Raw genomic sequence first — 57,149 nt, forward strand, 5'->3', positions numbered from 1 at the left:
CGCGCAGGCCGTCATTGCCGCCAAGCTCCACCAGCACCCAGCGCGGCTGGTGCTGTTTCAGCAGGGCTGGCAGACGGGAGAGCCCTTGCTGGGAGGTATCCCCGCTAATGCTGCCGTTAACAACCGATGTTTTGCTCTGCCATTTATCATTCAGCAGCGCAGGCCAGGCGGCACTGGCCGCCATCCGGTAGCCAGCACTCAGACTGTCACCCAGAATTAATAGCGTGTCCGCAGCTGCGGCGCGAAATGAGAACAGCATCAAAAACAGGAAGGGCAAATGCCAGCGGAAAACATTGTTGAAGTTCATCATCTTAAGAAGTCCGTGGGTCAGGGTGAGCACGAGCTTTCCATCCTCACCGGAGTTGAACTCATTGTCAAACGCGGGCAGAGCATCGCCCTGATTGGTGAATCGGGCTCCGGCAAATCCACGCTGCTGGCGATCCTCGCCGGTCTGGATGACGGCAGCAGCGGCGAGGTCAACCTGGTCGGGCAACCCTTGCATAAGCTCGATGAAGAGGCGCGCGCCGCCCTGCGGGCAAAGCACATTGGCTTTGTGTTCCAGTCGTTTATGTTGATCCCAACCCTCAACGCGCTGGAGAATGTCGAGCTGCCGGGACTGCTGCGCGGTGAGAACACCGCCCAGAGCCGGGAGAGCGCCAGCGCGCTGCTGCAACAGCTGGGGCTGGGTAAACGCCTCGATCACCTTCCTGCACAGCTCTCCGGCGGCGAGCAGCAGCGCGTGGCGCTGGCCAGGGCGTTTAACGGTCGCCCGGACGTGCTCTTTGCCGACGAACCCACCGGCAACCTCGATCGCCAGACCGGGGATAAAATTGCCGATCTGCTCTTTTCCCTGAACCGTGAACACGGCACCACGCTGATTCTCGTCACCCACGATCCGCAGTTGGCCGCCCGCTGCGATCGCCGCCTGCGTCTGGTCAATGGCGAACTGCAGGAGGAAGCATGATTGCCCGCTGGTTCTGGCGCGAATGGCGCTCCCCCTCGCTGCTGATTGTCTGGCTGGCGCTAAGCCTGGCGGTGGCCTGCGTACTGGCGCTTGGCAGCGTCAGCGATCGGATGGAAAAGGGGCTCAGCCAGCAAAGCCGCGAGTTTATGGCTGGCGACCGGACGCTACGCAGCTCCCGCGAGGTGCCGCAGGCGTGGATTGCAGAGGCGAGAAAAGAGGGGCTGAAGGTCAGCGAGCAGATCAGTTTCCAGACCATGACCTTTGCCGCCGAGACGCCGCAGCTGGCGAGCGTGAAGGCGGTCGATGATATCTATCCGCTCTACGGCGAGCTCCAGACCAACCCGCCGGGGCTGAAGCCTGCGCCGGGCACGGTGCTGCTGGCGTCGCGTCTGATGGCGCTGCTGAATTTAAAAACCGGCGACAGCATTGATGTCGGCGATGCCACCCTGAAAATCGCCGGGGAGGTGGTTCAAGAACCTGATTCCGGTTTTAACCCCTTCCAGATGGCGCCGCGTCTGCTGATGAACACCGCCGATGTCGCCAAAACCGCGGCGGTACAGCCCGGCAGCCGCGTCACCTGGCGCTTTAAGTTTGGCGGCACGCCCGCGCAACTGGAACGTTACGAAAAATGGCTCCTGCCGCAGCTGAAGGTAGAGCACCGCTGGTCCGGGATGGAACAAGAGGAGGGCGCGCTCGGCAAATCGCTGGAGCGTTCTCAGCAGTTCCTGCTGCTCTCGGCGTTGCTCACGCTGCTGCTGGCGGTGGCGGCGGTGGCAGTCGCCATGGGCCACTACTGCCGCAGCCGCTACGATCTGGTGGCGATCCTCAAAACGCTGGGGGCGGGCAGGGCGCAGCTGCGCAAACTGATTATCGGTCAGTGGCTGATGGTGCTGACGCTCTCGGCTGTCACCGGCGGGATGATGGGGCTACTGTTTGAAAAAGTGCTGATGGTACTCCTCAAGCCGGTACTGCCCGTTGCGCTGCCCCCTGCCAGCCTGTGGCCGTGGCTCTGGGCGATCGGGGCGATGACCGTCATTTCGCTGCTGGTGGGGCTGCGTCCTTACCGCCTGCTGCTGGCGACACAGCCCCTGCGCGTTCTGCGTCGCGACGTGGTGGCTAGCGTCTGGCCGCTGAAATATTACATTCCGGCTATCGTGGCGGTGGTGGTGATGCTCCTCGCCTGGCTGATGGGTGGGAGCATGCTGCTGTGGGCCGTGCTGGCTGGCGCCGTCGTGCTGGCGCTGCTCTGCGGCGTGCTGGGCTGGATGCTGCTCAGTGTGCTGAAAGGATTGACGGTAAAATCGCTGCCGGTGCGTCTGGCGGTAAACCGCCTGCTGCGCCAGCCGTGGTCGACCCTCAGCCAGCTGTCGGCATTTTCGCTCTCGTTTATGCTGCTGGCGCTGCTGCTGGTGCTGCGCGGCGACCTGCTCGATCGCTGGCAACAGCAACTCCCGCCAGAAAGTCCGAACTACTTTTTGATCAACATTGCCCCGGAGCAGGTAACGCCCCTGAAAGCGTTTCTCGCTGAACACCAGATTATCCCGGAGTCTTACTACCCCATTGTGCGGGCGCGCCTGACCCAGATTAACGGACAGTCCACCGAGGGCAATAAAGATGAATCCCTCAACCGCGAGCTGAACCTCACCTGGCAGGATAAGCGCCCGGATCACAACCCCATTGTGGCCGGAAGCTGGCCGCCAAAAGCGGGTGAAGTCTCCATGGAGGAGGGGCTGGCAAAACGCCTTAACGTCGCCCTGGGGGATACGGTGACCTTTACCGGCGATACCCAGGATTTCAGCGCGAAAGTGACCAGCCTGCGCAAGGTTGACTGGGAGAGCCTGCGGCCTAACTTCTTCTTTATCTTCCCCGCCGGGGCGCTGGACGGACAGCCCCAGAGCTGGCTCACCAGCTTCCGCTGGGAGAATGGCAACGGCATGCTGACCCAGCTTAACCGCGAGTTCCCGACCATCAGCCTGCTGGATATCGGCGCGATCCTTAAACAGGTCGGGCAGGTGCTGGAGCAGGTGAGCCGGGCGCTGGAGGTGATGGTGGTGCTGGTCACAATTTGCGGCGTGCTGCTGCTGCTGGCCCAGGTGCAGGTCGGGATGCGCCAGCGTCATCAGGAGCTGGTGGTCTACCGTACCCTGGGGGCAGGTAAAAAGCTGCTGCGCACCACGCTGTGGAGCGAGTTCGCCCTGCTGGGGCTGGTGGCTGGCCTGGTGGCGGCCATTGGGGCAGAAACCGCGCTGGCGGTGCTGCAAACCCGGGTATTTGACTTCCCGTGGGAGCCGGACTGGCGGCTGTGGGTGATCCTGCCGCTCAGCGGAGCGGTACTGCTTTCGCTGTGTGGCGGCTGGCTGGGGGCGCGTTTACTGAAAGGCAAAGCCCTGTTCCGTCAGTTCTCTGGTTAATTCCCCTCTGCAATCATTGCGCGCCGGTTAATATACCGGCGTGTTCCACTTAAGTAGCATAAAAAAATAAATCATTGAATTTTAGTGGCACAAATCATTAAAAACTGGGCAACACGGACAGATAAATCCTGGTTAATATTCACCTGCTAAATAAATGGCAGTGTGTCTATCAAGGAAAAATAATGACCATAACTAAAAAAGCGCTGGCGGTAACGATCGGCGCAGCAGTGGCATTGGCGTCTTTTGCATCCCAGGCTGAAATCACCGTTCTTAAACAAGATCCGCAGGCGGGCAACCCGCTGAGCCGTCTAAATTTCACCGTTGGCGGCAGTATTCGTCCTCAGTTCCAGAACATGACCGGCGACGACGGCAAAAACAGCTACAAGCGTAACGGCTTTGACGGCGGTACCCGCTTCCGTTTCGCGGCGGATTACTACCTGTTTGATGACATCAGCTGGGTCAGCTACTACGAGCTGGGTGTGAACATTCCGGCGCAGTTTAACTGGGACAACCACCATGCGGACGGCGCGCACGACACCTCCCGTCGTATGCTCTACACCGGCCTGAAGAGCGACACCTGGGGCACCCTGACCTTCGGTCAGCAGAACAGCGTCTATTACGATGTAGTAGGCGCGAAAACCGATATCTGGGACTACGACATGATCGGCCAGGCCCCGGGTAATGGCATCAACGGCGACTACGACGGTTCTTACCGTTCACGCCAGATGTTGAAATACAAGAAAACCCTCGGCGATGCCGATATCTACGCCTCGTACCTGTTCGAAGACAGCGAATATCTGCCGGGCAACGGCCTGCGTTACAAACGTAAAGGCGGCGGTTCACTGGGTCTGGATTATCGTCTGACCACCGATCTGACCTGGGGCGCGGCCTGGAACTACACCCGCGCCGACATGCGTAACCCGGATAACGGCGACAGCAAAACCTGGGATCAAAACATCCTCGGTACCGCGCTGAGCTGGACTCCAGACAACTGGACCTTCTCCGCAGGCGGCGGCTGGTATCAGAACTTTATGACCAGCAAAAAAGTGTCGGTTAACGACTACTTTGCGGGCGATGCGTGGGGTATTGAGTACTTTGCCGGTTATAAATTCCCGATTGGTCAGTATGCGGTGAAATCGATCCAGCCTTACTTCATGGGTGACCGTATCGAGACCATGAATGGCCGCAATTACCAGCGCATCGACAATGGCTTAGGCGTCAGCTTCCAGCTGGACTACGGCTTCCGCGTCGATTACGAGCACGTATTCACCTCCAGCACCGACGATCTGGGCGATATGAACCTGGTGCGTCTGCGCTACGATTTCTGAGTCGTCTGTTCCCCCGGTAGCGCGCAGCGATCCGGGGCTACGTGCGGTGCGGTTTGTTTCCGGTTGCACTGCGCGTACTGGAACGGTGTAGGCCGGGTAAGCGCAGCGCCACCCGGCGTTCTGTCAGCGGCTCAGCCACTCCGCCACGTCCCCATACGTCCCGCGATAGACAATCTTCTCTGCCTTCTTCTCCAGCTGATAGCGATACATCGGGTCGTAATAGTCATTGAGCAGCGGCGCCAGCCAGCTGAGATGCGCCTCCGTACTGCCGGTACGCTGCTGTTCATCCAGAGCGCTGTCCAGCAGGGCGGTCAATTCGGCATAACGCTGTAACCCAAGGCGGCGGCGAATGGCAAACAGGCCGTGGTGCAGATACTCGCCGTACTCCAGCCAGCCCGCCTCTTCCCCCCGCGCTTCGCGAAAGGCCTGCCACATCTGCTCGAAATACTCTTCGCGCAGGCGCTCAAGGCGCACCTCAAACGGGTCCTCAACCACCACAATGGGCGATTGCGCCATGCGGTCGCGCAGGCACTCCGGCAGATGGTTAGAGCCAATCATCCGCCCCTCATCTTCCAGCACCCAACGCGCGGCGTCCTTTTTCAGCAACTCGACGGCGAGATGGTTTTCAAAACTGGCCTGCGAAAGCTGCGGGGCCAGCGTGCGGCCAAAGGAGGAGCCGCGGTGGTGCGCCAGTCCTTCGAGATCGACGCCCTCAGGATGCGCCTTCACCAGCAGCGTTTTGCCGCTCCCGGTGCAGCCGCCAATCAGCACGCTGGGTTTTTGTGCCTGCTCAACGGTCGCCTGGATAGCCGCCTGGCGTAGCGCTTTGTAGCCGCCGACGATTAGCGGATAATCCACCCCGGCCTCTTTCAGCCACGCCTGCGCGATATGCGAGCGCTGTCCGCCCCGGGCGCAGCAGAGATAGCCCTGCGGGTGGGCAAGGCAGGCGGCGCGCCAGGCCTCCAGCCGCTCTTCACGCGTCTCACCGCTTACCAGACGGTGGCCGAGCGCCAGTGCCGCCTCCGGTCCCTGCCGCTTGTAGCAGGTCCCCACGGCGGCGCGTTCGTCGTCGTTCATCAAAGGCAGGTTGTGTGCCGCAGGCATGGCGCCCTGAGCAAATTCCACGGGCGCGCGCACGTCAATTAATGGCGTGTCGGTAGCAAGTATGGCGCGGTAGTCCGTCCCATCGTTCATAAGGATCCCTCAAAACAACAATGGGCAGGATTTTACGCCGGGGAAGGGGAAGGTCAACTCCCCGGCGGTGAGGCTTAGCTGAGCGTTGACTGCGCCCAGGCAATCCCGCTGGCGTACTCCGGCGGCAGCAGCGGGACAATCGCTTCAAGCGTTGCGCAAAGGCGAGGGATATCGCTGTCATTCAGGTTGAGATGACCGACTTTACGACCTGGGCGCACCTCTTTATCGTACCAGTGCAGATGCACCAGCGGCAGCTTCAGCCAGTCGTAGTTCAGATCGGTGCCGATCAGGTTGATCATCACCGACGGGCTGTTGACCACCGGCTGCGGCAGCGGCAGGCCGGTAATGGCGCGCAGATGCAGTTCAAACTGGCTAATGGAGGCACCGTTTTGCGTCCAGTGGCCGCTGTTGTGGACGCGGGGTGCCAGCTCGTTGATCAGCAGACCTTCTGGGGTGACGAAGCACTCCATCGCCATTACGCCGACGTAGCCCAGCGCCTGCATGATGGCAGAGAGCATGCTTTCTGCCTGCGCTTGTTGCGCTGCGTTGGCCTGCGGGAAGACCACGCTGGTGCGCAGGATCCCGTCCTGATGCAGGTTGTGGGTCAGGGGATAAAAGACCGTGCTACCGTCGTGGGCACGAGCTCCTACCAGCGACACTTCCCCGCTGAAATTAATGCCCTGCTCAACGATGCACTCCCCGTAGCACTCGTCCGGCAGCTGGTCGGTTTCACCGGCGCGCAGACGCCACTGGCCGCGGCCATCGTAGCCACCCACGCGGCGCTTAACGATCGCCAGTTCGCCCAGAGAGTCAAACACACCCGGCCACTGGCTTTTTTCACTCAGCAGCTGCCACGGCGCGGTAGCGAGATGCAGATCGTCGAACAGCTGCTTTTGCGTCAGACGGTCGGCAATGATCGGGAAGATATCGCGATTAACAAAGGCGTTGTGACGAGCCAGCTCGCGGGTTAACGGCGTTTCTGGCCAGCGTTCGATTTCTGCGGTGATGACGCTCTGCTGAAACGGCACGGCTTCGGGTTCATCGTCCAGCCCGACCGGCCAGACGGCGATCCCCAGGGGTTCACCAGCCTGGCGCAGCATACGGCCTAACTGGCCGTTACCAAGGACGCAAACCTGCTTCATGCCGCACCTCGCGGGTCCGGGTTCTCCAGTACCTCGTCGGTCTGGGTGGTACGCCACGCGACCAGGCGCTGATGCAGTTCTTTATCATGAGTTGCCAGGATCTGAGCGGCCAGCAGCGCGGCGTTAGCTGCGCCTGCTTTGCCAATCGCCAGCGTCCCTACCGGAATGCCGCGTGGCATCTGCACGATGGAGTAGAGGCTGTCGACACCGCTCAAGGCAGCGCTTTGTACCGGGACGCCGAGCACCGGCACCAGGGTTTTGGCGGCAATCATGCCGGGCAGATGCGCGGCGCCGCCGGCACCGGCAATAATCACCTCATAACCGTTCTCTTCCGCGCTTTCGGCGAAGCTGAACAGTTTATCGGGGGTGCGGTGCGCGGAGACCACTTCAACGTGGTGAGGAACGTTCAGGATGTCAAAGATTTCGGCGGCGAACTGCATGGTAGCCCAGTCGCTTTTGGACCCCATCACGATGGCGACACGCGCCGGATTATTGCTGGAAGACATGCGTCTTAAAACTCCTGTGGTGCACAACTCTCGGCTTTTGAGGTGAGAGAGAATAGCACGATACACAGGCAAGGAAAACGGTTGCGCGGCTAAAACTTCCGGCAAAATCCCGCGCTTTCTGCCACAAAAAAACCGCCGAAAGGCGGTCTTTTCACAGGTTGCTTTGACAATTTACAGGAGATTGCCTGCAGTCAGGCTCTCTTTATCAAAGGCGTGGCTTACATCAATATGATTTTGATGCACAGCCGTGTCGATATTCGAACCCGCCTCCGGGGTGGAGACATGATGCTCTGCAGCCATTGCGCCAGATGACAGTGAGGCGGCCAGCAGCAGGGCGCTGACGATACTGATATTTTTCATTCTCTTTTCCTTCTTCATCTTATTGTCGCTGTCGCTGGTCTTTTATCTGGCGGCACGGCAATGCGTTAAATTATTTAGTCAGTTCAGCGGTCATGTACACGCGGTTGTCGAACTGGGCGCTGGTGATTTTGTAGGCGGCACCCTCTTTAGCGGCCTGAGCGGCAATTTTGGCTTCGGCGCGGTCAATGGTAGAGGCGGTGGCGCTTACACTCTGGGCGAAAGAACCGAAAGAGATCAGAGAAAGTGCGGCAACTGCAACGAAAGTTTTGATGGATTTCATGGTCGTATTCCTTAAGCTGATTTGTCTCGAGTAGGGCGTTGTTGCCCTGATGTGAGTAATCATAGGCCGACCAAAGTGTGATTAAAATCAAAACAATTTGCGGGAAGAGTTCAAAAAAATTGAATAATTTTCAGGCGGGGATTTCAGAAAGGGAAAGCGATCAGTTCCACACCTTCGGGCGTGACCTTAATCATCGATCCTTCGCTATGCCAGGCGCCTAACACCACGCGGTGGGCTTGCTCGCCGTTGGCGGTCAGGTCGTGCATGGCCGGGCGATGGGTATGGCCGTGGATCAGCCACTGGACCTGGTGTTTCTCCATCACGCTGACTACTGCCTGCGGGTTCACGTCCATGATGGTCATCGATTTGCTGCTGTTGGCAGCTTTACTGCCGGCGCGCATCTTCGCGGCGATACGGCTGCGGATAAATAGTGGCAGGGCGAGAAACAGGGTCTGGATCCAGGGGGTATGCACTTTGGCGCGAAACGCCAGATAGCCGGTATCGTCGGTGCAGAGTGTGTCGCCATGCATAATCAGCACGCGGCGGCCATACAGGTCGAGGACGGTCTCTTCCGCCAGCAGGATCATGCCGCTTTCCCGGGCGAAGCGTTTACCCAGCAGAAAGTCGCGGTTGCCGTGGATAAAGAAGCAGGGGACGCCAGAGTCGACCAGCGCTTTAAGCGCACCCGCTATCTCGCGGTGCAGCGGGTTCGGGTCGTCGTCGCCAATCCAGGCTTCGAACAGATCCCCCAGGATGTAAAGCGCATCGGCGTGGCGGGCTTCACCCTTTAAAAAACGCAGAAAACCGGCGGTGATCGCCGGTTCTTCTGTTTGCAGATGCAGATCTGCAATAAAGAGTGTCGCCACGAATTATTCGCTGACGGTCACGCTTGTGATTACAACGTCTTCTTTTGGAACGTCCTGGTGCATGCCGCTGCGGCCGGTAGAAACGGCTTTGATCTTGTCAACCACGTCCATACCTTCTACCACTTCTGCAAACACGCAGTAGCCCCAACCCTGCAGGCTTTCGCCAGAGAAGTTCAGGAAGTCGTTGTCTGCTACGTTAATGAAGAACTGCGCGGTGGCAGAGTGTGGCGCCTGAGTACGTGCCATCGCCAGGGTACCGCGGGTGTTTTTCAGACCGTTATTAGCTTCGTTTTTGATAGCCTCTTTGGTCTCTTTCTGTTTCATGCCAGGTTCAAAACCGCCGCCCTGGATCATAAAGCCGTTAATGACACGGTGGAAAATGGTGTTGTTGTAGAAACCTTCGCGACAGTAGTCCAGGAAGTTTTTAACTGTTTCAGGCGCTTTGTCATCAAAGGTTTTGATTACGATATCGCCATGATTAGTGTGGAAAGTAACCATTTTTGCATCCTGTTCCGTTATAGTGGTGCTTCGACCCCGCCTGGGGCCACAATAAGCGCTTGTTATAGCATAACCTCACGACGCGATCACCTTGCATTGCGTGCTGCTTCGGGTTTGAATTACCATTAGAATATGCTGTTTTCACCCACACACGTCTCACATGGAATCTTCGATGTTAAAAATCTTCAACACACTGACGCGCCAAAAAGAGGAATTCAAACCTATTCATGCCGGAGAAGTCGGCATGTACGTGTGTGGTATTACCGTTTACGATCTCTGTCATATCGGCCATGGCCGTACTTTTGTTGCCTTCGACGTGGTGTCGCGCTATCTGCGCTTCCTTGGGTACAACCTTAAGTATGTACGCAATATCACCGATATCGACGACAAAATTATCAAACGCGCGAACGAAAATGGGGAAAACTTCGTCGATTTAGTCGATCGTATGATTGGCGAAATGCACAAGGATTTCGACGCGCTGAATATTCTGCGCCCGGACATGGAGCCGCGCGCGACGCACCATATCCCTGAGATCATTGAGATCACCGAACAGCTGATTGCTAAAGGCCACGCCTACGTGGCGGACAACGGCGACGTGATGTTCGACGTGCCGACCGATCCGCACTACGGTCAGCTCTCCCGCCAGGATCTGGATCAGCTCCAGGCCGGGGCGCGCGTGGACGTGGTTGAGGTTAAACGCAACCCGATGGACTTCGTGCTGTGGAAGATGTCTAAAGAGGGGGAGCCAAGCTGGCCGTCCCCGTGGGGCGCGGGCCGTCCGGGCTGGCACATTGAGTGTTCGGCCATGAACTGCAAACAGCTGGGTAACCATTTCGATATTCACGGCGGCGGTTCTGACCTGATGTTCCCGCACCATGAAAACGAAATCGCCCAGTCCACCTGCGCCCATGACGGCGAATATGTGAATTACTGGATGCACTCCGGGATGGTGATGATTGACCGCGAGAAGATGTCCAAATCGCTGGGCAACTTCTTCACCGTGCGCGACGTGCTGAAGTATTACGATGCCGAAACCATCCGTTACTTCCTGATGTCCGGCCACTATCGCAGCCAGCTGAACTACAGCGAAGAGAACCTCAAGCAGGCGCGTTCTGCCCTGGAGCGTCTCTACACCGCCCTGCGCGGGACCGACACCTCCGTGGCGGCTGCGGGCGGCGAGGCGTTTGAAGCCCGCTTTATCGAGGCGATGAATGACGACTTCAACACGCCGGAAGCCTACTCTGTGCTGTTCGATATGGCCCGTGAAGTGAACCGTCTGAAAGGGGAAGATGCGCATGCGGCTAATGCGCTGGCCTCTCATATGCGTAAACTGTCTGGCGTACTGGGTCTGCTGGAGCAGGCGCCGGAAGCGTTCCTGCAGAGCGGTGCGCAGACGGATGACGGCGAAGTGGCTGAAATTGAAGCGTTAATCAAGGCGCGTCTGGAAGCGCGTCAGGCGAAAGACTGGGCCGCGGCCGATGCCGCGCGTAACCGTCTCACCGAGATGGGCATCATCCTGGAAGATGGCCCGCAGGGCACCACCTGGCGCCGTAAGTAAGTCCATCATGTCCGGCGGCGCATCGCTTGCCGGACATGGGTTTTTGTAGGCCGGGTAAGGCGCAGCCGCCACCCGGCTTTTTTAACGCCGCTTCCACCACAATAATCCCATCACGATAACCCCCGGCAGCCACACCCACAGCAGTTCCGAGATAATCACCTGATGCCCGTACGGCGTGGTGTAGCGCGACAGCGCAAAAGGCGCGACCTTGATCACCTGCCACGGTGCAAAGAAACGTTCATCCGACCATGGCCACAGCCAGCCGACCCCTTTCCCGCCCGTCGTCACCGAGTCCAGCAGGCTGTGCGACAGCAGCGACACGGTTAAAAACAGCCAGCAGCGCACCAGCCCCGCCCGGAACCCTCGTCGCCCGACCAGCACGCAGAGTAATGGCACCACAAAGGCAAAGAGCAGCGAGTGGGTAAACCCGCGATGGCCAAAAATATTGCCGTAGGCGACGCCAAACTTAAACGCGAGCACGTCGGCATCCGGCAGCATGGCGAGAACGATCCCGGCGAACAGCAGGCGAGGGGGGATCACCCGGCTGCCCAGCCCTAAGCCGAGGCAAACCGGCACAGCAGCGTGGGTAATAATGGTTGGCATAAGGATTATCCATGGCAAATCATGGAAATATAGCAGAGCGCGGCTTAACGCAGAGCCGGGCGTAAATCTGAATTATGCCGATTCCCGGGCGACGAGCTGCCCGGAGAGAGTAATGCGCTGGGTTTGCAGCTCAGGCTCTTTCAGCTTGCGGATCATCAGCCCCGCCGCCTGACGCCCCGTCTCTTCGCTGGCGGAGGAGACATAGGTAAACGACGGGGAGGTGAGGTTGACGTGCAGCATATCCTCAAACCCCACCAGCGCCACCTGCTGGGTAAGAAAGACATCTTTCCCCACGGTGCGCCCGACATGATGAATGCCGGAGATGGAGCCGATCATCGCATCCGGGGAGTGGCAGAGCAGGGCGGTGATAGTGTTGTTCTTCTCCAGCAGCTGACGGGTGGCGAAACTTACCGCCTGAGTATCGTCGCTGCAGACGGGGGCGAATTCATCGCGGAACACCAGCCCGTTTTGCGTCATCGCGCTGCGAAAACCGAGCAGGCGCTGCTCGCGGATTAAGTCGCCTTCCCGGCCGCCGATATAGGCGATATTGCGATGGCCCCGCTCAATGAGATAGCGGGTCGCCAGATGCGCCGCCTGGCGGTTATCGCGCATCACCAGATTGCAGGTTTCGTTGAGCAGCGACTGGGAGACCGCCACCAGCGGCAGCGGGCACTGGCGGATCAGCGCGGGCAGGGTGGCCTGCCGGGCGCTGGAGGAGAGGTAGATCACCCCGGCGACGCCCTGCTGCTTAAAGGAGAGCAGGCAGCGCTCAAGATGCTCACCGTCGTTCAGCGGCTGGCCGAGAAAGACCATATACCCCTGCTTTTCCAGCTCCTGGACGATGCTTGCCATTACCTTAATGGAAAAGCTGTCGCTGAAATCACGCAGGATCAGGCCGATAAGGTTGGAGGTGTTGGCGCGAAGATTGGCGGCGGCCACATTATGCACGTAGCCCAGGGCGGTGATGGCGGCGTGGACTTTTTCGATCGTCGCCTCTGAGATCTTTCCTTTCTGACGCAGAACCAGCGAGACGGTAGAGACCGAAACCCCTGCCTCTCTGGCGACATCAATGATGCTGACCTTCTTCACATCTTCTCCCTGAAATGCCTGATAAGACAACGCCTCCCGTAAGAGTACAGGAGACGTGTCGGACAGGCAGCTTATTATTTACCGATTAGGGTGGTCATCGTCTGGGCGATAAACTGCGCCCGGGCGCCAAAGATAACCTGAATGCCTGAGTCACCGACGAAGACCACGCCGCGTGCGCCGAGGCCGTTCAGACCGTCTTTGTCCACCACATCGCTCTTCGCCACTTCCAGACGCAGGCGGGTGATGCAGGAGCCGACAGAGTTGATGTTCTGCGCGCCACCCAGCAGGCCAATGATTTCGTTAGCAATTTCGGTATCGGTTTTATCGTCCGCATTGGCCGTCACTTCGGTGCGGCCTGGCGTTTTCACGTCGAAACGACGGATCACGAAGCGGAAGGTGAAGTAGTAAATCAGCGCCATCGGGACACCGATGATAATGGCGTTGAGGAAGTTGGTCTGGTAGCCGTTGAACGACGGCAGGATCCCGAACGACAGGTAGTCGATAAAGCCCGCAGAGAAGGACTTGGCGATATGCGCATGCAGCAGGTACATGGTCATGTAGGCCAGGCCCGCCATGATGGCGTTAAAGACGTAGAGGATCGGCGCCACAAAGATAAAAGTGAACTCCACCGGCTCGGTGATCCCGGTCAGGAAGCAGGTCAGTGCCGCTGAGAAGAGAATACCGGCGGCAATCTTTTTGTTTTTGGTGTGCGCTTCGTGGTACATCGCCAGACAGGCCGCAGGCAGTGCGAACAGCATCAGCGGGAACTCGCCCTGCATGAATTTACCGGCGTTCTGGTAGGTATCGCTGCTGAAGGATTTCACCCCTTCTTCCAGCATCTTGAACCAGATGGTCTGGTCGCCGTGGATCACCTGGCCCGCCTGGGTGGTGTAATCCCCGAACGAGTACCAGAACGACGGATACCAGATATGGTGCAGACCCAGCGGGATCAGCGCACGTTCAACCAGACCAAAGATAAAGGTCGAGGCCGCCTGGTTATCACCGTTAACGATCACCGACAGCGCGTCGATACCGGCCTGGATATGCTGCCAGACGTACGGCAGCAGCAGCCCCATCACGAATGAGAGGAACGCCGTGGCGATTGCCACAAAACGCTTTCCGGAGAAGAAGCCGAGGAACTCCGGCAGCTGCATGGTGTGGAAGCGGTTATAGCACCACGCGGCGAGGATCCCGCACAGCAGGCCGCCAAAGACGCCCATCTGCAGGGTCGGGATGCCCACCACCATGGCGTACTTGCCGCCCTGGGAGGCCATCTCCGGCGTAATGCCGAGCACGGTGCCAATGGTGATGTTAGTGACAAACACCGCCACCGCTGCCGACAGCGCGGCGATACCCGATTCTGACGCCAGGCCGACGGCAGAGCCGATGGCAAACAGCATCGGCAGGTTATCAAAAATGACGCCGCCTGCGTTCATCATCAACGGCAGGTGGAATTTATCGCCGAAAGCCAACAGCAGGCCCGCAGCGGGAAGCAGCGAGATCGGCAGCATTAATGCGCGACCAATCATCGACAATTTTGACAGCGATTTAACAAACCCTGATATCAGACTCATGCTGATTTCCCCCGAGTGCGCTCTGTGAGCGCTGTTATAGTGAGTAGAACGTTTTAGTAGAACGTTCTACTTATCGTGATGAAAGGGTGAATTCCGCGCAACTAAATTTTCACATTCCAACAGATGAAATAGTGATTATTTGAAGTTGATCGATAATTAACCGCGATGGTAGTGAGGGAATGGTGAAGAGAATTGCCGGGTGGCGGCTGGCGCCTTACCCGGCCTACAGACAGAGCCCGTACGTAGGCCCGGCAAGCGCAGCGCCGCCGGGCATCAGACGGCTCAGGCCGTTACGGTCACGCTCTGACCTTCAAAGCTCACAGTCTGTCCGGCTACGATCTTGCAGCGCTTGCGGGTTTCCACCACGCCATCAACTTTGACCAGACCGTCAGCAATGACGATCTTCGCCTGGGCACCGCTCTCGCTCCAGCCTTCGAGCTTCAGCAGATCGCACAGCTCAACATGCGGGTGTTTACCTAATGAAAATGTCGCCATCTTACGCTTCCTCTACGTCGTGATACTCAACGCATGCTTGTAAAGTATTCTGAATCAGTGTTGCAACGGTCATCGGGCCTACGCCGCCCGGAACCGGGGTGATATAAGAGGCACGGGCGGCGGCATCGTCAAATACCACGTCGCCGACCACTTTGCCGCACTCCAGACGGTTAATCCCCACGTCCACCACAATGGCGCCTTCCTTGATCCACTCGCCCGGGATAAAGCCCGGTTTACCCACGGCCACGATCAGCAGATCGGCATTTTCGACGTGCTGGCGCAGATTTTTAGTAAAGCGGTGGGTGACGGTGGTGGTGCAGCCGGCCAGCAGCAGCTCCATGCTCATTGGGCGACCGACGATATTGGACGCGCCAATCACCACGGCGTTCAGGCCGTAGGTGTCGATGTTATAACGCTCCAGCAGGGTCACAATGCCGCGCGGCGTGCACGGACGCAGGCGAGGCGCGCGCTGGCACAGGCGGCCAACGTTGTACGGGTGGAAGCCGTCCACATCTTTGTCTGGCGCGATACGTTCCAGTACTTTCACGTTATCAATGCCCGCAGGCAGCGGCAGCTGGACCAGAATGCCGTCGATTGCTTTATCGGCGTTCAGGGTATCAATCAGCTCAAGCAGCTCTGCTTCCGTGGTAGTTTCCGGCAGATCGTAGGAGCGGGAGAGAAAGCCGACCTCTTCGCACGCTTTGCGTTTGCTGCCGACATAAATTTGTGAAGCCGGGTTGCTGCCGACCAGCACAACCGCCAGCCCAGGGGCGCGTTTTCCTGCGGCCAGACGTGCTGCCACTTTTTCCGCAACCTCAGAGCGCACCTGCTGCGCAATCGTTTTACCGTCAATAATCTTTGCTGCCATCAGAGAGAAGATTCCGTCTGTAAGGAGTGAAAGGGGGGATGAGCATATTTTGTCAGAAGCGCGCGCTGCTGTCAGTCACACTTTGCGGATTTTCCTGTTAAGCGGCGCTAAGGAGGGGCATGGGTATGAACTGAAAGAGGATTGTACTAAAATCAATTGACTCAACCGGAGTTGACCGTATAATTCCACGCGCTTCACCACTGCGAAGTTTCTTCTCTGTGCGCCCTTAGCTCAGTTGGATAGAGCAACGGCCTTCTAAGCCGTAGGTCAAAGGTTCGAATCCTTTAGGGCGTGCCATTCAAATACCTTTTAGTTCCCCAACGTCTCTTTTTATTGATCTCTCATCGCACGCATTTTCACGCAACTGCGTTAAACTATCTCAAATATGAGATATTTTGAGATAGTTTAAGTATGTCCATAAAACGTCCTCCCAGACTGATACCGTTAGAATCCCTGACGGGCGCAGATATTGTTGCCCACCAGCATTACGCGCGTACTACGGACAATAAAGGCCGCTATCTGCCCTTTGATGAATTCAGACACCGTTTATCCCATCGCGATAACGTCGCGCTTGCCTGGACATTGACCCGCCGCGCCAGGGATGCTGCGCTACAGCGGATCGCTTACCGTAATGAGGCTGGAGAGCAGGCCGGATTCATGCTGACTTCTGCCATCTCCGCCACCTGTGAACGGGTGGATAAACACGCCACCCGTCTGGCGCTGGATGACCTGATATACCGGTTACGTGGCGCGGGAGCGGCCCTCATCCAGCTTCAACTCGATGAACCGATCACCAGCTCGCAGCTGGAAGGGGCTAACACCACCACGCTGGTGGCCAGGAAGATGTTGGGTTCCGGTCGGGCACCGCGAACCGAAGGTGAGCATATGATCGCCGGAAATGCGCGGCTGATGGCAGAGATCCCCGACCTGCTGAATGAACCGCTGACACCCGATCTTATCCGCCGTTTTCATGCGACAGGCATGGAAGGGATTAATAACGCGAAATATCAGCCGGGCGAGTTCCGTACGACAAACGATATCGTGATCGCCGACTACGACGGCAATGTGATTCACCAGCCGCCCGCGGCAGATCACCTTCCTGCCCGCCTGCAGGGAATTTGTGACTGGGTGAACAGCACCGCGGAATATGTTCATCCGCTGGTAAAGGCCTGCATTTTGCATTTTATGATTGCCCATGAGCATCCCTTCCGGGACGGGAACGGGCGCACCAGCCGGGCGCTGTTCTACTGGTTTATGCTGAAATCGGGGTATGAGGCCTTTAAATACATCTCTATCAGCAGCCTGCTTCATGCCGCTCCGGTGAAATATGCGCAAAGCTATCAGTACACGGAAACGGACGGCATGGACCTGACCTATTTTCTGGAATACCAGTCCGGCATCATCCGCCGCGCCCTGGACCAGCTATTGCGGCATGTTGATGATTTGGTCACCAGAGCGGCAAACATTGAGCGGTTCCTGTTCGAGTCGCGCGCATTATCGCGTCTCACCTCCCGCCAGGTCACGCTGTTGAATATCATGCTGGCAACGTCGACAACAGATTATACCGCCGCTGACGTGAGTGAGGCTCTCGGGATTTCCGATAACACTGCCCGTAAGGATCTACGTGCGCTGGTACGCGAGGGGCTGGCTGAAGAAACCGCGGCGAATGATCAGAAAACGGTTTACAAAATCGCGCGAAACCTCGTTTAACCTTCGGTTCCATTCTGCGATATAGTAGCGACATTCTCGTCTCACCTTCTGACAGGTAACACCGGCAATGGCTCTGATCCCCAAAAACTACGCGCGGCTGGAAAGCGGCTACCGTGAGAAAGCCCTCAAAATCTATCCCTGGGTATGCGGACGCTGCTCGCGGGAGTTTGTCTATTCAAACCTGCGTGAACTGACGGTTCACCATATCGATCATGACCACACCAATAACCCGGAGGATGGCAGTAACTGGGAGCTGCTGTGCCTGTTCTGCCACGACCACGAGCATTCGAAGTACACCGAAGCCGACATGTACGGAACCACCGTGGTGGCGGGTGAGGATGCGCAAAAGGATGTGGGAGCAGCCACCTACAACCCCTTTGCCGATCTGAAATCGATGCTGAACAAAAAATAATTTATGTCGTGTCCAGGCCGGGCAAGCGACGCGCCCCCGGCAACGCCCGAACAGATAACGGGTGAGTATTCAGAGGAAATGATGTCCGGTATTGCGCATTACTATGTCCAGCAGCAGAGCATGAACACGCAGCAAGTGGCGACGCTATCGGCTCAGACCGCATCTTCAGGGGCGTCGCAGACCAGCGTCCCGGCCTCTTTTCAGCAGGTATCCCACGCATCGCAACCGATCGTTTCGCAGCCTGCTATCCCGACGCTCAATTCCGCTAATACCCGCCAGACCTCCGTTGCCGCAACGCCCGCCTCGTTTGGTCAGCTGGATCAGTACGCCCGTATCCAGGGCTGGAGTGAGAAGCAAATCGCGCTGATGAACCGCCTGTCTGAGTACAAAAATAGCCGCTCCGGTCCCGCCTGGAGGGCGCCAGGCGCAGGCGTTCGCGGTATTCGCAATAACAACCCCGGCAATCTGGAAGCCAGCTGGGCATTTAGCTGGCTGGGGCAGAATGGCACTGACGGGCGTTTCGCCACCTTTGCCACCCCCGAACACGGGATACGTGCGCTGGGGGTCAACCTGCTCTCCTACCAGCGACGCGGGCTGGATACCATCAGCAAAATTATCTCCCGCTGGGCGCCACCGCAGGATAACAACGATATCACCGCCTATATCCAGAATGTCAGCCAGGCGCTCGGCGTCTCGCCCACTACCCGGCTGGATGTGACCTCGCCTGACATATTACGCGCCCTCAGCAAGGCGATTATTCGTCAGGAAAACGGCAATGTGCCGTTTTCAGATGAGGTCATCAACAGCGGCGTCTTTTCGGCGCTGGGGATGACGGAGCTGTCTGGCGCCCAGCCTGCGGTGTTGAAAAGCATGCCGGTTGACGAACAGCACTCCCCCTTTGTGTTGCAGGCCCGCAAAGAGTAACCCGCGCTTATCTCCCTTTTTACTTTGTTGCCCCTGTTTACACTTGATCATATAAAGATAATGAGTATAGTTCTCATTCTCTTTAGTGTTTGCGGGTGCACAGGGACTTTTCCGCAAGAGCAGTGAGCGCAGATCTCACATGGAACACTGAGTGTTAATGGTGACTCTGCACGGGGCGTAAGCTCCGATATCACAACCATAATCGCAACACTTATGCGACGCAGACGTCCACCGCAAATTCGATTTGTACGGTAAAGGATGCTCCTGATGTCAAAGAAATTTTCTACCCTGGCGCTGCTGGTGGCTGTCTCTCTCAGCGGCTGTGCTGCACAGCACACTGCCACGACCCAACCTGCTGCTAATATCCCGAAACCTGCGGCCCCGGCGCAGACCAACCTCGTAAAACGCGATCTGGCTGACGGCCTGTACGAAATGGTCCTGAGCCCGAAAGAGGATGCGCTGTATGTTGCCAGCTCGGAGGGTTTCAAGGATGTGCAGGGCGGGGTGGTCTACAAGCTCGATCCGGCGACCCTGAAAACCCTCGGACGCAGTCATACCGACCTGAAAAACTTCGCCCTCGCTATCTCCCCGGATGGCAAAACCCTTTACACCACTAACTCGCTGGACGGCGGGATCAGCGCCATCAGCACTGAAGACGGCAAAGTGAAAAAACGTCTGCTGTTTACCGAGCGCAACAAAGAGGGCTATCCGTACGGCGCGCGTCAGGTGCTGCTGCATAACGACCTACTCTATATCGGCGGAGTGGGCGATCCCGCAGTGGTCTGGGTGGTGGATGCGAAGACCCTGACGCTGAAAAAAACCATCAAAAACGCGGGGCAGTGGGTGACCGGCCTGTTGTGGTCTGAACAAACCGGGCGTCTCTACGTGGCTAACGGCGGCGGCGAAATTCTGATTATTGACCCCCGCAGCAACCGCATCGAAAAACGCTGGAAGCCGCTTGGCGATAAACCGGCGCTGCTGCTCAACCTGGCGGAGGATCCCGCCACCGGTCGTCTGTTTGTCACCGACAACTCCAAAGCTAAAACCACACTGGTGCTGGATATCCGCAGCGGAGAACTCATCAAACAGCTCGACGTGGGCGATTCGCTGGCGGTGAAGTTCAACGCCAAACGCAACGAGCTCTACATCACCCAGCGCGAAAGCGGCAAGCTGCTGAGCCTGGATGCCACCACCTATGCAGTGAAGCAGAGCTGGGATCTGCCGCCAAACCCCAACAGCCTGCTGCTGTCGGCGGATGGTCAGACCCTGTACGTCACCGTTAAACAGCCGTTCAACAAAGATCACTCCACCAACGGGCCGGACAGCGTGGTGCGTATCGCCCTGAAATAGTCTTTTTTTATAACAATCAAGGCCCGGCGACGGGCCATTTTTGCGCGCACGTTGAAAGAGTTAATCATGAACCACACCAGAACAATGAATAAAACGCTGCTGGCCCTCGCCATCGGCACCATCGCCCATTCCGCCGTCGCGGCGGAGAACAAAAAAGAAGAGACCCTCGTGGTGCAGGCCGCTGCCAGCGATTTTAAACCCGGCGGCGACCAGCTGGTGCCAGCCTTCCTGGACGGACAGGTGGCAAACGGCGGGCGCATGGGGATGCTCGGGCAGCAAAATGCCATGGACGTGCCGTTTAACATCATCAGCTACACCTCCAAACTGGTGGAAGATCAGCAGGCGCGCACCATAGCCGACGTGGTGGCTAACGATGCGGGCGTCCAGTCCGTGCAGGGTTACGGCAACAGCGCGGAGAGCTATCGCATTCGCGGCCTGAAGTTCGACGGGGATGATATGACCTTCGGTGGACTCTCCGGGGTGCTGCCGCGTCAGGTGGTGGACGCGCAGATGGTGGAGCGGATTGAGATCTTCAAAGGTGCCAACTCCCTGATGAACGGCGCGGCCAGCTCCGGCGTGGGCGGGATGATCAACCTTGAGCCGAAACATGCAGGCGCCACGCCGCAGGCGAAAGTGGGCGTGGACTACACCTCCGATTCCCAGATTGGTACTACCCTGGATGCCGGACGTCGCTTCGGTGACAACGACCAGTTTGGTGCCCGCGTCAACGTGGTTCACCGGGAAGGTGAAGCCCCGGTCGCCAACGACCGCCGTCGCACCACGCTGCTCTCAACCGGCCTCGACTATGCGGGCGATAACTTCCGCAGTTCCGTGGATCTGGGTTATCAGAAGAAAACCTTCCACGGTTCAGAAACCGGGGTCAACGTCTCCGGCGTGGATTTTGTACCGGAGCCGCCGAAAAACGATCGCAACTACTCCCAGAAATGGGCCTACAGCAATATCGAAAACGAATTCGGCATGTGGCGCAGCGAGTATGACATCACCGATAACTGGACCGCCTATACCGGCCTGGGGGCACAGCACGCCCATGAAGAGGGGCTTTACAGCGGTGCGAAGCTGGTGGACAAGAGCGGCAAAGCCACCGCGTCCCGTCTGGATACCAACCGCCTCAGCGACAGCGTGAGCGGCATGGCGGGCATTCGCGGTAACTTCGATACCGGCTTTGTCTCGCACAAGGTGAACGTCGGCTATTCGGCGATGACCAAAAACGAAAAAATCGCCTGGAAGATGTCGGCCGCGAAGGATAACCCGGTCACCAACATCTACCACAACACCGGCGTGGATGCGCCGCCGAGCACCAACTTCAACGGCTCAGGCGGCAACTACAGCGATCCGCTGACCAGCGGCCGCACCCGCACTCAGGGCTGGCTGCTGAGCGACACCCTCGGCGTGCTGGACGATAAACTGCTGTTTACCGTCGGCGCCCGTCATCAGAAGGTGGTGATCCGCGGTTATAACAAAATCACCGGGATGGAAAATGCGGCTGACAGCTTCGATGGCGACCGCTGGATGCCTACCTATGGCGTGGTCTACAAGCCGTGGGAGACGGTGTCACTCTATGCTAACCACACCGAGGCGTTGCAGCCGGGTAAAACCGCGCCAAACACCGCCATCAACTACGGTCAGAGTACCGGTATCGTCCACTCGAAACAGAACGAAGTGGGGGTGAAGGCCGATTTCGGTCGCGTGGGCGGCTCGCTGGCGCTGTTTGAGATCAAAATGCCGTCCGCCATTCTCGACAGCCAGACCAAATACTACGGTCTGGATGCTGAGCAGCGTAACCGCGGTGTGGAGCTGAACATCTTTGGCGAGCCGATGCTGGGCCTGCGTCTGAACGCCAGCGCCACCTGGCTGCAGGCGGAGCTGACCAAAACCAACAACGGCGTTAACCAGGGCAACGACGCGATTGGCGTGCCGAACTTCTACGGCGTGCTGGGGGCCGAGTATGACATCAAACCCGTCGATGGCCTGACCGCCACCGCCCGGGTGAACCACTCTGGCTCACAGTATGCGGATCTCGCCAACAGCAAGAAGCTGGATAGCTACACCACGCTGGATCTGGGTGTGCGTTACCGCTTCGCGGTGAACAATGACCAGAACCAGATGACCGTTCGCGCCGGGATCGAAAACGTCACCGATGAGAACTACTGGGCAAGCGTGGATGACAGCGGCACCTACCTCTTCCAGGGTGAGCCGCGCACCTTTAAGGTCTCTGTCGGCTACGAATTCTGAGTTCATTCGTTATTATTGGGGCAGGGATGCCCCACCGTCCGACTGTTATAAAAATGTAATCAATTGTTCTTATAGTGTTCCCACTTTATCGTTTCTTAGCCAAAAGAAAGGAAGCCATCGTGGGTAAACCTCTTAAGTCCGTATTCAAAAAAGAACATCGTGACGATGTCAGCAATCCCAGCGCTAACCCGGTATTTTCCAGCGTGGCGGAGATGTTCCTCTCCCGCCGTCGCTTCTTGCAGATGGGCGCCGTAGCCGGTGCCGCCGCCTCTTTCCCATTCCTGCTCAAGCCTGAAAGCGCCCTTGCGGCGGTCTCACAGCCTTCCGCCCTGAGCAAGGCGGTTTCGCTCGGCTTTACCAGCATTCCGGTCTCCACCGACGACACGGTCAGGGTGCCGGAGGGCTATATCGCCCGGCCTTTCTACCGTTGGGGCGATGCCACTGGCATCAAAGGTGCCATGCCGGCGTTCAAATTTGACGCCAGCAACACCACCGATGAGCAGGCAGCCCAGGCGGGCATGCACCATGACGGTATGGCGTGGTTCAGCCTGCCGCAGGGGGAGGAGAATCCCGGCCACGGCCTGCTGGCGATGAACCATGAGTATATCGACAACGGCATGCTCTTTACCGACGGCACTGCCAACTGGAGCTTGGACAAAGCGCGTAAAGGCCAAAACGCGATGGGCGTGTCGGTTATCGAAGTGAAAAAGAACGGCAGTGACTGGGAAGTGGTGCGCCCCTCCAGCTTCGCCCGCCGCATCACGGTCAACACCCCGATGCAGATCACCGGCCCGGCGCGTCAGCAGGATTTAATGAAAACCGCCGCCGATCCGCAGGGCGAGCGGGTGCTCGGCACCATGCAAAACTGCGCCAACGGCCACACCCCGTGGGGGACTTATCTCACCTGCGAAGAGAACTGGTCAGATATTTTTGTTAAGAAAGGCGAGCGGAACGCGCTGGAGAAGCGCTACGGCATCAGCGACAGCGATGAGTCCTACCGCTGGAGCGAAGTGGACGACCGCTTCAACGTGGATAAAACCCCTAACGAGCCGAACCGCTTTGGCTGGGTGGTTGAGATCGACCCCTACAACCCGGACTCGACGCCGCGCAAGCACACCGCGTTGGGGCGCTTCAAGCATGAAGGCGCCGCTGTCACTCTGGCCGCCGATAAGCGCGTGGTCACCTACATGGGCGACGACCAGAAGTTTGAGTACATCTACAAATTTGTCTCCGACAATAAATATAACCCGGCGGATCGCGATGCCAACATGCAGCTGCTGACCACCGGCACGCTCTACGTCGCCCGCTTCAACGACGACGGCTCCGGCGAGTGGTTGCCCCTGGTCTTCGGCCAGAACGGGCTGGATAAGAGCAAAGGCTTCGAAAGTCAGGGCGATCTGCTGATCAAAACCCGTCTGGCGGCGGATGCGGTTGGCGCGACCAAAATGGATCGCCCGGAGTGGATCGCGGTCGATCCCCACAGCAGCGGCAGCGTCTACTGCACCCTGACCAACAACAGCGATCGCGGTAAAGAGGGCAAAGCGCCGGTGGATGCGGCCAACCCCCGGGCCAATAACACCTTCGGCCACATCATGCACTGGCTCGAAGAGGGGAGCGATCCCGCGGCCCTGCGTTTCAAATGGGATATCCTGGTGCTGGCCGGACGCACGGAGACGACGGATGAAAAGGCGAAGGGCAGCATGAAGGGGGCCGAATTTGGCAGCCCGGACGGCCTCTCTTTCGACCATCAGGGCGTGCTGTGGATCCAGACCGATGTCTCCTCCAGCACCATTAACAAAAAAGCCTATGAGGGGATGGGCAATAACCAGATGGTGGCGACCATTCCGGGCACCAACGAGTATCGCCGCTTCCTGACGGGCCCGCGCGGCTGCGAAATCACCGGCATTGCGTTCACCCCGGACAACCGTACGCTGTTTATCAATATTCAGCATCCGGGCGAGGGTGGGGATGACATTACCGACCCGGCAAACCCGCGCGCCGTTTCTAACTGGCCGGACAACAATCCGAACGGACGTCCCCGGGCGTCAACGGTCGTCATCACCAAAGCGGACGGCGGTATCATCGGCTCATAATCACCCCCAGCCGGGCAGCAACCGTTGCCCGGCGTTTAACTTGCTCCCGTCTGCCTGAAGTGTTAAAAGGTGCCCCTTCCATAAAAAGAGACAGGGCCAGGCCGTGAGAAACGCCTCATCCGCTTCAGACAAAAGTGCTGCTGAAGCCGCGTCGGAACAGACACCGACGCTCCATCGTGGTTTACAAAATCGACATATTCAACTTATCGCTCTCGGTGGCGCTATCGGCACCGGACTGTTCCTCGGCATCGGGCCCGCCATTCAGATGGCCGGCCCCGCCGTGCTGCTGGGGTATGCCATCGCGGGCATGATCGCCTTTCTGATCATGCGCCAGCTCGGTGAGATGGTGGTTGAAGAGCCGGTCTCCGGCTCCTTTGCCCATTTCGCCTACAAATACTGGGGCCCTTTTGCGGGCTTCCTGTCGGGCTGGAACTACTGGGTGATGTTCGTGCTGGTGGGCATGGCGGAGCTGACCGCCGCGGGCATCTATATGCAGTACTGGCTCCCGGACGTACCCACCTGGGTCTGGGCCGCGGCGTTCTTCATCATCATTAACGCCGTCAACCTGGTGAACGTGCGCCTGTACGGTGAGACGGAGTTCTGGTTTGCCCTGATCAAGGTGCTGGCGATTATCGGCATGATCGGCTTTGGCCTGTGGATGCTCTTCTCCGGGCACGGCGGTGAGCGGGCAACCATCGACAACCTGTGGCAGCACGGCGGCTTCCTCGCCACCGGCTGGAAAGGGCTGGTGCTGTCGCTGGCGGTGATCATGTTCTCCTTTGGCGGACTGGAGCTTATCGGCATTACCGCCGCCGAAGCCCGCGATCCGCACAAGAGCATCCCGAAAGCGGTCAACCAGGTGGTCTACCGTATTCTGCTGTTCTATATCGGCTCGCTGGTCGTCCTGCTGGCGCTCTACCCGTGGGTGGAAGTGAAGTCGGACAGCAGCCCGTTCGTGATGATTTTCCACGATCTGAACAGCAACCTGGTGGCATCGGCACTTAACTTCGTGATTCTGGTGGCCTCGCTGTCGGTCTATAACAGCGGCGTTTACTCCAACAGCCGGATGCTTTTTGGTCTCTCCGTGCAGGGTAACGCGCCGAAGTTCCTGACCCGCGTCAGCCGTCGCGGCGTGCCGGTCAATTCGCTGCTGCTCTCCGGGGGCATTACCTCCCTGGTGGTGCTGATCAACTACCTGCTGCCGCACGAAGCCTTTGGCCTGCTGATGGCACTGGTGGTGGCAACGCTGCTGCTGAACTGGATCATGATCTGTCTGGCCCACCTGCGTTTTCGCGCAGCGATGCGTCGCAAAGGGCGCGAGACGCAGTTCAAAGCGCTGCTCTACCCGGCGGGTAACTATCTCTGTATCGCCTTCCTGGCGATGATCCTGGTGCTGATGTGCACCATGGACGGCATGCGCACCTCGGCGATCCTGCTCCCGGTGTGGATTGTTTTCCTGTTTGCGGCGTTTAAACTCTCCCGCAAAAAGTAGTGCGGTTTCTGCCCGGCGGCGCTGCGCTTGCCGGGCAGAAATAATCAAATGTGGAACGCGACCCGCTTTCCGGTAGGCAGTATGACATCAATACTCACTTCGCCTCCTAAAGCTGTAACGTAGCGTTTCAGGGTAGAAAGGCGCGGATCATTATCCGGCTGCTCTATTTTCGCAACAGTAGGTTGTTTAACGCCCATCGCGGCGGCAAGCTCTGTTTGCGACATATTGAGCTCTTCACGCAGTTGGTTGAGCGCAACAATAATGCGTAATTCTTCAACCTTAGCGGCTATCCGCTCCTGGCTTTCTTCACTCTGCTGGGCCATCAGTTCTTTTAACGTTGCCATTTGGCCTCCTTACTCGCCAGATATTTGCTGAACTCAGCGTCAGCTATGTTAATCATACGCTTATAGAAATGCTTATCACCCGCGCCTGTCTTGTTGCCAGCGCATAAAATAATGGCCTGACGCCCGGGATCGAAGGCAAAAAAAGCGCGAATCGGATCGCCTGCATGCTGAATGCGTAGCTCTTTCATATTGGTGTATTGCGATGCCTTAACGGTATCAACCCAGGGCCGCCCCAGTTGAAGGCCATACTCAGAAAGAATATGCAACGCTGCCAGGACATCTTCTTTCAGGTCTTGTTTCTGCTGGTGAAACCATTCGTCAAACATATCCGTTGTTTCGACTTCCCACATAGTGATTTCCTTATAGCCTTTTGGCTATAAAATAATATAGCCAAAAGGCTATACCTGCAACTGCCCAGCCTCCATAAAACCGTAGGCCGGGTAAGGCGAAGCCGCCACCCGGCACCCCCGCGCACCCTACTTCACCTTTATCGTGACCCCTCTCGCACTTCTTAACCGATCCCCAGGATCTTTGTTTTGTAATCGATTACTTTTCATTTGATACGGTTTGTAATCGATTACTTTTTAAGGGTGGGGCTTATCATGGTGTCGACAACTGAAAGTAGTGGAAAGGTGACAGGGGAGTACCGGCTGCTGGTACCGCGCCTCTCCCTGATGATGTTCCTGCAATTTTTTATCTGGGGTAGCTGGTCAGTAACGCTCGGTCTGGTGATGACCCAGCACAACATGTCATTGCTGATTGGCGATGCCTTCTCTGCCGGGCCGATCGCCTCTATTTTATCGCCGTTTGTGCTCGGGATGCTGGTGGACCGCTTCTTCGCTTCGCAGAAGGTGATGGCGGTGATGCACCTGGCCGGGGCGGCGATCCTGTGGTTCGTGCCGGGGGCGTTGATCGCGGAGAACGGCGCGCTGCTGATCGGCCTGCTGTTTGGCTACACGCTTTGCTACATGCCGACCCTGGCGCTGACCAATAACATCGCCTTCCACAGCCTGGCGAACGTCGACAAGACCTTCCCGGTGGTCCGCGTGTTTGGCACCATCGGCTGGATTGTGGCGGGGATCTTTATCGGCGTCACCGGCGTGGCCGCAAGCATTACCATCTTCCACGTGGCGGCGGCCAGCTCCGTCCTGCTGGCGCTCTACAGCCTGACGCTGCCGCACACGCCTGCCCCGGCCAAAGGGATGCCGGTGAAGGTGCGCGATCTCTTCTGCGCCAACGCCTTCGCCCTGCTGAAAACCCGTCACTTCTTTATCTTCTGCCTGTGCGCGATGCTGATCTCCGTCCCGCTCGGCACCTACTACGCTTATACCGCCTCTTACCTGGCGGATGCCGGGATCGCGGATGTCAGTACCGCCATGTCCTTCGGCCAGATGTCCGAAATCTTCTTTATGCTGGTGATCCCGCTGCTGTTCCGCCGTCTGGGTGTTAAATACATGCTGCTGATCGGCATGCTGGCGTGGTTTGTCCGCTACGCGATGTTTGCCCTGGGGGTAAGTGAAGAGGGGCGCATTCTGCTCTATCTCGGCATCCTGCTGCATGGCGTCTGCTATGACTTCTTCTTTGTGGTGGGCTTTATCTATACCGACCGCGTGGCGGGCGAAAAGGTCAAAGGCCAGGCGCAGAGCATGATCGTGATGTTCACTTATGGTATCGGCATGCTGCTGGGCTCGCAAATTTCCGGCGCGCTCTACAACCGCCTGGTCGCGGGGCAGGCCGTGCCACAGGCGTGGGTAACATTCTGGTGGATCCCGGCGGTCGCGGCTGCTGTGATTGCACTCGTTTTCCTTGTCTCGTTCAAATATGACGATGACAAGGCGTAATTTCTGGAGGTGTTATGAGGACGATTAAAGGCCCGGGTATTTTTCTGTCGCAGTTTATCGGGGCACAACCCCCGTTCAACACCCTCGACGGGCTGGCCGGTTGGGCGGCGGAAAAGGGCTACAAAGCGCTGCAAATGCCCTGCAACCATAAAGCGATTTTTGACGTCGAGCAGGCGGCAGAAAGCCAGACTTACTGCGACGAGATAAGCGGCAGGCTGGCTGAGAAGGGGCTGGTCATCAGCGAGCTCTCCACCCATCTGGAGGGGCAGCTTATCGCGGTCAATCCGGTCTACGACGAGGCGTTCGATAACTTCGCTCCTCCGGCGGTGCGCGGTAACGCCAGCGCCCGCCAGGCCTGGGCGACCGACATTGTAAAAAAGGCGGCGGTGGCCTCGGCACGGCTCGGTTTAACCGCCCACGCCACTTTCTCCGGATCGCTGGCCTGGCCGTTTATCTATCCCTGGCCGCCGCATAATGAGGCACGTTTTGCGGAGGCGTTCAGCGAGCTGGCCCGCCGCTGGCGACCCATTCTGGATACGTTCGATGAGCAGGGGGTTAACGTCTGCTATGAAATTCATCCCGGGGAAGATCTGCACGACGGCGTCACCTTCGAGCGTTTTCTGGCGCTGGTAGACAACCATCCGCGCTGCAACATGCTTTACGATCCGAGCCACCTGCTGTTGCAGCAGATCGATTATCTGACCTGGATCGATCACTACCACACCCGCATCAAGGCGTTTCATGTTAAGGATGCCGAATTCCGTCCCAACGGGCGCAGCGGGGTGTATGGCGGCTATCAGAGCTGGATCAACCGCGCCGGACGCTTCCGCTCGCCGGGGGACGGGCAGATCGACTTTAAGGGCATCTTCAGCAAGCTGACCCAGTACGACTACGACGGCTGGGCGGTGCTGGAATGGGAGTGCTGCCTGAAAGATGGCGAAACCGGGGCGCGGGAAGGGCGCGAGTTTATCTCCCGCCATATTATCCCGGTATCCGATCGGGCATTTGATGATTTCGCCGCAGGAGAACTTCATGATTAACGTCGGCATTATCGGCAGCGGCTTTATCGGCCCGGCGCATATCGAAGCCCTGCGCCGCCTCGGGTTTGTGCAGGTGGTCGCCCTCTGCGATGGCTCGCTGGAACAGGCGCAAGAGAAAGCCCGGGCGCTGAATATTCCCCACGCTTACGGCAGCGTGGAGGCACTGCTGGCGCACCCGGAGCTGCACGTGGTGCACAATTGCACCCCTAACCATCTGCATGCGGCGATCAACCGCCAGATCCTGCGTGCCGGTAAACATGTTTTCTCTGAAAAGCCGCTGTGCATGACGCCAGACGAGGCCCGGGAGCTGGTCACGCTGGCGGAGCAGGCGGGGGTGATACACGGCGTGAGCTTTGTCTACCGTCAGTTTGCGATGGTGCGCCAGGCGGCGAGCATGGTGGAGCAGGGCAGCCTCGGACGGCTCTTTGCCGCCCACGGCAGCTACCTGCAGGACTGGATGCTGCTGGAAACCGACTACAACTGGCGGGTAGATGCCGCGCTCGGGGGCGCATCGCGGGCGGTGGCCGATATCGGTTCCCACTGGTGCGACACCATTCAGTTTCTGACCGGACGGCGCATCACCGAAGTGATGGCCGACCTCGCTATCGTCTGGCCGACCCGCAAGGCGAACGTCGCCGGAAACCAGACCTTCAGCCAGGCGGGCGACGCGGTGTATGAAGACAAACCCGTCACCACCGAGGATTTCGGCTCGGTGCTGTTCCGCTTTGACGATGGCAGTAAGGGCAGCTTTACCGTCTCGCAGGTGAGCGCCGGACGTAAAAATCGCCTGAGCCTGGAGGTAAACGGCAGCGAGGGCTCCGTGGCCTGGGATCAGGAGGTGCCCCAGCAGCTATGGGTGGGGCATCGGGCGCAGGCTAATCAGGTTCTGACGGACGATCCGGGCCTGATGAACCGGGATGTGGCGAACAGCGCCCACTTCCCCGGCGGCCATATCGAAGGCTGGCCGGATGCCTTTAAAAATATGATGGCGCACTTTTATCAGGCGGTACAGGCGGGCAGGATGCCGGAGAAGCCGGTGTTCGCCACCTTCCATGACGGGGCGAGCGTCATGTATATCATTGATGCGATAGTTAAAAGCCATCAGCAGCAGCGCTGGGTCGCTGTCGCGCAGTAACACGTTGCCCGGTGCGCCGGGCAACCCATTTATGGTAGCCTGCTGCAAACGCAAACTGCAGGATCACTCGTCGCTATGTCAATTCAGAAAATCGCCCAACTGGCGGGCGTCTCGGTGGCGACGGTATCGCGCGTGCTGAATAACAGCGATACCGTCAAAGCCAAAAACCGCGATCGCGTCTTGCAGGCGATTAAAGAGGCGAACTATCAGCCCAATCTTCTGGCCCGCCAGCTGCGCACGGCGCGCAGCTATATGGTGCTGGTGATGGTCTCCAACATTGCCAACCCGTTCTGCGCCGAGGTGGTGAAGGGCATTGAGGAGCAGGCGGAGAAAAACGGTTACCGCATTCTGCTGTGCAACTCCGGCTCCGATATTGAACGCTCCCGCTCGGGGCTCAGCCTGCTCTCCGGCAAAATGGTCGACGGCATTATCACGATGGATGCCTTCACCCGCCTTCCCGAACTGGCGGCACTCATTGGCGATGCCCCCTGGGTGCAGTGCGCCGAATACGCCGATGCGGGGGCGGTCTCCTGTGTGGGGATCAATGATGTCGACGCCTCCCAGCATGTGGTCAGCCGCCTGGCCGACGGCGGGCGACAGCGGATTGCGCTTATCAACCACGACCTGAGCTACAAATATGCCCGCCTGCGCGAGCGGGGCTATAAAAGCGTGCTGCATCTGCGTGACCTGGCGTATCAGGCGGTCGAGTATGCGAGCGATCTGAGCGCGGCGGCCGGGATGGCGGCGATGAGCAAACTGCTGGCAACAGAGCCGCGCCCGGATGCGGTGTTTGCGGTCTCCGATACCCTGGCCGCAGGAGCGTTACGTGCTATCGAAAAGGCCGGGCTGCGCGTGCCGGAAGATATCGCGGTGGTGGGTTTCGATGGCACCGAGCTGTCGGAGATGGTCTCGCTGACCACCATTGAACAGCCATCGCGGGATATCGGGCGCAAGGCGGTCGATCTGCTGCTGAACAAAATCGACAACCCCGATGCGCCCACGGAGCGGGTGATGATGAACTGGCGCTTTATTTCCCGCGCCAGCACCTGAGTTATTTTGCCAGCACGCCGGCCAGGGAGCGAATATCGTTTCCGGTCGGCGACTGGTGAATGCGCAGGCCAAATTCATCGATCACCGCGAAAATATGGTCGAAAATGTCGGCCTGCATCGCCTCATATTCCGCCCAGATGACGGTGTTGGTAAACGCATAGATTTCAATCGGCAGACCGTTGGCGTCCGGCGCTAACTGGCGAACCATTAACGTCATATCCTGGCGAATACGCGGATGGTTACGCAGATATTCATTCAGATAGGCGCGGAAGGTACCAATATTGGTCATCTTACGCAGGTTCAGCACCGATTCGCCTTCACCGTTTTGCTGATTCCACAGGGTGATTTCCTCATGGCGCGTGGCCATATAGGGCTTGAGCAGCTTCGCCTGAATCAGCCGCTGCTGTTCCTGCTCGTCGAGGAAATGAATGCTGGTGGTATCAATGTTCAGGCTGCGCTTAATCCGTCGTCCGCCGGAGGACGACATGCCGCTCCAGTTGATAAAGGCGTCGGAAACCAGCGCCCAGGTCGGAATGGTCGTAATGGTGTTATCAAAATTGCGCACCTTGACGGTGGTCAGGCCAATATCGGTCACCGTGCCGTTGGCGCCATATTTCGGCATCTCCAGCCAGTCGCCGAGCTTGAGCATATCGTTGGCCGAGAGCTGAATGCCCGCCACCAGCCCGAGAATCGGATCTTTAAACACCAGCATCAGCACCGCCGCCATCGCGCCCAGGCCGCTAATCAGAATGGCGGGAGACTGACCAATCAGCAGGGAGATAATCAGGATCCCCACCAGAATGGCGCTCACCAGCTTGATGCCCTGGAAGATACCCTTCAGCGGCAGCTGCGAGGCGGTGGCCATTTTTTGCGACAGATTGAAAATCACGTCCAGTAGCGAGAAGAACGCCAGCAGGGCGTAAACCATCACCCACAGCTTGGCGCAGGTTGAAAGTATTTCCGCCGCGTCGCTGCCTTTTTGCAGCCACAATACCGCCTGAACGTTGACGATGATCCCCTGCAGGGTAAAGGCCAGACGGTGAAATAATTTATTCTGGGTGATGATCTGCAGCCATAAATGGCTGCTGGCCCGGGCGCGTTTCTCAAAGGCCCGTAATACCACTTTGTGCAGAATAAAGTGAATAATCAGTGCAGTAAGAAAAATAATTCCAAAGATAATCACGAGGGAAGTGGTGTGATTAATTTCAATTCCTGACTCTTCGACCAGGGAAATAAACTCCTGCATAACATCTCCTGTATTAAAGCAGCCGCCATAATGGCGGCTGCGGATCGATTATGCAAACCCAGGGGCTTATCGGGACGCGTGGCAGGCTTTCGTGACCGGCAGGCTAAGACGATGGCGCAGCCGCAGGGTCGCCAGCGCCAGCACCACCATCATGCCCGTTTCCACCGCCAGGAAGAGGTTAATCGCCTCCGCGTAATCCCCGTGATGGTTTTGCAGGGCGTGGAGCAAAATCGCGCCAAATATCGCAGGCCCCAGGCCGAGCGCCGCCTGTTGCAGGGTGCTGAGAATGGCGCTGGCGGCCCCCGCGTCGTCGGGCTGAATATCGCGCATCCCGATACGGTAGAAGCTGTTCACAATCAGTGCCTGACCATAGCCCACCAGCCCGGTGGCCGGGGCGAGGGTCAGGGCGGTGTTTTCCAGCCCCCAGATGCGGAAGGTAGCGATCAGCGCCAGCAGGCCGGTTATCTGAATTGCCAGGCCGGTAAGCAGAATGGTGCTGGTGCTGTAGCGGGCAATGAGACGTGGGGCAAACCACGCCGAGACGAAATAGGTCACCCCGAGGGCGATAAAGCTGTTGCCGGATTGCCACGGGGCCATCCCCAGCTCGGTCTGCATGGTTAGCGCCATGCAGAACATAAACCCGGACCAGACGCTGAAAAAGAGCAGCGCAATCAGCACGCCAAAGCGAATGCTGCCGAGCTGCATCAGACGCGGTGGGATCAGTGGATGGGCGCCTTCACGCTCTTTTTTGCGCGCATTCAGCGCCATGAACCAGCCCAGCGGAATAATGGCGAGAAGCATCGCCTTCAGCGGCCAGGACCAGTGCCACTGCGGCCCCAGCGCCATCGGGAACAGCAGGCAGCAGAGGATCGCGGCCAGCAGCGCGGTGCCCGGCCAGTCGATGCGCGACGGCGTATCGCGACGGGTTTCCGGAACAAAACGACGGCTCAGGGCCAGCACCAGCAGGCAGATCGGCACGTTGATAAAGAAGGCGTTGCGCCAGCCCAGCCCGGCGATATCCGCCGACACCAGCCAGCCGCCGCCCATCTGCCCGACGATAAAGGCAATCCCGCCGATGCCGCCAAACAGGCTGATGGCTTTGGCGTGAGCGGTGCCTTTCAGGGTGACGTGAAGGGTGGCAAGAATTTGCGGCATGATCAGCGCAGCCCCCGCGCCCTGCACGATGCGCGCGGCCAGCAGTTGCTCGATATTGCCTGCCACGCCGCACAGCAGTGAGGCCAGACCAAAGCTCGCCACGCCCCACATAAACAGACGACGGCGGCCGAGGTTATCTCCCAGCTTGCTGCCGAGCGCCAGACAGACGGCAAAGGCCACGCCGTAGAGGGCGACAATCAGCTCCAGCTCGGTGGCGGTGGCATGCAGCGAATGGGTGATGGAATCCAGCGCCACGTTGGTGATCGAGGTATCGATCAGCGGCAGCATCTGGCCGGTTAACAGCAATATCAGGCCTGCCCGGCCCGGTGAAACAGCTGACCTATTCATGGTGACTCCATTGCGTCATTCATCAGATGGTCGTAGCATCAACCATCTGATAAACGGGTACCAGTTCTTACTTATACTGGTACTGGCACTACCATGCAGGGGGCACTATGGCGCTGATGTCTGAACCGGTCACCGCACTTCAGGATGACACCCGTAAACAGCTGGGCGCCTTTTTACGCGCCCGACGCGAAAGTCTCGACCCGCAGCGTCTTGGCCTGCCGCGCAGCGGTCGCCGCCGCACGCCGGGTCTGCGGCGTGAAGAGGTGGCCATGCTGGCGGATGTGGGCGTCACCTGGTACACCTGGCTCGAGCAGGGCAGGAATGTAAACCCGTCCAGCGCGGTGATGGCGGCGGTGGCGAAAGCGCTGCAATGTACCCCGACCGAAGCCCGCCACCTCTTTCTGCTGGCTGGCCTGCCGCCGGGCGAAGCGCCGCAGGCGGTCTGCTGCGAGGGGATCAGCGAAGGCACCCGCCGTCTGCTCGATACCCTGATGCCAAAACCCGCCAGCATCCAGAAACCGAATTTCGATATCGTGGCGTGGAATGACAGCTTCGGCCACCTGATGGGCGTCGACTTTAACGCCATTCCGCCGGAAGATCGCAACTGTATCTATCTCTTCCTCACCCATCCCGCGTGGCGCGCCCGGCTGGGCAAGCGTGATGACGTGTTGCCCATTTTTGTCTCCTATTTTCGCGCGGCGATGGCCGAGCACCGGGGCGACCCGCAGTGGGAGGCCAAACTGGCACGCTTCTTTGCGGTATCTGAGGAGTTTGAAACCCTGTGGCACCAGCGCAACGACGTGCGCGGCGTGGAAAACCAGCTCAAGCTCTTTACCCATCCCGACCTGGGCGATTTTCATCTCCAGCAGATGTACTGGTACTCCGCCCCGCGCAACGGCTCGCGGCTGCTGGTCTATCTGCCGGTGGATGATGAGGGCGAGCGCGCGCTGGCATGGCTGGCGGAGCAGGGTAAATAAGTTTTTTGCGAGACGCTTTCAGAGAATAAGTGCCGAATCTGCTAAGTGGAGAAGACAGGTGTAACGTGGGGTTTAACTTAAACTAATCGACTGAATCGACATTATTTCGATGAGGTGTTAAGTCATCTATACTCACGCCATGAGAAACCACCATGTCGCCACTGATGATTGATTCCGCAGATTTCAGCCAAAAATTAGGCCTTATCTCCCGAAACGTCGAACATACCGAAGCGTTTCTTGCTCGGGGCACGGTGGATTTTCATCTGCCCGGATTTATGCTGCCTGAGGGATATCGCCTGTTAAAATTGCGCTACGGCGATGAATACCGTCTCGTGACTACTGAGGACGGAAAACCTTATACGGCGTATGCGGTAAAGTTGACGTTTCATAAAGAAATTACGTTCCCCCACGGGGCTGCGACACAAGTCATGGTGTGGCGTACGCCACGCGCAGTTCATCAGCGTGTCATCAGTGGTTTACCACAATCCTTCTTTCAATGGGTACTAAGCGAATACGACATTGTTGTGTCTGACAGCGAACAAACCGGCGATGGACAGCGGTTTTGGTTACGCATGATCGACTGGGCGTTCAGCATGAATTATCGGATAAGCGTGGCGGACGGTACGGTAGGGGAAGAATGGCACTTAACGCCAGTGAATTCCTACGCCGAACTGGAAGAGCGTTGGATAGCGTTTGCCTGGGGATACGATCGTGACGTACATCCGCATCGCAGACTGGTTATCAGTAAAAAGTAACGGGCCGCAGATAGCGGCCCGTTTGTATTAGCACTCAGTCACAATCGTGCTCAGCGGCAGACGCGATTTCGGCAGCGTGGCGTTGAAATCTTCCACGCTGTGATGCCCGACCGGCACGACCACCAGGCTGGTGAAGCCTTTCTCTTTCAGACCAAACTCCTCGTCGAGGATGGCGGCATCGAAACCTTCAATTGGCACGGCGTCCAGGCCCATTGCGGCCACGCCCAGCAGGAAGTTGCCGACGTTCAGGTAAACCTGTTTTGCCATCCAGTGATGATCGTCTTTCAGATCGACACGGTGCATATCGGCGAAGAAGGTGCGGCCCTTGTGGTTAGCAGCTTTCGCTTCCGGGGTGGCGAAGCGGCCATCGGCCTCTTCCTGATCCACCACGCGGTTCAGCCAGGCATCGTCCATCGCGGTTTTGGCGCAGAACACCACCACGTGAGAGGCATCCAGCATTTTGCGTTCGTTGAAGACAAAGCCACCGGCTGCGGATTTCGCCACGCGCGCTTTGCCTTCTTCGGTGCTGGCGACGATAAAGTGCCACGGCTGCGAGTTGGTGCTCGATGGGCTGTACTGCAGCAGAGTTTTAATCTGTTCCGCCTGGTCGGCAGTCAATTTTTTGCTCGGATCAAAGGCCTTCGTCGAGTGACGCTTTAAGGCAACAGAGATGATATCCATAACGACTCCTGGGGTTTAATGCAAAAGGGAAAATGATACAAAGGGAAGGGAACAAAGGTAAGGGCATTCCGAGCGCTTAAGGGCCCGGACGCAGACGTTTTTGCTCTTTTTTCGGCAGCTTATCCACCACCAGATGCCACGAATCATTGACCAGATCGGCGATCAGCTCAGGGGTGATATCCTCCGCCGCGTAAACCGAGATCCAGTGCTTTTTATTCAGATGGTAGCCAGGCTCAATGCCCCGGTAGATCTGCTGGTTAAGCAGCGATTTTTGCGGGTCGGACTTCAGGCTGACGTGCAGACGCCCGCGCGCGACGCCAATCAGCATAAAAATCTTGCCGCCGACCTTAAACACATCGTAATCCGGGCCAAACGGCCAGCAGTGTTCGGTAAAGGGCAGCTCCAGCGCCACCTGTTTTGCGCAGGCGGCGAGCGTTTTACTGTCCATCGCTATCCTCTTCGGCCAGCGCTCGCCACATGGCTTCAAAACCCAGCGCCTTAAATTCGGCGGCGCGCGCCGGTTCGCGGGTGGCGAAGGCCATCGTCGTTTCTGCCAGCGACAAGAACAGGGCGTCGCCAAATAGACGAAATTCCTCTGACATAAACACCGGGCGGATATGGCGACGGCACAGCTCATGCAACTCCGGGAACATCTCATGCACCGCCTGCTCAGTTTCGGCGTTGATCTTCTCGCTCACCCCAAGCTGGCGGATGGCGCCGTGGGCCACCGGATTGCGGATCCCCCAGTCAACGTAGCTGTTCCAGATATTGCGGGTATGCTCTTTCGGCTGGGTCAGGGCGCGATCCATATTCGCCAGCATGGTCTGGCATAGATCCTGTTTCAGGTGCAGATAGAGGGCGTTAAGCAGGTCGTCTTTGGTAGCGAAATAGCGAAACAGGGTGCCTTCTGCCACGCCCGCGCTGCGGGCGATTAACGCGGTAGAAGCCGCAATGCCGGACTGGGCAAACGCGGTGGTTGCCGCGTCCAGCAACGCCAGTTTTTTATCTTCACTTTTCGGACGAGCCACTGCATTTCCTCCAGGTAATGTGCAAAAACCCCGATTGAATCATGTCCTTTGTGGGGCTGCAACGCGGAATGTCAAAGATCTTAAAACGTCTTGACGACTTTCGCATCACTTCTATAATGAGTGCTTACTCACTCATAATCAAGTTTTGCCCGCGCAGGCCATCGGATGGGGCGCGAATTCGGGTCGGGATATGAAAAAGCGTTTTATTGTTAGCGTGGTGGTAGTGATGATGATTGCATCCGCGGCGAGTTTGCCGTTTGTACTCAATGCCGGGTTCGGCCAGCCGCCACAGGGCGCGCAGCTGAGTGAGTTTGCCGCTTCGCCGCAGTATCGCGACGGCCAGTTCCATAACACCTTGCCGACACCCGGCTTTACCGGCAATAAGAACATGCTGGCGGCATGGTGGGATTTTCTGGTGACGAAGCGCGAGAACGCACGTCCGGCCCAGCCGTTGCCGCTGGTGAAAACCGATCTGGCGCAGCTGCCGCTGGATCAAGAGACGCTGGTCTGGCTTGGCCACTCCTCGTGGTATCTGCAGCTGGCAGGCAAACGCATTCTGATCGATCCGGTATTCAGCAACTATGCCGCACCTTTCTCTTTTCTCAATAAAGCCTTTGCTGGGGAGTACCCGTGGCGTGCCGAAGAGATGCCCGATATCGATCTGCTGATTATCTCGCACGATCACTACGATCATCTCGACTACGCCACCATTAAAGCCCTGTTGCCCAAAGTGAAGCGCGTGGTCACGCCGCTCGGGGTGGGATCGCACCTGCGCTACTGGGGGATGGAGCCCTCGATCATTGAGGAGCGGGACTGGGAGCAGTCGGTGCGGATCAGCGACGATCTCACCGTACATGTCCTGCCGGCGCGCCACTTCTCCGGGCGCGGGCTCAAGCGCAACCAGACGCTGTGGGGCAGCTTTATGTTTGTCACCCCAGAGAAGAAAGTGTTCTACAGCGGTGATTCTGGCTATGGCCCGCACTTTAGCGCCATTGGCGAGCGCTTCGGCGCCGTCGATCTGGCGATCATGGAGAACGGCCAGTATGACCAGGACTGGAAGTACATCCACATGCAGCCTGCCGAAACGGCGCAGGCGGCGGCGGATCTTAATGCCAGCGCGGTAGTACCGGGCCACTCCGGGCGTTTTGTGCTGGCAAAACACACCTGGAACGACCCACTGATCCAGCTTACGCAGGCCAGCAAGGATAAAAAATATCGCCTGCTGACTCCGGAGCTCGGTGAGCCGGTCAGGGTAGATGATGCCACGCAACAATTTCGTGCGTGGTGGGAATAATGTTAAATCGAAGAGCAGAGGGGGAGAGCAGCATGACTATTTCCGCTCAGGTTATCGACACCATTGTCGAGTGGATCGACGACAACCTTCATCAGCCGTTGCGTATCGAGGATATCGCCCGACATGCGGGCTACTCCAAATGGCACTTACAGCGGCTGTTTATGCAGTACAAAGGCGAGAGTCTGGGGCGCTATATTCGCGAACGTAAGCTGCGGCTGGCGGCGCGGGATCTGCGTGAATCGGATGAAAAGGTCTACGATATCTGCCTGCGTTACGGCTTTGACTCCCAGCAGACCTTTACCCGCGTCTTTACCCGCACCTTTAACCAGCCGCCTGGGGCGTATCGCAAGGATAACCACAGTCGCGCGCATTAACAGCAGACTTAACGCGCAAACCAGCGGCGCCAGATGAAACGCAGAATAAAGAATTCAATGGCGCCGAGCAGTAAAAACCACAGGCAAAAGATGATGGTGTAAAGCTGATTCAGATCCATCAGATGGAAGAGGGTCATCAGCTTTTGCGCCACCACCAGCCCCAGCGACGGCGCAGGCAGTAACAGAACGGAGAGAAAGGCCATCAACAAAATGCCGCCTGCCGTTAACAGCGATTCTAACGGGTGTCTCATGATTATGTTAATCGTCAGTTAAAAATAACATTGTCACGGATAGGGCTTCGTAAAGCAATATCAACCGTCAGACGCAGGCGCGATAAATAATGGTCCGCTAATTCGCTGATATTTCCCTGTCAGAAAAATCTCTATTCAATTAACCTGCATTAATGTCAATTATTGTCAGCCTCCGGCGAATAGTTTTACAAAGGTATAGGTGCTCATTCCAATTAACGTCGCAATAACAATGGCAACAAAAATATATAACGCCAGGCGTCGTCCGCGATAAATCCCAAACATGGTTCCCTCTCGTTTAGTTTCGGTTTAGAAATAATTTGTAAAAATCGCTCTGGTGAAATGAAACGTTACCGGTTTAATGCCGCCGACAACAATAATAGTGCGATAAATTAATTTTCCTGACAACCCAATATTGTCGACAGATTTATAAAAGCAGATATGGAATTCAGGCTTTTGCTCACCGCAATCTGAAGGAGCTGAAATATGACCAAAATGCACCACACCCAGACGCCGCCGCCCACCACGCCAGACATGGCCTATCAGCAGACCGTAGAGCAGACGCTTGCCGCGCAGCAGAGCACCGCGGCGGGTCTGAGCCGCACGCAAGCACAGGCGCGCCTGGACAAGCATGGCCGCAACGCGCTGCCGGAGAAGAAAGCCAGACCAGCCTGGCTGCGTTTTCTGGCCCATTTTAACGATGTGCTGATTTATGTATTGCTGGCCGCTGCACTATTAACGGCAATAATGGGCCACTGGATCGATACCCTGGTTATTCTGGGTGTGGCGGTCATTAACGCGTTAATTGGTCATATTCAGGAAAGTAACGCCGAAAAATCACTGAGCAGCATCCGGAATATGCTCGCCAGCGATGCTCGTGTTATTCGTGACGGCGATCATGAAACAATACCCACAACTGAAATAGTTCCCGGGGATATTATTGTTCTGCGTGCCGGGGATCGTATTCCGGCCGATATGCGTTTAATTGAGGCGCATAATTTACGCGTTGAGGAGGCTATTCTCACCGGCGAATCGACGGTGGTGGATAAACACACCCAGCCGCTGAACGGGGAATTACCGCTCGGCGATCGCACCAACCTGGTCTTCTCCGGTACCACGGTGAGCGCAGGCGGCGGCGTTGGGGTAGTCATTGCCACCGGCCAGGAGACCGAGCTGGGCCACATTAATCAGATGATGGCCGGGATTGAGAAGCACCGCACTCCGCTGCTGGTGCAGATGGACAAACTCGGCAAGGCCATCTTTGGGATCATCATGGCGATGATGGCCGCGCTGTTCGTCTTTAGCCTGCTGCTGCGCGACATGCCGCTCGGTGAGCTGCTGCTCTCTTTGATTAGCCTGGCCGTGGCGGCGGTTCCGGAAGGTCTGCCTGCCATTATCTCGATTATCCTGTCGCTGGGCGTGCAGGCGATGGCCCGCAAGCGCGCCATCATCCGTAAACTGCCGACCGTGGAAACCCTGGGAGCGATGACCGTGGTCTGCTCGGATAAAACCGGCACCCTGACCATGAACGAGATGACCGTCAAGGCGATCATCACCGCCGACAGCTGCTACCGCGTTGAGGGCGACAGCTATGCTCCGGAAGGCAACATCTCTCTGGAGGGCAGCGACGAGCCGGTGCAGATCCAGCCGGGTACGGTGCTGGAGCACTATCTGCGCACCATCGACCTGTGTAACGACAGCCAGATGACACAGGACGAGCGCGGCCTGTGGCGTATCACCGGCGGGCCGACCGAAGGTGCGCTGAAGGTACTGGCGGCCAAAGCGCGGCTGGCACCGGTCACCACCACGCTGATTAACAAGATCCCGTTTGACTCCCAGTACAAGTACATGAGCGCCCACTATCGGATAGGTGACGAGGAGCAGATCCTCATCACCGGCGCGCCGGACGTTATTTTCGCTCTCTGCGCGCAGCAGCAGACCCGCAATGGCGCCGAAGCCTTCAACCGCAGCTACTGGGAGGCCGAGATGGAGCGTTATGCGCGTCAGGGGTTGCGTATGGTGGCGGCGGCGTACAAACCGGCGAGCGGTGAGCAGACGTTAACCCACGACGACCTCAGCCACGGCCTGATCTTCCTCGGTATCGCCGGGATGATGGATCCGCCGCGTCCTGAAGCGATCGACGCCATTCATGCCTGCCAGCAGGCGGGGATCCGCGTCAAGATGATCACCGGGGATCACCCGCAGACGGCCATGAGCATCGGCCAGATGCTGGGGATCGCCAACAGTGGCCAGGCGGTGACCGGCTCCCGGCTGGAACAGATGGATGATAGCGAGCTGGCAAAAGCGGCGGTGGAGTACGACATCTTCGCCCGCACCAGCCCGGAACATAAGCTGCGTCTGGTGAAAGCCTTGCAGGAGAAAGGTGAAATCGTCGGTATGACCGGCGACGGCGTAAACGATGCCCCGGCGCTGCGCCAGGCGGACGTGGGTATCGCGATGGGCATTAAGGGCACGGAAGTGACCAAAGAGGCGGCGGATATGGTCCTGACGGATGACAACTTCGCCACCATCGCCAGCGCGGTGAAAGAGGGGCGTCGCGTCTACGACAACCTGAAGAAGACCATTCTGTTTATCATGCCGACCAACCTGGCGCAGGGGCTGCTGATTGTGATTGCCCTGCTGGCGGGGAACATCATTCCCCTGACGCCGGTGCTGATTTTGTGGATGAACATGGCGACCTCGGCCACGCTCTCCTTTGGGCTGGCGTTTGAGGCCGCCGAGCGCAACATCATGCGTCGCCCGCCGCGTCAGACCGGGCAGCATGTGATGGATGGTTATGCCGTCTGGCGGGTGGCCTTCGTCGGCACCCTGATCGCCGTCGCCGCCTTTGCGCTGGAAGCCTGGCTGGCTCCGCGCGGCCACAGCGCGGAGTTCATCCGCACCGTGCTGCTGCAGATGCTGGTCTGTGCCCAGTGGGTCTACATGATTAACTGCCGCAACACCGAAGGCTTCTCCCTGAACCGCGGCCTGCTGGCGAACAAAGGTATCTGGCTGGTGACGGGCGTGCTGTTGCTGCTGCAGCTGGCGATTATCTACCTGCCGTTTATGCAGATGCTGTTCGGCACCGAAGCGCTGCCGCTGCGCTACTGGGGTGTAACCCTGGCGACCGCGGGCGCGATGTTCTTCATCGTCGAATTCGAGAAGCGACTGACCCGCAGGTTCCGTAAGGCGGTATAACGTTTGCCCCTCTCCCAAAGGGAGAGGGGGAAGCTATCACACCTCAGAAGATCGCTTTGGAGGTTAAAACAGAGCGATTACGGGCTGGTCGCCCAAACCTCGCACTGTTTTTGCACTAACGAAATGAGCGAGCCGCCGTCTGCGATAAAGTCCCGCATGCGCTGAGCCTCGCTCTTCTCCTGTTTCAGGCTTCGGGCGATGTCTTCAATCGCACTCGACGCCCCAAGCTTCTGCGCAGAAGGGGCGACGCGCTCCAGCAGCCAGGCGAGATCTTCTGCAATGGTTTTTTGCTCCCCGGTGTGGACGTCCGTCAGGATCCCCTCCAGCCCGTAGCGGCAGGCCTGAAAACGGTTAAAGCGATAGAGTAGAAAATCCCGCTCCTGGTGCTTATAAGGCCGGGTGGTGAGCAGCCAGTGGGAGGTGGCCTGGATCAGCCCGGCGATATTAATGGCATGGGCGAGGGTCAGCGGCGTGTCCATCACCCGCACTTCCACGGTGCCAAAATGGGGGCTCGGGCGAATGTCCCAGTGTAGATCCTTGATGCTGTCAATCATGCTGGTGTGGCTCAGACGCCGGAACAGCCCTTCGAACTCCTGCCAGCTGTTAACCCACGGCATCAGGCCGTTATCCGGGAATCCGGAGAAGATATTGAGGCGCGAAGAGGAGAATTTGGTGTCGGTGCCCTGCATATAGGGCGACGTTGCCGCCAGGGCGATAAAGTGCGGCACAAAGCGCGACAGCCCGTGCAGCAGGTAAATGGCGTCATCCCCGGTTCGGCAGCCCACATGAACATGCTGACCAAACACCGTGGCCTGCAAAATCAGATAGCCAAAGCGTTCAAGCGTGGCGTTGTAGCGTTCGTCCTCGCACACCTCCTGACGCTGCCACTTCTGAAACGGATGCGTACCGCCGCCGCAAATCTGAATATGCTGCTCCGCCGCAGCCCGCAAAATGCTCTGCTGCAGGGCGGAAAACTGCGCCGCCGCCTGGTCGATGTTCTGGCAGACGCCGGTGGCGATCTCCAGCATGCTTTCGGTGATATCGTGCTTCACTTCCCCGGCTTTGATGTCGTTTTTCACGGCGGCGATCAGGGCGGATGAGTCCTGACTGAGATCGTAGCCCGGCGGGTTAACCACCTGCAGTTCCAGTTCGATGCCGAGGGTGTAGGGTTCAGAGGATTTAAAATCGGGTAAAGGCATGGCGCACTCCGTTGTCTGTGATGAGTTGAGTATAGACAACGGGTGAGCTTCTCCCTCAGTCCCCCACAAAGGCACTTACCGGCAAACCAAACCGCTTTGCCAGCGCCCGCATATGATCCAGCGTTAATGTGCGTTGTCCGTTCAGGATCCGACTCACCAGCGATTTCTTGCCAATCTCGTTCTCCAGATCGCTCTGAGTCAGGTCATACTGATCCATCAGAGTGCGCAGCAGCGCAACGCCAGAGGGCGTCCCGGCAATACGGGCATTAAACTCAGCAAATTCCGGTGACTCACTTTCATACTTATCGATCTTAGCGGTCAACATATCAATTAGTGGGCTATCGGGCTGGTGTTCGAGTAGGTACTCCACCAGCGCCAGCGCATCCTCATAATCCTTTCGCGATGGACGAGCGCCCAGAAAAGGCAGCACGTTTGTCAAATTGTTGGCTGCATTAATGGCCTCTGCATACTTCATTCTTTGGTTCTCCGGTAGATGTCCGTCAATTTGTCATATTCCGCATGGGTGGTGATGTGTTTGATAAAAATCCTTCCCCGCGCAAAATCAGCAAAAAACATCACTCGCAAATGCCCGCCACCGACATCAATGACCCACCATTTTTCCCGGTACTTCATTCTGTCCAGGCTGGGGAATCGCTTTCGCATCTGATTCGGTGAGGTGTAGTTTTCCTTTTTAAGCACCCGGTAAAGGTCATCCAGGGCTAGCGCCTGATTGGGAAAACGTCTGGTAGCCATCTCGAAAGGTGCTCTTGATACGACGTGCATCCATGCCCCTTATTTCCATCCTGGAAACATTATAGGAAGGTGATAGTGAGTTGACAATATGGAAACTAAAGACCCTTTTATAGACAGGCCCATAAGGTAAACGTGCCCATAGAACGCGCTTACTTTAGGAGGGACGACGAATAAAATGAAGGGGCAGGCATAACGTTACGCTGGTGATTTTTTTAATCTGCGAGGAGCATTCCGAAAATCCCTTTTTCACTTCGTTCTTGCAGACCAGCCCTGTCACTCTTCACGCCCCGGGAAGGCAAAACGCCGTGAGGATGCTAAAATCCTCGCAGCAACCGACACCCAGAGGAATCACTATGAGCAACGACGTACCGATTAAATATTATGACATCGTGGATGAGTACACGACGGAAGCCGCCGAACCGGTCAACGAGTCAGAGCGTGATTCGCTGGCGCTCTATTTCCAGCTGTTGATCACCCGCCTGATGAATAACGAAGAGATCAGCGAAGCGGCGCAGACCGAGATGGCGGTGGAAGCCGGCATCAACACCCAGCGCATTGATGATATCGCCAATTTCCTTAACCAGTGGGGCAATGAGTAGTTCCTGCATGAAAGACGTAGTCTGCGCAGGCGTTGTGCTTTACACTGCGCGCGGCAAAAACTGAGTTAGTAACGATTAATTAGGCGGTAACGGCAATGGCGATGAACGGAACAATCACAACCTGGTTTGCAGATAAGGGCTTTGGATTTATCAAAGATGAAAACGGCGATAACCGCTATTTTCATGTGATTAAGGTCGCCAATCCCGATCTGATTAAGAAAGATGCCGCGGTAACGTTTGAACCGACCACCAACAACAAGGGGTTGTCGGCGTATGCGGTGAAGGTGATCCCCGAGAGTAAATATATTTACCTCGATGGCGAGCGCCATAAAATCACCTCCATCAAATCTTACCTGGTCTACAGCGAAGAAGAGCCTGCCGAAACCCGGATTGATAAAGAGAACGGCGTGCTGTCGGTGAAGAGCCTGATGGGCAATATCGCGCCGAAATCAACGACCAAAGCGGGCGAAATGCGCACGGTAAGAAAACTGGCTATCACCACCTTCCAGGGCAAAACCTTTATCTTCTCCGAAGATGAGATTGACCTGGATGCCACGGTAAAAATGCTCAAGAACCTGAAGTAATCTGCATCCTGCCGGGTAGCGGCTGCGCCTTACCCGGCATGGAAAATCAAGGCGGTGCGAAACGCAGGCCCATGCAAGCGCAGCGCCGTCCTCTCATCGACCTTCTCTCCTGATACATCGCCAGCATAAAGAATTATTTACGCGATTAACGCGCCCGCAGTACTGTTATGCAGACAATCCTGTATTGTGAAATAACAAACCGTTAACAAAGAAAGGGGGGTAGCAGCGTGCCGGAGATGAATATCTGGGGACAGATGGTTAACGATCCTGTTCCCGGCTGGCAGGGGGCCAGTGTACTGGAGCGTGGGGTGCTGGAAGGGCGTTTTTGCCGCCTTGAGCCGCTGAATGCGCAACAGCATGCAAGCGATCTGTTCGAGGCCTACGCGCTAGGCGACGACAGCGACTGGACCTGGCTTGCCAGCAATCAACCTGACAGCGTGGAAGAGACCGCCAGCTGGGTGCAGGGTAAAGTGCAGGATAAGGCGCTGGTGCCTTTTGCAGTGATCGATCGCCAGAGCGAGCGCGCCGTCGGGCTGGTCTGTTATATGGCCATCGAGCAACAGCTGGGTTCGGTGGAGATAGGGCATGTCACCTGGTCGCGCAAAATGAAAAACAGCCCGCTCGGCACAGAGGCAATCTGGCTGCTGCTGAAATATGGTTTTGAGCGAGGCTATCGCCGTCTGGAGTGGAAGTGCGATTCGATGAACATCCCCTCGCGCAGGGCCGCAGAGCGGCTGGGCTTTACCTGGGAAGGGCGGCTGCGCCAGAAGCTGGTGCGTAAAGGCCGTAACCGCGACAGCGATATGCTCTCCATCATAGACAGCGAATGGCCGGAGCGGGACGCGGCTCTGCGTGGCTGGCTGGCCGCAGATAATTTTGATAACGATGGACGGCAGATCAAACGTCTCGAGGCGTTTCACGTTCGCCCCGAAACGGCATAACAGTGAATTTATTGCAGGCGCGCCTCTGAAGAGGGGCCCCTGCGCCGTTTATTTTCTTTTGCTATTAAGAGTATGCCGTCGCCGATCATCTGCACGTTGACCTGGGGGAGGTCATTCATACCAGCCTCAAATACAGCCCGTGGCTTTGGCTGGCGATGTTCCTGGGTTCGGGTGTGAAGGTCTTTTTCTGGCGCTGGCTGTTTGCGGGCGTGCGCCAGGAGAACAGATCAGAAGTTACCGCCTGAGGACAGGGCAGAAACAGGTGCGGGAATGCGAGCACGATCGTGAGGCGCGCTACAACCATCACCACGGATAAAAAGGTCCGCCCACCTCTTTGGTGGGCATGATATCGTCCGGTTACCTCTCTTTATGCGCCTTGACTCATTTGACTAAAGTCAAACTTTAGTGACTTATTTAATTGTCTTAATAATGTTATTTAGTGACGATTTTTAAAAAGTTGTTACTAGATAAAATAGTCTTTACCTGGTCTTTTGGGTTGATTGAGTTTGTCGGGGTTATCTAAAGCGTACAGCTCAAACGCATCGGGTATCGGGGCATCCTCTTTGAATATGATTTTCGTGAGGCGCATAACGCTCTGGTGCACCTGACATTTGCACCATCCCGGTAAAGATGACCATTTTATCAATCATGCAAGTCTTCTTGATGAAGTCTAATGGCAAACATAATGTTCTGCACTTATCTGTCTATTGTAAGACATATCATTTTCTTTCATTTGAAAATAATCTATCGATAAAGTCTTTTTGATTTAACATACCTTCAACAAAATGTGTCTCAGATTTAGAATGTTGACATGTTTTAAGCAGACTTTCATATTTCAGGACATGAAATAACTGCATGCTTAAGGCGGAGGGAGTGTGGACAAAATCAGAAGTTATCCATCAAAGCGCAGACCGCGAGGTGAAAGTAAAAATGCCCGGTTAACCATGCTGAGCGCACGCATCGATGAAGAGCTTTGTGAGTACGTGCAGGCCACCGCTTACGAAACGCGTAAAAGCAAACAGGACATCATCGCGGAAGCCCTGATGCTTCATCGCCAGCACCATCAGCCTAACCCCGATAACTGAAGCTCGTCTCAGCGTACAGGTTCGTCAAACAAAAAAGGTAGTACAGAATGACGTTTCTACGCCTCTGGCATTACTGCACTCTGCTCCGGTGATGACGTCGATTTAACGTACTTCACGCCAGCATCTAAACGTTTTCTGAAAAAGTAATTTACCTGGCTAAATAACCAGTGAAAAGGCGGTTTTTTCACCTGAGCGAGCGTAGTATTGCGGCGGGTGCCTGATGCTTTCTGAGCTCAGGCAGGTCTGGAGATGCAGAAAGCAAAAGCCCCGGAGATGTTTCCATCAACCGGGGCTACCTACCCAAACCTAAGCAATTTGGATGGTAGCCTCTTCTTAGCAAGGAGGCAATGACATGCTTAACAAGTACGCCTTTTGGGCGATCCTGGTGCTGGCTTTAACTGTGCTGGGCGTCACGTTTCTGGTTCACGAGCAGGTATGCGAGTTGAGCTTTAAGGAGCGTGATGTAGAAGTGAAAGCTGTTCTCGCTTACGAAACGAAGAAGTAGCGGTATGCGGGGAGCAATCCCCGCTTATCCAATTGTCGGTTTGGTTCGGGCACCCGTTTTTTTGCCCCGTCTGGTGATAAGCCGGACGGGGCATTTTTATTTCTGCCATCTGTCAAACAAGGGTCATGCTTTCTGCGCAATCTAAATGTTTTCTGAAAGAGATATTCCCATGGGTAAATTTGTGGTGAGGATTCGATATGGTTTACATAAAACAAATAATCACAATAAAAATATGGTTAATGAAGAGGGGAAGCGTTTAACTATCACCAGGTTCGTTAAAGCGCAGGGAAGCACGTCATTATGCTTATGCCATCCGATTTAAAAACCATACTTCATTCAAAACGAGCGAATATCTATTACTTGCAGCATTGCAGGGTGCTGGTGAATGGGGGACGGGTTGAGTATGTCACCGACGAGGGGAAAGAATCTCTCTACTGGAATATTCCCATCGCGAATACCACAGTCGTCATGTTAGGGACCGGAACCTCTATTACCCAGGCAGCGATGCGGGAGTTTGCGCGTGCAGGCGTTCTGGTTGGATTTTGTGGCGGAGGTGGCACCCCACTTTACGCAGGCACTGAGGTCGATATTGATATCTCATGGCTTACTCCACAAAGTGAATACCGTCCGACAGAATATTTACAAAGCTGGGTATCATTCTGGTTTGATGACCAGAAGCGGCTCGAGGCGGCAAAGCGTTTTCAGGCGATTCGATTGACGCAAATTGAACGCCACTGGGGTGGTTCAAAAATGCAGCGCGAGGAGCGATTTCGGCTTCCACTAACTCATCTGGCAGAGAAACTTGCCCGCTTTCAGGAAGGTATTCAGGCTGCAACTTCCCACACAGAGCTTATGTTGCAGGAAGCACAGCTCACCAAAGCGCTTTATAAGCTTGCCAGTAATGCCGTGCAATACGGTGAATTTACTCGCGCAAAACGAGGCGGCGGCACAGACAACGCGAACCGGTTTCTCGATCATGGTAACTATCTTGCTTATGGGCAAGCTGCTGTCGCAGCCTGGGTTACAGGCATTCCACATGGGCTGGCCGTACTGCATGGTAAGACTCGTCGGGGTGGTTTAGTTTTCGATCTTGCTGATTTAATCAAAGACGCGCTTGTATTGCCGCAGGCGTTTATTGCAGCAATGGCTGGAGAAGAGGAACAGACTTTTCGTCAACGCTGTATTACTGGATTTCAACAGGCTGAAGCGCTTGATGTAATGATTACTTCGCTGCAATCCACGGCAATCGAATTCGGGCAAAACAACGGATGAATGTTTTGCTTATTTCCCGGTGTAGTAAAAATGCGCGTGAACAAAGTTGTAAGATCCTCGACCAGTTTGCCGAACGGAAAGGTGATAGCGCGTGGCAAACTGCCATTACGCTTGAGGGACTAAATACGCTGCGTCGATTATTGCGTAAAACAGCTCGTCGAAATACGGCGGTGGCTTGTCACTGGATCAAGAAAAGTGGTCAGACGGAGCTGTTATGGATAGTCGGCAATCTGAAGCGTTTTAATGCGCAAGGTACAGTTCCTACTCACCGCACGTCACGCGATATTTTACGTAATCATCATGAATCTCATTGGCCTGCCACCGAAGCAATCGCTTTGCTGGCGGCTATCGCTGGGCTGTTTCATGACTTTGGTAAAGCGAGTGCCCTTTTCCAGGATGGACTAAAAGGCAAAAAAACCAAACACCGTTACCAGCCGTTTCGCCACGAGTGGATCTCCGTACGTTTGTTTCAGGCATTTGTTGATGAACAGACTGACAGGCAATGGCTTACATCGCTTGGCACATTATCTGCTACAGATGAGTTACTCTGGCTTGAACGAGTGCAACAAGATACTCGGGTCAGGCTTGGCAGCCCATTTACTTCGTTACCTCCTCTGGCTCAGGTCGTCGCCTGGCTTATCCTTTCTCATCATCGTTTACCGCAGTATCTGGGTGAAAACCCTCCCGACCTTTCAGGCAGCGAAACCTGGCTGACGAATCAACTGAACGTTGCCTGGAATGCCCTTAATCATGAAAGCAATGACTGGAGTGAGGCAGACTTTCAGCGATCCTGGACTTTCCCGGCAGGATTGCCGCTACGCAGCCATACCTGGCAAGAAAAAGCCCGACAGCTGGCAAAACGGGCGGCTAATGCGGTCTCTTTAGCGGAATTTGGCAAAATGGATCAGGCGTTTACGCTGCATCTGGCACGCCTGGCGCTGATGCTTGCGGATCACCATTACTCCTCACGTGATCCGGTTACCGCCTGGCAGGATACTGACTACTGTGCCTGGGCTAATACCGATCGTAAAACCGGTCAGTTGAAGCAAAAACTTGATGAGCATACGGCAGGCGTCAGCCATCACGCCTTACTGCTTGGCCGTTCATTACCTTCATTACGCCGTCAGCTACCTGCTATAACCCGGCATAAAGGATTTCGCGAGCGGGCAAAGGATGAGCGCTACCGCTGGCAAAATAAAGCCTGGGACGTAGCAGAGAATCTGCGTGAGCCTTCACGAAAACAGGGATTTTTCGGGATAAATATGGCCTCAACAGGCTGCGGAAAGACATTTGCCAATGCACGGATCATGTATGCGCTTGCAGAGGAAGACGAAGGGTGTCGTTTTACTGTTGCGCTGGGGTTACGCACCCTGACGCTGCAAACCGGGGAAGCATTGCGCAGCCGCCTTGGGTTAGGCGAAGACGACCTGGCGGTGATGGTGGGCTCCCGCGCGGTAAGGGAACTTCAGAAAAAAGCGCGCGAACCGGACGAAAGTAGCGCTTCTGAAGAAGGATTCTTCGAGTCGCATCAATATGTTCATTACGACGGGGTTCCGAATAACGGACCGTTGCGTCAGTGGCTGGAAAAAGAGACCAAACTACGCCAGCTCGTAGATGCGCCGGTGCTGGTTACCACTATCGATCATCTGATGCCAGCAACCGAAGGTGTGCGCGGTGGTAAGCAGATTGCAACGATGCTGCGATTATTGACCAGTGACCTTGTGCTGGATGAACCGGATGATTTCGATATTGCCGACCAGCATGCACTGTGTCGCCTGGTTAACTGGGCGGGTATGCTGGGGAGCCGGGTTTTACTTTCATCCGCAACGTTACCTCCGGCTTTGGTTCTGGCGCTGCATACGGCGTATTGTTCCGGACGCAAAGCCTGGCAGCAGGCATGCGGCGAGCCGGGGATGCCGCTTGAGGTATGTTGTGCATGGTTTGATGAAGACAATGCTCAGGAAAAGATCTGCACGACTCCGGAGGATTTCTATCATGCCCACTGCGCATTTGCTGAAAACCGCGCAAAGCGCCTTCCCAACAAATCCGTGTTACGTATCACTGATATTGTCAATGTGACGACCTCTTCAGTGCGGCCAGCAGAAGTGATATCCGGCCTTGCGGATACACTTCACGCTGAAATTCTGAAACTTCATCTTGCACACCATCAGCCCGCTGAAAAGGGTAAAACTGTGTCATTAGGGCTGGTGCGAATGGCGAATATTAACCCGTTGGTAGCCACTGCGCAGGCGCTGATGCGTATACCGTCTCCGGACGGGTTCTGCATCCATTATTGCGTTTACCATAGTCAGCATCCGCTTGCCGTCCGCTCGTATATCGAAACGCATCTCGACGGTGCTTTTACCCGAACTGCGACTCAACCACACCCGTTACATCCTCATATTCGCCAGGCGATACATGAACATGTTGCGCAGCACCATATATTCGTCGTGCTTGGCACATCGGTCATCGAAGTCGGTCGCGACTGGGATGCCGACTGGGGGATTATCGAGCCGAGTTCTATGCGCTCGCTGATTCAGTTTGCCGGACGTATCCAGCGTCATCGCCAGATTGCGCCTTCTACCGCCAATATGCTGATCCTCAATAAAAACGTTCGCGCGCTGTGCTCAACAGATGCCGATTCCCCGGCTTATTGCAGGCCTGGGTTTGAAACTCATGATTTTATGCTCAGCAGCCACGAAGTACGCGAACTGCTACAAGCTGATCAATATCGGTTCATTAATTCTGCGCCGCGTATCGTGGCGGCGACGTTTAAACATGCTAAAGGCAAGCGTTACGACAACCTCAGCACCCTGGAACATGGTCGTTCTGCCGAAGAACTGTTAGGGAAAAAACGCACACATTCGGTAGCAGCAGACTGGTGGCGGGCAAAAGTTACCTGGAGCGGTGAGATTCAGCGTCGTACACCGTTTCGGCGTGCACAGCCTGAAGCGCAGTTTTTTCTGCGGATGGAAGATGAATTCGACGCGCCCCGTTTTATGGCGCGAGACGATGGCGCAGCAGGCTGGAAGGACCCCGGATTATTCACCTGGCAGCAGACAGAGATGGCCGAAGGCGTTAAGGCATGGATAAACACCGATTACGCCGCTGTATTAATGGCGTTGGCAGAGTCTTTCGATCTGGAGTTAGCGCAGGTTTGCGAAAGGTTCGGAGAGATTAATTTACGGACCAGCAAGGATGAGGATGCCGAAGACTGGCTGTGGCATCCGTTGCTGGGAGTGTTTCGCGCTCTCAACTGAGGGCGCGAGCTACCTGTGCGGCAGTGTTAAGAGCAATTTCAGCAACAATATTTCTAAGCTACCTGTTCGGCAGTTGTTGGAGTTTAGGCGACATACATCATTAAGTAAACGTAGGATATTTGATGATGCTCTGCTTTATAAATTACAGAACCAATAGGTTGACTTGGATTGGCTGGCTGGTTAAATTTAGCTTATCCACAATAATAAAAAGGTTTTTTCGGTATGAACAATCATAAAAAGTTCCAGTATTGCACTTGTCTGATCGCTCTCAGCTTGTTGATAGTGAAACCAATCTCAAACCAGTACACCGTAGAGCAATTCTCATCAGGAATGCAGATTTCTAACTCAATATTTACCATTTATTTCAAATGATTATGTAGATAAAGGACATGTAAAAATGAATGGACTTAGTATCTTTATTGAGAGTTTTGTTTCGGGACGACGGCAAACAAAACTCGACGCATTTGATAAGGAAAAAGTGAAAAGACTCGCTGCTGGAGAGCAAGAGGCTGAGCTGCTAAACGAACGTCGGGAGCTTGAATTACGCTATGAAACGCGGGCGTGGTTAACAGATGCAGCCAGCCGCGCCGGGCAAATCAGCCTGGTTACCCATGCCGCGAAGTACACGCATGGCGATGTCAAAAGTAGCAGTATTTTCACGAAAACAACCGCATCTGAAGGCTACCTCTCCACGGCTACGTTAACAAAACCCGCCGCCGACGCCGTGGGTAACGCCGCGGCTCTCGATGTCGCCAAACTGCTACAAACCGAAACAGATGGCGATTCACTGCTTGCCTGCCTGCAACGCAATGACCATTCAGCGCTGGCGGCGCTGGCGGAAAGCGACGAACAGCTGACTACATGGGTGGAAGGGTTTTCCCGTGCTTTAACCACAAAGCAGCCCACCTCCCACAAACTGGCTAAGCAGGTCTATTTCCCTGTTGGCGAGGGTTATCACTTATTGAATCCTTTGTTCTCTTCCTCTCTTGCCCAGGAAATGCATCAGCGCATCGTAGACCATCGGTTTAGTGACGAGAGTAAAGCCGCCTGGAAAGCACGCCGTGAAAAGAGAGGGTATCCGCAGCCGCTGGTTATCTTTCCCAACACCGCAATAATGAATTTCGGCGGTACGAAGCCGCAGAATATTTCCTCACTTAACAGCAGTCGGGGAGGGCGCGTCTGGCTTCTGCCATCTTCTGCTCCACAGTGGGAAAGCCTTCCCAAACCGCCGCTGGGTTATAAGTCGATGTTTGCCAGGGGGCCCTTTGAATACGCCACCCATGGGACTCGTCGTCGTCTTATTAGCCTGCTTGTCGATTCAGGTAATGAGAATAACCTGCGCATTCGCCGGGCACGTGAACGCTATGTCGATGAAATCATTGATACGCTGTTCAACGTGGCGGCAGAAATTCAGCGTCAGGACTGGGCTGGCTGGACAACCCACGAAAAATGCGAACTTAAACCGCATCAACAGCTTTGGCTCGATCCGTGGCGCGCAAAAACCGATAAGGCATTTTTCAATGAGCGCGATAAAGACCAGTGGCAGGCAGCCGTAGCAGAGGATTTTGCCAAATGGTTAAACAGCCATCTTCGTCAGGCTGAACTGTCCGTGGGGCAAACGGAGCGGCGTGAGTGGCAGACAGCCCCGCTGTTCAGTCGCCGGCTGCGGGAAATGGAAAAAGCGATCAAGGGATATAGCCATGAGTAATTTAATCATTTTGCCGTGGTTGGAAGTCGAAAATGCCAACGCTGTCGCAGGGTTAACCTGGGGCTTTCCTGCCATTACGCATTTCCTGGGATATACACATGCCCTGTCACGCAAACTTCAGGTGGCCCATGGATTACGCCTGGAGGGGTGTGGCGTCATCTGCCATCGACATCAGGTTCATGCTTACTCTTCTGGTCGTGATTATCAGTTTGCCTTAACCCGCAATCCGCTCACAAAGGAAGGGAAAACAGCCTCCTTTAATGAAGAAGGGCGCATGCATATGACTGTTTCACTGCTGATGGAATGCCACGGAGAGATTGCAAACGGCGATGAGGGGATGCGTGACTTGGCTGAGTATCTGCAAACGCTTTGTCAGACGCAAAAGCTCGCGGGCGGCTCGATTACGGGGTTACGCAGGGTGCAGGTATTCAGTGCCGCTAATCTCAAAACAAAGCTTTATGGCTTGATGCCGGGTTTTGCCTTACATGACCGCTCATCCTGGCTCGAAGAACATTATCAAACGCTGAAACAGCACAATCCAGCCGCCGAAATGATAGATGCGTGGCTCGATTTCTCCGCCATGAAAATGGCAGCGGAAGCGCGCGAAGAATCTGCAGAAAACGTCACCTGGGGATACCTGAAAAAACCACAACCCGGCTATCTGGTGCCGTTAATGATCGGCTGGCAGCGAATATCGCCGCTGTATGAACCGGGTCAGGTGGCTAACGCGCGTGATGATGAATCACCATTTTGTTTTGCCGAAGCGGCATACGGCATTGGCGAATGGCGCGGCGTTCATCGCATACAAACGGCTGATGAACTGCTCTGGCGCTACCGCACTACTGATACCGGTTACTACTGCTGTGGGCAAACGGCTGATGACAACGAATACGACGACTATTTCGATACTGATTATTAAGGGATTATAAAATGGCTAAAAATACGGTTATCAAAACGGCATCTGTACTCGCCTTTGAACGCAAACTGGCAAATTCAGATGCAATACTGTTTTCCGGCAACTGGGAGGGCACCGAGTGGCAGCCCGTTCAAATCCAGGAAAAAGCTGTCCGCGGGACGATTTCCAACCGTTTGAAAAATGCTTTAGCAAGCGATCGTGCAAAGCTGGATGCCGAGATCCAGAAAGCCAACCTGCAGCGTGTTGACGTTGCCGCGCTGCCTGCGGATGCCGATACATTAAAAATGACGTTTTCGCTGCGCGTACTCGGCAATCTGGCCGTTCCTTCCGTATGTAACGACAAAATTTATCAGGATGCGCTCCAGGGTGTTATCGAAGGGTATATCGCTGAACAGGGTTTTGGTGAGCTGGCATTGCGCTACGCGACCAATCTCGCTAACGCTCGCTTCCTTTGGCGTAACCGCGTGGGGGCTGAACAGATTCGTGTTGTGGTGAAAGGCAGTAAAAACTGGACGTTCAACGCGCATGATTATTCTCTGCGGGACTTTACTCAGCGTGACAGCACTCTACAGGAACTGGCGGATGAAATTGAGCGTGGCCTGAAAGGGGATACTTTTGTTTTGCTCAACGTCGAGGCATTTGTCCGTCTTGGACAAGGACAAGAGGTGTTCCCTTCTCAGGAACTGGTGCTGGACAGCAACAGCACAAAAAGCAAGGTGCTCTATCAGGTGAACAATGTGGCGGCGCTGCACTCGCAAAAAGTGGGTAATGCGTTGCGCACTATTGATACCTGGCATCCACAGGTTGATGCCCTGGGCGCAATTGCCATTGAACCTTATGGTTCTGTTACCAGCCGAGGTATCGCCTGCCGTCAGCCAAAAGAGAAAATGGATTTTTATACGTTGCTGGATAGCTGGGTGACGAAGGGAGATAAGCCTGCATCTGACCAACAGCATTATGTGATGGCCGTACTCATTCGCGGTGGCGTATTTGGCGAAAAATCAGAATAAGGAGGCGCTGATGGAAAGCTATCAGGAAATCCGTGTACTGCCCGATCCTGAGTTTACCGAGGAGACGCTGATGGCTGCACTGTTTGCCAAACTGCATCGGGCGTTAGGGGCATATGGAAAGGGAGATATTGGTGTCAGCTTCCCGGAACATGCTCAAACACTGGGGGGCGTTATTCGCTTGCACGGTAGCCAGGCTGCGCTCAGCAAACTCGAGGAGAGCAGGTGGCGAGCAGGTTTGAATGACTACAGTACCGCGACGGCGATCCAGGCGATACCAGACGTGACCGGCTGGCGCGTGGTCAGCCGTGTGCAGGTAAAGAGTAGCGTCGAGCGTCTGGTTCGTCGTTCGTTACGTAAGGGGTGGATAACCGAGGAGCAGGCGCAGCAGCGAATAGCGGAAGGGAAAGACAAACGCTGTCATTTACCGTTCTTACATCTTAAAAGCTTATCTACTGGTCAGCGTTTTAGGTTATTTATCAGTCATAGTGAATTACAAACGGCACCTGTCAGCGGTTCGTTCAGTAGCTATGGCCTGAGTGACACGGCAACAGTCCCCTGGTTTTGACCCTTTTTTCTCGTAATATGCTAATGTACTGATTTTTAAAAGTTAATAGTAACGGCAATAAAAAAGGG

Annotated in this window: 55 protein-coding genes and 1 tRNA gene (1 of these 56 running past the window's edge); 32 read left to right on the forward strand and 24 right to left on the reverse strand. The window is 56.3% G+C overall.

What is annotated here, in order from left to right:
* On the reverse strand, positions 1-307 hold the 5' end (the start) of the coding sequence (tesA, locus tag GNG26_RS05055; RefSeq protein WP_103178530.1) for a multifunctional acyl-CoA thioesterase I/protease I/lysophospholipase L1. It extends 317 nt beyond the left edge of the window; 307 of the gene's 624 nt are visible here — the first part of the coding sequence; it begins with the start codon at positions 305-307; its stop codon lies off the left edge, out of view.
* Here tesA and ybbA point away from each other — a divergent pair.
* The 3 genes from ybbA to GNG26_RS05070 all read left to right on the forward strand — a co-directional run bounded on the left by ybbA (position 278) and on the right by GNG26_RS05070 (position 4,703).
* Entirely contained in the window at positions 278-964 is a 687-nt protein-coding gene (gene ybbA, locus GNG26_RS05060; protein ID WP_103824089.1) for a putative ABC transporter ATP-binding protein YbbA, read from the forward strand. The two genes, tesA and ybbA, sit on opposite strands and share 30 nt — an antisense overlap.
* Positions 961-3,375 (forward strand): putative ABC transporter permease subunit YbbP, encoded by a 2,415-nt coding sequence (gene ybbP, locus GNG26_RS05065; protein ID WP_156237949.1) that lies wholly within the window; start codon positions 961-963, stop codon positions 3,373-3,375. Before ybbA ends, ybbP begins: the two co-directional genes overlap by 4 nt.
* A 182-nt stretch (positions 3,376-3,557) precedes the next feature.
* Positions 3,558-4,703, forward strand: coding sequence for a porin (locus GNG26_RS05070; RefSeq protein WP_156237950.1), 1,146 nt, complete (start codon positions 3,558-3,560; stop codon positions 4,701-4,703).
* Between the two features lie 123 nt (positions 4,704-4,826).
* Here the strand turns inward: GNG26_RS05070 and mnmH are convergent, their stop codons facing one another.
* From mnmH to ppiB, 7 genes are all read right to left on the reverse strand, one after another.
* Positions 4,827-5,897, reverse strand: coding sequence for a tRNA 2-selenouridine(34) synthase MnmH (gene mnmH, locus GNG26_RS05075; RefSeq protein ID WP_156237951.1), 1,071 nt, complete (start codon positions 5,895-5,897; stop codon positions 4,827-4,829).
* Positions 5,898-5,971: 74 nt separating this feature from the next.
* The gene (gene purK / locus GNG26_RS05080) at positions 5,972-7,039 is read right to left on the reverse strand and encodes a 5-(carboxyamino)imidazole ribonucleotide synthase (protein WP_156237952.1); all 1,068 of its coding nucleotides are present in this window, start codon (positions 7,037-7,039) and stop codon (positions 5,972-5,974) included.
* On the reverse strand, positions 7,036-7,545 hold the full coding sequence (gene purE, locus GNG26_RS05085; protein ID WP_156237953.1) for a 5-(carboxyamino)imidazole ribonucleotide mutase: 510 nt from the start codon (positions 7,543-7,545) through the stop codon (positions 7,036-7,038). The genes purK and purE overlap by 4 nt, the downstream gene beginning before the upstream one ends.
* A 171-nt stretch (positions 7,546-7,716) precedes the next feature.
* Entirely contained in the window at positions 7,717-7,905 is a 189-nt protein-coding gene (locus tag GNG26_RS05090) for a hypothetical protein (RefSeq protein WP_156237954.1), read from the reverse strand.
* Between the two features lie 70 nt (positions 7,906-7,975).
* On the reverse strand, positions 7,976-8,185 hold the full coding sequence (locus GNG26_RS05095; RefSeq protein WP_103178537.1) for a YdgH/BhsA/McbA-like domain containing protein: 210 nt from the start codon (positions 8,183-8,185) through the stop codon (positions 7,976-7,978).
* 143 nt (positions 8,186-8,328) lie between these two features.
* Positions 8,329-9,051 (reverse strand): UDP-2,3-diacylglucosamine diphosphatase, encoded by a 723-nt coding sequence (gene lpxH, locus GNG26_RS05100; protein WP_156237955.1) that lies wholly within the window; start codon positions 9,049-9,051, stop codon positions 8,329-8,331.
* Between the two features lie 3 nt (positions 9,052-9,054).
* Positions 9,055-9,549 (reverse strand): peptidylprolyl isomerase B, encoded by a 495-nt coding sequence (ppiB, locus tag GNG26_RS05105; protein ID WP_020685026.1) that lies wholly within the window; start codon positions 9,547-9,549, stop codon positions 9,055-9,057.
* A 172-nt stretch (positions 9,550-9,721) separates the two neighbouring features.
* Between ppiB and cysS the strand changes: the two genes are divergently transcribed.
* On the forward strand, positions 9,722-11,107 hold the full coding sequence (gene cysS, locus GNG26_RS05110) for a cysteine--tRNA ligase (protein ID WP_114387747.1): 1,386 nt from the start codon (positions 9,722-9,724) through the stop codon (positions 11,105-11,107).
* 81 nt (positions 11,108-11,188) lie between these two features.
* On the opposite strand, the gene GNG26_RS05115 is transcribed toward cysS, so the two are convergent.
* The 5 genes from GNG26_RS05115 to folD all read right to left on the reverse strand — a co-directional run bounded on the left by GNG26_RS05115 (position 11,189) and on the right by folD (position 15,736).
* Entirely contained in the window at positions 11,189-11,710 is a 522-nt protein-coding gene (locus tag GNG26_RS05115) for a metal-dependent hydrolase (RefSeq protein WP_156237956.1), read from the reverse strand.
* A gap of 72 nt (positions 11,711-11,782) precedes the next feature.
* On the reverse strand, positions 11,783-12,799 hold the full coding sequence (malI, locus tag GNG26_RS05120; protein ID WP_156237957.1) for a Mal regulon transcriptional regulator MalI: 1,017 nt from the start codon (positions 12,797-12,799) through the stop codon (positions 11,783-11,785).
* A gap of 74 nt (positions 12,800-12,873) precedes the next feature.
* Positions 12,874-14,373, reverse strand: a complete 1,500-nt coding sequence (locus GNG26_RS05125; RefSeq protein WP_156237958.1) for a PTS transporter subunit EIIC — start codon at positions 14,371-14,373, stop codon at positions 12,874-12,876.
* Between the two features lie 282 nt (positions 14,374-14,655).
* Positions 14,656-14,868, reverse strand: a complete 213-nt coding sequence (gene ybcJ / locus GNG26_RS05130; RefSeq protein ID WP_023334767.1) for a ribosome-associated protein YbcJ — start codon at positions 14,866-14,868, stop codon at positions 14,656-14,658.
* A gap of 1 nt (position 14,869) precedes the next feature.
* Complete coding sequence (folD, locus tag GNG26_RS05135; protein WP_156237959.1) at positions 14,870-15,736, reverse strand: bifunctional methylenetetrahydrofolate dehydrogenase/methenyltetrahydrofolate cyclohydrolase FolD; 867 nt, start codon at positions 15,734-15,736, stop codon at positions 14,870-14,872.
* A gap of 220 nt (positions 15,737-15,956) precedes the next feature.
* Here folD and GNG26_RS05140 point away from each other — a divergent pair.
* From GNG26_RS05140 to pheP, 8 genes are all read left to right on the forward strand, one after another.
* Positions 15,957-16,033: transfer RNA gene (locus GNG26_RS05140), tRNA-Arg, on the forward strand.
* A 114-nt stretch (positions 16,034-16,147) separates the two neighbouring features.
* Positions 16,148-17,446, forward strand: coding sequence for a Fic family protein (locus GNG26_RS05145; protein WP_156237960.1), 1,299 nt, complete (start codon positions 16,148-16,150; stop codon positions 17,444-17,446).
* A gap of 67 nt (positions 17,447-17,513) precedes the next feature.
* On the forward strand, positions 17,514-17,858 hold the full coding sequence (gene yajD, locus GNG26_RS05150) for an HNH nuclease YajD (RefSeq protein ID WP_103178545.1): 345 nt from the start codon (positions 17,514-17,516) through the stop codon (positions 17,856-17,858).
* Positions 17,859-17,978: 120 nt separating this feature from the next.
* Positions 17,979-18,782: a hypothetical protein gene (locus tag GNG26_RS22790; protein ID WP_156237961.1), complete on the forward strand. Its 804-nt coding sequence runs from the start codon at positions 17,979-17,981 to the stop codon at positions 18,780-18,782.
* A 267-nt stretch (positions 18,783-19,049) separates the two neighbouring features.
* Positions 19,050-20,132 carry a YncE family protein gene (locus tag GNG26_RS05160; protein WP_156237962.1) on the forward strand — a complete coding sequence of 361 codons (1,083 nt, stop codon included), beginning with the start codon at positions 19,050-19,052 and terminating at the stop codon, positions 20,130-20,132.
* A 66-nt stretch (positions 20,133-20,198) separates the two neighbouring features.
* A complete protein-coding gene (locus GNG26_RS05165; protein ID WP_156237963.1) occupies positions 20,199-22,385 on the forward strand; it encodes a TonB-dependent siderophore receptor in 2,187 nt (728 codons plus the stop codon).
* A 119-nt stretch (positions 22,386-22,504) separates the two neighbouring features.
* The gene (locus GNG26_RS05170; protein WP_156237964.1) at positions 22,505-24,478 is read left to right on the forward strand and encodes a PhoX family phosphatase; all 1,974 of its coding nucleotides are present in this window, start codon (positions 22,505-22,507) and stop codon (positions 24,476-24,478) included.
* A 103-nt stretch (positions 24,479-24,581) separates the two neighbouring features.
* Positions 24,582-25,970 (forward strand): phenylalanine transporter, encoded by a 1,389-nt coding sequence (pheP, locus tag GNG26_RS05175; protein WP_156237965.1) that lies wholly within the window; start codon positions 24,582-24,584, stop codon positions 25,968-25,970.
* 44 nt (positions 25,971-26,014) lie between these two features.
* On the opposite strand, the gene GNG26_RS05180 is transcribed toward pheP, so the two are convergent.
* Together GNG26_RS05180 and GNG26_RS05185 are read right to left on the reverse strand one after the other, a co-directional pair.
* Positions 26,015-26,314, reverse strand: a complete 300-nt coding sequence (locus GNG26_RS05180; protein ID WP_103178550.1) for a helix-turn-helix domain-containing protein — start codon at positions 26,312-26,314, stop codon at positions 26,015-26,017.
* Positions 26,302-26,664 carry a type II toxin-antitoxin system RelE/ParE family toxin gene (locus GNG26_RS05185; RefSeq protein WP_156237966.1) on the reverse strand — a complete coding sequence of 121 codons (363 nt, stop codon included), beginning with the start codon at positions 26,662-26,664 and terminating at the stop codon, positions 26,302-26,304. The genes GNG26_RS05180 and GNG26_RS05185 overlap by 13 nt, the downstream gene beginning before the upstream one ends.
* A 252-nt stretch (positions 26,665-26,916) precedes the next feature.
* Here GNG26_RS05185 and GNG26_RS05190 point away from each other — a divergent pair, with 252 nt between their 5' ends.
* The 4 genes from GNG26_RS05190 to GNG26_RS05205 all read left to right on the forward strand — a co-directional run bounded on the left by GNG26_RS05190 (position 26,917) and on the right by GNG26_RS05205 (position 31,380).
* On the forward strand, positions 26,917-28,155 hold the full coding sequence (locus tag GNG26_RS05190) for an MFS transporter (RefSeq protein WP_156237967.1): 1,239 nt from the start codon (positions 26,917-26,919) through the stop codon (positions 28,153-28,155).
* A 14-nt stretch (positions 28,156-28,169) separates the two neighbouring features.
* The gene (locus GNG26_RS05195; protein ID WP_156237968.1) at positions 28,170-29,195 is read left to right on the forward strand and encodes a sugar phosphate isomerase/epimerase; all 1,026 of its coding nucleotides are present in this window, start codon (positions 28,170-28,172) and stop codon (positions 29,193-29,195) included.
* Positions 29,188-30,330 carry a Gfo/Idh/MocA family protein gene (locus GNG26_RS05200; protein ID WP_156237969.1) on the forward strand — a complete coding sequence of 381 codons (1,143 nt, stop codon included), beginning with the start codon at positions 29,188-29,190 and terminating at the stop codon, positions 30,328-30,330. Before GNG26_RS05195 ends, GNG26_RS05200 begins: the two co-directional genes overlap by 8 nt.
* A 75-nt stretch (positions 30,331-30,405) precedes the next feature.
* Entirely contained in the window at positions 30,406-31,380 is a 975-nt protein-coding gene (locus GNG26_RS05205) for a LacI family DNA-binding transcriptional regulator (protein ID WP_114387737.1), read from the forward strand.
* 1 nt (position 31,381) lies between these two features.
* Here GNG26_RS05205 and GNG26_RS05210 read toward each other — a convergent pair whose 3' ends face one another.
* Positions 31,382-32,626, reverse strand: coding sequence for a mechanosensitive ion channel family protein (locus GNG26_RS05210; protein ID WP_156237970.1), 1,245 nt, complete (start codon positions 32,624-32,626; stop codon positions 31,382-31,384).
* Between the two features lie 66 nt (positions 32,627-32,692).
* Positions 32,693-34,129: an MFS transporter gene (locus tag GNG26_RS05215; RefSeq protein ID WP_156237971.1), complete on the reverse strand. Its 1,437-nt coding sequence runs from the start codon at positions 34,127-34,129 to the stop codon at positions 32,693-32,695.
* Positions 34,130-34,236: 107 nt separating this feature from the next.
* On the opposite strand from GNG26_RS05215, the gene GNG26_RS05220 reads away from it, so the two are divergent.
* Positions 34,237-35,106 (forward strand): helix-turn-helix transcriptional regulator, encoded by an 870-nt coding sequence (locus tag GNG26_RS05220; RefSeq protein WP_156237972.1) that lies wholly within the window; start codon positions 34,237-34,239, stop codon positions 35,104-35,106.
* A 152-nt stretch (positions 35,107-35,258) separates the two neighbouring features.
* On the forward strand, positions 35,259-35,861 hold the full coding sequence (locus GNG26_RS05225; RefSeq protein ID WP_156237973.1) for a hypothetical protein: 603 nt from the start codon (positions 35,259-35,261) through the stop codon (positions 35,859-35,861).
* A gap of 27 nt (positions 35,862-35,888) precedes the next feature.
* Here GNG26_RS05225 and nfsB read toward each other — a convergent pair whose 3' ends face one another.
* The 3 genes from nfsB to GNG26_RS05240 form a co-directional block, all read right to left on the reverse strand.
* The gene (gene nfsB / locus GNG26_RS05230; RefSeq protein WP_156237974.1) at positions 35,889-36,542 is read right to left on the reverse strand and encodes an oxygen-insensitive NAD(P)H nitroreductase; all 654 of its coding nucleotides are present in this window, start codon (positions 36,540-36,542) and stop codon (positions 35,889-35,891) included.
* Between the two features lie 76 nt (positions 36,543-36,618).
* Positions 36,619-36,990, reverse strand: a complete 372-nt coding sequence (locus GNG26_RS05235) for an MmcQ/YjbR family DNA-binding protein (protein WP_103824115.1) — start codon at positions 36,988-36,990, stop codon at positions 36,619-36,621.
* On the reverse strand, positions 36,980-37,570 hold the full coding sequence (locus GNG26_RS05240; protein WP_156237975.1) for a TetR/AcrR family transcriptional regulator: 591 nt from the start codon (positions 37,568-37,570) through the stop codon (positions 36,980-36,982). The genes GNG26_RS05235 and GNG26_RS05240 overlap by 11 nt, the downstream gene beginning before the upstream one ends.
* A gap of 190 nt (positions 37,571-37,760) precedes the next feature.
* Between GNG26_RS05240 and GNG26_RS05245 the strand changes: the two genes are divergently transcribed.
* Positions 37,761-38,864 (forward strand): MBL fold metallo-hydrolase, encoded by a 1,104-nt coding sequence (locus GNG26_RS05245; protein WP_156237976.1) that lies wholly within the window; start codon positions 37,761-37,763, stop codon positions 38,862-38,864.
* Between the two features lie 32 nt (positions 38,865-38,896).
* Positions 38,897-39,238, forward strand: coding sequence for a RamA family antibiotic efflux transcriptional regulator (locus tag GNG26_RS05250; RefSeq protein WP_103178564.1), 342 nt, complete (start codon positions 38,897-38,899; stop codon positions 39,236-39,238).
* A gap of 8 nt (positions 39,239-39,246) precedes the next feature.
* On the opposite strand, the gene GNG26_RS05255 is transcribed toward GNG26_RS05250, so the two are convergent.
* Positions 39,247-39,489 (reverse strand): DUF1158 domain-containing protein, encoded by a 243-nt coding sequence (locus GNG26_RS05255; RefSeq protein WP_103824118.1) that lies wholly within the window; start codon positions 39,487-39,489, stop codon positions 39,247-39,249.
* A 492-nt stretch (positions 39,490-39,981) separates the two neighbouring features.
* On the opposite strand from GNG26_RS05255, the gene GNG26_RS05260 reads away from it, so the two are divergent.
* Complete coding sequence (locus tag GNG26_RS05260) at positions 39,982-42,684, forward strand: cation-transporting P-type ATPase (protein WP_370463887.1); 2,703 nt, start codon at positions 39,982-39,984, stop codon at positions 42,682-42,684.
* Positions 42,685-42,761: 77 nt separating this feature from the next.
* On the opposite strand, the gene GNG26_RS05265 is transcribed toward GNG26_RS05260, so the two are convergent.
* Genes GNG26_RS05265 through GNG26_RS05275 form a run of 3 tightly spaced genes read right to left on the reverse strand, consistent with a single transcriptional unit; the run spans position 42,762 to position 44,666 of the window.
* Entirely contained in the window at positions 42,762-43,883 is a 1,122-nt protein-coding gene (locus GNG26_RS05265; RefSeq protein WP_103824120.1) for a YbdK family carboxylate-amine ligase, read from the reverse strand.
* A 55-nt stretch (positions 43,884-43,938) separates the two neighbouring features.
* Entirely contained in the window at positions 43,939-44,358 is a 420-nt protein-coding gene (locus tag GNG26_RS05270; protein WP_156237978.1) for a type II toxin-antitoxin system HigA family antitoxin, read from the reverse strand.
* Complete coding sequence (locus GNG26_RS05275; protein ID WP_156237979.1) at positions 44,355-44,666, reverse strand: type II toxin-antitoxin system HigB family toxin; 312 nt, start codon at positions 44,664-44,666, stop codon at positions 44,355-44,357. The genes GNG26_RS05270 and GNG26_RS05275 overlap by 4 nt, the downstream gene beginning before the upstream one ends.
* A gap of 323 nt (positions 44,667-44,989) precedes the next feature.
* On the opposite strand from GNG26_RS05275, the gene GNG26_RS05280 reads away from it, so the two are divergent.
* The 11 genes from GNG26_RS05280 (at position 44,990) to cas6f (ending at position 57,081) form a co-directional block, all read left to right on the forward strand.
* The gene (locus GNG26_RS05280; RefSeq protein WP_103178569.1) at positions 44,990-45,235 is read left to right on the forward strand and encodes a YmjA family protein; all 246 of its coding nucleotides are present in this window, start codon (positions 44,990-44,992) and stop codon (positions 45,233-45,235) included.
* A 95-nt stretch (positions 45,236-45,330) separates the two neighbouring features.
* Entirely contained in the window at positions 45,331-45,819 is a 489-nt protein-coding gene (locus tag GNG26_RS05285; protein WP_156237980.1) for a cold-shock protein, read from the forward strand.
* Between the two features lie 227 nt (positions 45,820-46,046).
* Positions 46,047-46,760, forward strand: a complete 714-nt coding sequence (locus GNG26_RS05290; RefSeq protein WP_156237981.1) for a GNAT family N-acetyltransferase — start codon at positions 46,047-46,049, stop codon at positions 46,758-46,760.
* A gap of 944 nt (positions 46,761-47,704) precedes the next feature.
* Positions 47,705-47,845, forward strand: a complete 141-nt coding sequence (locus GNG26_RS22475) for a hypothetical protein (protein WP_197080127.1) — start codon at positions 47,705-47,707, stop codon at positions 47,843-47,845.
* Between the two features lie 352 nt (positions 47,846-48,197).
* Positions 48,198-48,350 (forward strand): Hok/Gef family protein, encoded by a 153-nt coding sequence (locus GNG26_RS05295; protein WP_156237982.1) that lies wholly within the window; start codon positions 48,198-48,200, stop codon positions 48,348-48,350.
* Positions 48,351-48,650: 300 nt separating this feature from the next.
* On the forward strand, positions 48,651-49,622 hold the full coding sequence (gene cas1f / locus GNG26_RS05300) for a type I-F CRISPR-associated endonuclease Cas1f (protein WP_156237983.1): 972 nt from the start codon (positions 48,651-48,653) through the stop codon (positions 49,620-49,622).
* The gene (cas3f, locus tag GNG26_RS05305; RefSeq protein WP_156237984.1) at positions 49,619-52,882 is read left to right on the forward strand and encodes a type I-F CRISPR-associated helicase Cas3f; all 3,264 of its coding nucleotides are present in this window, start codon (positions 49,619-49,621) and stop codon (positions 52,880-52,882) included. The genes cas1f and cas3f overlap by 4 nt, the downstream gene beginning before the upstream one ends.
* A 397-nt stretch (positions 52,883-53,279) precedes the next feature.
* Entirely contained in the window at positions 53,280-54,590 is a 1,311-nt protein-coding gene (csy1, locus tag GNG26_RS05310) for a type I-F CRISPR-associated protein Csy1 (RefSeq protein WP_156237985.1), read from the forward strand.
* On the forward strand, positions 54,583-55,509 hold the full coding sequence (gene csy2, locus GNG26_RS05315; RefSeq protein ID WP_156237986.1) for a type I-F CRISPR-associated protein Csy2: 927 nt from the start codon (positions 54,583-54,585) through the stop codon (positions 55,507-55,509). Before csy1 ends, csy2 begins: the two co-directional genes overlap by 8 nt.
* Positions 55,510-55,520: 11 nt before the next feature.
* Entirely contained in the window at positions 55,521-56,516 is a 996-nt protein-coding gene (csy3, locus tag GNG26_RS05320) for a type I-F CRISPR-associated protein Csy3 (protein WP_156237987.1), read from the forward strand.
* Positions 56,517-56,526: 10 nt separating this feature from the next.
* Positions 56,527-57,081 (forward strand): type I-F CRISPR-associated endoribonuclease Cas6/Csy4, encoded by a 555-nt coding sequence (cas6f, locus tag GNG26_RS05325; protein WP_156237988.1) that lies wholly within the window; start codon positions 56,527-56,529, stop codon positions 57,079-57,081.
* The last annotated feature ends 68 nt before the right edge of the window (positions 57,082-57,149 follow it).

Origin of the sequence: Leclercia sp. J807, assembly GCF_009734465.1 — a bacterium.
Taxonomy (GTDB): Bacteria; Pseudomonadota; Gammaproteobacteria; order Enterobacterales; family Enterobacteriaceae; genus Enterobacter.

Excerpts from the sequence above, each read along its gene's own strand:
- ybbP (WP_156237949.1), top strand. The coding sequence starts at position 961 with ATGATTGCCCGCTGGTTCTGGCGCGAATGGCGCTCCCCCTCGCTGCTG.
- GNG26_RS05295 (WP_156237982.1), top strand. The coding sequence starts at position 48,198 with ATGCTTAACAAGTACGCCTTTTGGGCGATCCTGGTGCTGGCTTTAACT.
- GNG26_RS05090 (WP_156237954.1), bottom strand. The coding sequence starts at position 7,905 with ATGAAAAATATCAGTATCGTCAGCGCCCTGCTGCTGGCCGCCTCACTG.
- GNG26_RS05285 (WP_156237980.1), top strand. The coding sequence starts at position 45,331 with ATGGCGATGAACGGAACAATCACAACCTGGTTTGCAGATAAGGGCTTT.
- csy3 (WP_156237987.1), top strand. The coding sequence starts at position 55,521 with ATGGCTAAAAATACGGTTATCAAAACGGCATCTGTACTCGCCTTTGAA.
- GNG26_RS05220 (WP_156237972.1), top strand. The coding sequence starts at position 34,237 with ATGGCGCTGATGTCTGAACCGGTCACCGCACTTCAGGATGACACCCGT.
- ybcJ (WP_023334767.1), bottom strand. The coding sequence starts at position 14,868 with ATGGCGACATTTTCATTAGGTAAACACCCGCATGTTGAGCTGTGCGAT.
- cas3f (WP_156237984.1), top strand. The coding sequence starts at position 49,619 with ATGAATGTTTTGCTTATTTCCCGGTGTAGTAAAAATGCGCGTGAACAA.
- GNG26_RS05200 (WP_156237969.1), top strand. The coding sequence starts at position 29,188 with ATGATTAACGTCGGCATTATCGGCAGCGGCTTTATCGGCCCGGCGCAT.
- GNG26_RS05125 (WP_156237958.1), bottom strand. The coding sequence starts at position 14,373 with ATGAGTCTGATATCAGGGTTTGTTAAATCGCTGTCAAAATTGTCGATG.
- folD (WP_156237959.1), bottom strand. The coding sequence starts at position 15,736 with ATGGCAGCAAAGATTATTGACGGTAAAACGATTGCGCAGCAGGTGCGC.
- GNG26_RS05275 (WP_156237979.1), bottom strand. The coding sequence starts at position 44,666 with ATGCACGTCGTATCAAGAGCACCTTTCGAGATGGCTACCAGACGTTTT.
- GNG26_RS05165 (WP_156237963.1), top strand. The coding sequence starts at position 20,199 with ATGAACCACACCAGAACAATGAATAAAACGCTGCTGGCCCTCGCCATC.
- GNG26_RS05160 (WP_156237962.1), top strand. The coding sequence starts at position 19,050 with ATGTCAAAGAAATTTTCTACCCTGGCGCTGCTGGTGGCTGTCTCTCTC.
- GNG26_RS05265 (WP_103824120.1), bottom strand. The coding sequence starts at position 43,883 with ATGCCTTTACCCGATTTTAAATCCTCTGAACCCTACACCCTCGGCATC.
- GNG26_RS05280 (WP_103178569.1), top strand. The coding sequence starts at position 44,990 with ATGAGCAACGACGTACCGATTAAATATTATGACATCGTGGATGAGTAC.
- GNG26_RS05210 (WP_156237970.1), bottom strand. The coding sequence starts at position 32,626 with ATGCAGGAGTTTATTTCCCTGGTCGAAGAGTCAGGAATTGAAATTAAT.
- GNG26_RS05205 (WP_114387737.1), top strand. The coding sequence starts at position 30,406 with ATGTCAATTCAGAAAATCGCCCAACTGGCGGGCGTCTCGGTGGCGACG.
- GNG26_RS05245 (WP_156237976.1), top strand. The coding sequence starts at position 37,761 with ATGAAAAAGCGTTTTATTGTTAGCGTGGTGGTAGTGATGATGATTGCA.
- nfsB (WP_156237974.1), bottom strand. The coding sequence starts at position 36,542 with ATGGATATCATCTCTGTTGCCTTAAAGCGTCACTCGACGAAGGCCTTT.
- cysS (WP_114387747.1), top strand. The coding sequence starts at position 9,722 with ATGTTAAAAATCTTCAACACACTGACGCGCCAAAAAGAGGAATTCAAA.
- GNG26_RS05070 (WP_156237950.1), top strand. The coding sequence starts at position 3,558 with ATGACCATAACTAAAAAAGCGCTGGCGGTAACGATCGGCGCAGCAGTG.
- purK (WP_156237952.1), bottom strand. The coding sequence starts at position 7,039 with ATGAAGCAGGTTTGCGTCCTTGGTAACGGCCAGTTAGGCCGTATGCTG.
- yajD (WP_103178545.1), top strand. The coding sequence starts at position 17,514 with ATGGCTCTGATCCCCAAAAACTACGCGCGGCTGGAAAGCGGCTACCGT.
- GNG26_RS22475 (WP_197080127.1), top strand. The coding sequence starts at position 47,705 with ATGCTGAGCGCACGCATCGATGAAGAGCTTTGTGAGTACGTGCAGGCC.
- cas1f (WP_156237983.1), top strand. The coding sequence starts at position 48,651 with ATGCTTATGCCATCCGATTTAAAAACCATACTTCATTCAAAACGAGCG.
- purE (WP_156237953.1), bottom strand. The coding sequence starts at position 7,545 with ATGTCTTCCAGCAATAATCCGGCGCGTGTCGCCATCGTGATGGGGTCC.
- GNG26_RS05270 (WP_156237978.1), bottom strand. The coding sequence starts at position 44,358 with ATGAAGTATGCAGAGGCCATTAATGCAGCCAACAATTTGACAAACGTG.
- ybbA (WP_103824089.1), top strand. The coding sequence starts at position 278 with ATGCCAGCGGAAAACATTGTTGAAGTTCATCATCTTAAGAAGTCCGTG.
- ppiB (WP_020685026.1), bottom strand. The coding sequence starts at position 9,549 with ATGGTTACTTTCCACACTAATCATGGCGATATCGTAATCAAAACCTTT.
- GNG26_RS05225 (WP_156237973.1), top strand. The coding sequence starts at position 35,259 with ATGTCGCCACTGATGATTGATTCCGCAGATTTCAGCCAAAAATTAGGC.
- mnmH (WP_156237951.1), bottom strand. The coding sequence starts at position 5,897 with ATGAACGATGGGACGGACTACCGCGCCATACTTGCTACCGACACGCCA.
- cas6f (WP_156237988.1), top strand. The coding sequence starts at position 56,527 with ATGGAAAGCTATCAGGAAATCCGTGTACTGCCCGATCCTGAGTTTACC.
- GNG26_RS05250 (WP_103178564.1), top strand. The coding sequence starts at position 38,897 with ATGACTATTTCCGCTCAGGTTATCGACACCATTGTCGAGTGGATCGAC.
- GNG26_RS05215 (WP_156237971.1), bottom strand. The coding sequence starts at position 34,129 with ATGAATAGGTCAGCTGTTTCACCGGGCCGGGCAGGCCTGATATTGCTG.
- GNG26_RS05185 (WP_156237966.1), bottom strand. The coding sequence starts at position 26,664 with ATGTGGGAAGTCGAAACAACGGATATGTTTGACGAATGGTTTCACCAG.
- GNG26_RS05235 (WP_103824115.1), bottom strand. The coding sequence starts at position 36,990 with ATGGACAGTAAAACGCTCGCCGCCTGCGCAAAACAGGTGGCGCTGGAG.
- csy2 (WP_156237986.1), top strand. The coding sequence starts at position 54,583 with ATGAGTAATTTAATCATTTTGCCGTGGTTGGAAGTCGAAAATGCCAAC.
- GNG26_RS05255 (WP_103824118.1), bottom strand. The coding sequence starts at position 39,489 with ATGAGACACCCGTTAGAATCGCTGTTAACGGCAGGCGGCATTTTGTTG.
- GNG26_RS22790 (WP_156237961.1), top strand. The coding sequence starts at position 17,979 with ATGAACACGCAGCAAGTGGCGACGCTATCGGCTCAGACCGCATCTTCA.
- GNG26_RS05195 (WP_156237968.1), top strand. The coding sequence starts at position 28,170 with ATGAGGACGATTAAAGGCCCGGGTATTTTTCTGTCGCAGTTTATCGGG.
- csy1 (WP_156237985.1), top strand. The coding sequence starts at position 53,280 with ATGAATGGACTTAGTATCTTTATTGAGAGTTTTGTTTCGGGACGACGG.
- GNG26_RS05095 (WP_103178537.1), bottom strand. The coding sequence starts at position 8,185 with ATGAAATCCATCAAAACTTTCGTTGCAGTTGCCGCACTTTCTCTGATC.
- GNG26_RS05145 (WP_156237960.1), top strand. The coding sequence starts at position 16,148 with ATGTCCATAAAACGTCCTCCCAGACTGATACCGTTAGAATCCCTGACG.
- GNG26_RS05115 (WP_156237956.1), bottom strand. The coding sequence starts at position 11,710 with ATGCCAACCATTATTACCCACGCTGCTGTGCCGGTTTGCCTCGGCTTA.
- GNG26_RS05180 (WP_103178550.1), bottom strand. The coding sequence starts at position 26,314 with ATGGCAACGTTAAAAGAACTGATGGCCCAGCAGAGTGAAGAAAGCCAG.
- GNG26_RS05260 (WP_370463887.1), top strand. The coding sequence starts at position 39,982 with ATGCACCACACCCAGACGCCGCCGCCCACCACGCCAGACATGGCCTAT.
- GNG26_RS05190 (WP_156237967.1), top strand. The coding sequence starts at position 26,917 with ATGGTGTCGACAACTGAAAGTAGTGGAAAGGTGACAGGGGAGTACCGG.